The sequence below is a fragment of the Lysobacter antibioticus HS124 genome (assembly GCF_000336385.2).
Taxonomy (GTDB): Bacteria; Pseudomonadota; Gammaproteobacteria; order Xanthomonadales; family Xanthomonadaceae; genus Lysobacter; species Lysobacter firmicutimachus.
The window spans coordinates 1-56,215 of sequence record NZ_HG424486.1; the positions used below are offsets into that span (position 1 = coordinate 1).

The following is a 56,215-nucleotide window of genomic DNA, read 5'->3' on the forward strand; positions in this document are numbered from 1 at the left end:
TTGTCGTTGGTCACCGTCTTGACCAGGGTCAGCGTCGCCGCCTGGTCGTCGTTGTTGATGGTGCAGGTGGCGACGTCGCCGAAAGCCAGGGTGAGGGAATTGCTGGAAACCGGCGCGCCGCCGTTGACGACGCAGCTGTAAGTCCCGGCGGTATAGCCGCTGGGGCCGCCGGTTTCGGAAAGGGTGTAGGCGCCGGGTTGCACCGGGGCGTTGGTGACGGCGGTGGCGCCGGTGGCGCCGGAAATATTGGTCGGTCCGGCCGCCTGCAGGGTCCAGGCGGTGGCCACGGCCGTGCCGCCGTTGTCGTTGGTCACCGTCTTGACCAGGGTCAGCGTCGGCAGGATCGAGTCGCTGTCGATCGCGCTGTTGCAAGGCGGATTAGCGACATTGCAGGTCGGGTCGGTCACGCCGCTGGGCGGCTGGACGGTCGCGGTATTGGAAGCCGTTTGCGCAGCAACGGGTCCGGAAGAGAACAGCAACGTCGCAACGACCGCTGCCGGCATGATCAGGCGACGGCTCACCGCAGTCGCGAGGGCTTGGAATTTGGCGATCACGCTGTCTACTCCCGGGTTGTCGCCGGTTCCCCAACTCAAGGGACGGGCGACGTGTCACTTCACAGATTCAGAAAACCGAAACCGCTTTCCTGCCCGGGACGACCGTCGCAGGCGGGATCCCGCTGCAACGCTCGACCCGATATCGCGCCTCACCTGCCTGAACAGGCGAATTCGGCAAATCAGGAAAAAAGGCCGTGGCCACGCAGCCTGCCAACGCAAATTCCGTGCCATGCGTCTCAATTCGTAAAACCGGTGATACCGATATCAACGCCGCTGACGACAACTGCCGCAAAGCGTCAGTTCCGTCACAGTTTTCGACAATTAGAGACTTGCGTCTCAAAATTACCCCTACCGAATCGCGGCCAGAAACGCGCGCACGCCGCCCCCTCGCGGGGACGGCAGCAGTCCGCGTGAACGAAGAAATCAGGAACGGGCACTCAGATTCGCCACGAGCCATACCCCTCCCCCCGGGACTCGTATCGCGTCTTTCCTTGATAAGCAGCGCGCTCCGCAGGGGGAGCGACCCCGGCTTTCCGAATCGAGCCCGATGTCGGATCGCACGGGACGGCTTGAGCGCCGAGGGCTCTAGGCCCAGAAATATGATTGGCCGCTCAATTTCCGTGCAACGATCCGCCTCTCTGAGGCCGATTGCTATTGCCGATGGCAACCAGCCTGCACGTAAATCTGTGCTAAATGGCGACCGTTCGTCACCTGAATGTCTACTGCGTCACTTAACTCAATGGCTGGGGAGACTCTCGGAAGAATCCATCATTCCACCCCCACCCGCCCTCGGGGCCGGCCGCTGCCCCGCCCCCATTGCGTTGCGTCCGCGGCGCCCCTGCCTGCCGCAGCCCCGTCCGGCCGCTCCGGACTGACCGTCCCCACAACAAAAAGGCGGCCCGAAGGCCGCCCTCACACCACGCAGGAAAATCTGCCCCCAAGGCAGCGCGGTCAGCCGCCGCTCTTGCCGGGGCCGCCGCTGGATTGGACCTTGGCGACATAAGACTTGTATTCGTCCGGGGTCAGCGAGCCGTTGGCGTCGGCGTCGGCCTGATCGAAGACCTGGCCCAGGGCCGGCACGGCCGCGGCCTCGCTCTTGCTCAGGTTGCCGTCCTTGTCGCCGTCCACATCGGCCCAGCTCTTCTTCTGCGGCGCGGCGGCCGGCTGGCCGGCGGCGGGCGTCTCGCTTTGGGCGGCGGTCGCCGGGGACGCCGCATCGCTCGCGGTCGGCGCCGACTGGGCCAGCGCCAGCGGGGCGGAGAACGAAGCGACCACGGCCAGAGCAGCGAGCAGCGACTTGCGGGAATGAAGATTCATCGGAGTCTCCTGATGCTTATTAAGAGGATGCGGATCGCGCGGCCCTCGGCCGGTGGCGTGGTGTCCGCCGTGGGCGCCTGCCGCACGAGACCCACCTTGCCGCCGCGGTTCTGAACCGATCGGGCGCCGTAACCGTTAAAGCTACGTTGGCTTAACCACAGCCCAGGCGAATGGCGTTAGGTCGCCCCGCCCGCGAGTCCCCCGCGGACGCTAAAACGTGACCCGAGCGGAGCTTTGCGGCGCTAGCCGCGGCGCCTGGCGCCTGAACACAACACAACCTTTACGAACGCTGGGCGCTCACGGGTCGGCGGCGACGAAGCGCACCTCGTGCCGGGCGCATTCGCCGGCGACCACCGTCATGCAATCCAGCGCCTCGCGTTCCAAGGCCTCGCGCACCGCCGCCGGCAGGCGCGGCTTGAACGGGGCGATCGACAGCGTCGCCGACGCCGCGCTGCGTTGCAGCTTCCAGGTGCCGGCGACGAAGCCGTCGACCAGAAAGGTCGCCGCAACCAGGCCGTTGCGGGTGAAGATCGCGCTACGCCGTTCCGGGTCGAAGATCCGCGACCGTTCGGCATGGGCAAGCAGAACGTTGTCGAACTCCGGCAGCAACCGCGGCGGCGCCGGCAGGGCCGGATCCGGACGCGGCGCCCCGGGCAGGTCGAACAGTTCGGTACCGGTGTCGTCGCAGCCGCTCCACAGGCGTGGACGCAAGCGCTGCAGGCGCTCGCCGGTGGCCGTCAGGCCAGACCATACCGCGGCATCGCGGGCGCTGGCCGGGCCGAAGGCGGCCAGGTAGCGCAGCAGCAGCGCATCGACCGCCTCGTCGCCGCCGTCTTCGCCGATGTCCACGCCGAGCCAGTCCGAGGCCAGGGCGAAACGCGCCGGCGCATGCTCGTCCCACAACCCCGCCGGCGGCACATGCACCACCGGCTCGGCGCCGCGCACCAGCAGCGCGAGCTCGCCGGTGTCGTGCCCGGGCCAGCGCGCACGCAAGGCTTCGCCGAGCGCTTTCGCGCTCAGCGCGGTACCGCGCAGGACGGCGCGGCCGGCTTCGCGCACGTCCGCCAGATCGAGCCCGTCCAGTGCCCGCGCATGCCCACTGCGCAACGACAGGCGTTGCAACGTGGGTTGCAGCGCCGGCCGCAATGCTCGGTAGTCGGCGGCGCTGACCAGGTGCAGGGTGCCGCGCATCATCGTCGCGCGCACCACCTGGCGCGCCCGCATGGCTTGGCTCAACTGCTCCATGCGAAACCCGCACAGCCGCGTCCACAAGCCCAGATACGGCGGATTCGGCGCCTGCGCCTGCAATCCCACCAGGCGCTCGATCATCGTCAGCGGCGATTCGTCGCTGCGTTCGAGCAGGCTTTGCCGCGCCAGCAGCGCGCGATTGAGCGCTCGCCTATCCAGCCCCCCGGCAGCGCCGCCGGTTGCGGCGGCACGACTGCGACGCGCGTTCGGGCTCATCGGCTCCGGCGTCCGCACGACCCGAACGGCAGACGGTTCGCGCAGCGCTGGAGCGACGCGGTCATGCTTCGTCCTCGGCATGGACCGTCACGTCCGGTACGCCATCCTCGTCCAGCTGCACATCGACCACGATCGGCCGGCAGCAGACCTGGCAGTCCTCGATATAGCGTTGATCGCCGGCGGAGTCGTCGATCAGCAGCACGATCGCTTCGCCGCAGTACGGGCATTGGACTTCGACGCCGGGCAACATCCTGATCTCCTGCGGACGGATCTCGACGGAACGCGGCGGCAGCATGCGACGGCCGCCGCGCAGCGTCCAGTGACGGCCCTCATCCCAGCGGCGTCCCGGCGCCGTCCGTCGCCTGCCGCGCCCCGCTCACCCCGCGCTAACCCGAAGCGGCGGATGCTCGTAGCAGTACGGCCCGGACCGGCATCGGCCGTCGTGCCGGTTCAGGCGAACCGCGTCCGCCGCGACGCGACGACGGCGCAGCGACTCGTGTCCGGAGACCCGACATGAAGACCCGCCACGTATTCAGCACGCCCGACCTGGCCACCGCGCAGGCCACCATGGACGCCGCCCGCGACGCTGGCGTGAACGACGCGGATATCCTGCTGATCGCCCGCTCCGACATCGAGCTGGAATCGATACCGAACGAACGCAAGGAGGCCGACACCGACCTGATGCCGGCCGCGCTGCGCGGCGCCGGTTACGGCGGAGCGGCCGGGCTGCTCGCGGGCCTGGTCGCCGTGGTGGTGACGCCGATCGGCCTGACCATCGCCGGTGCGGCGGCGGCCGCGGCCGCCGGTGCGATGGTCGGTTGCTGGGCCTCGGCGCTGATGGGATCGGCGTTGCCCGATCCGATTCGACGCAAGTTCGACGATCAGATCCGCCAGGGCCGAATCCTGGTGGTGATCGACGGCGACCGCGACCTGTTGACCCAGGCCGAAGCCAGCGTGCTCGCGCGCACCGCGGGCGCCGTGTTGCTGCCGTTCGACGCCCCCAAAGCGCTGGCCTGAGCCCGTCGGCCGGCGTCCGGTCGGACCGCTTTCTTGCCGCACCGCCTCCCGCGGCGCGCACCGTCCTCACATCTGCGTAGCGCGGTGTCCGCACTGCGCGCGTGATCGCGTTTGCGGTTCGTCGCGGCGCCTGCGCCTGCGCCGCGAACTGCCGAACCGGTCGCAAGACCGGGTCGGGTTCGATGTCAATCTCGGCCGGCTTTCCCACCCCGACCTGGCCATCGAACACGGAGATCCGCAATGAAACGCTCGATGCTCTCCACCGTCTGCTTCGCCGCGCTCTTCGGCGCCACCGCCGTGGCGGCGGTCCATTCGGCCAACGCCTCCGCGCAGGACGCAGGCGCCGAAACCGCCAAAGCGCCGCCGTTCACCGCGACCGAAGTCGCGCGTTTCAACGAACCGTGGGCGATGACCTTCCTGCCCGACGGCCGCCTGCTGGTCACCGAGAAGCGCGGCGTGCTCAAACTGCAGACCCTCGGCGGCAGCGCGATCACCGTCAGCGGAACGCCGGCGGTGGCCTACGGCGGCCAGGGTGGGCTCGGCGACGTGATCCTGCATCCTCAATACGCCACCAACAAGCTGATCTACATCAGCTACGCCGAGCGCGGCAGCACCAGCGGTACCGCCGGCGCGACGGTGATGCGGGCCAAGCTCGGCTATGGCGCTACCGGCGCATGGCTGACCGAGAAGACGATCATCTGGCGTCAGCCCAAGGTCAGCGGCAGCAACCACTACGGGCACCGCCTCGCGTTCGGCCCCGACCGCAAGCTGTGGATCACCTCCAGCGAGCGGCAGAAGTTCGACCCGGCGCAGGATCTCAACTCTCCGCTCGGCAAGGTCATCCGCCTCAACGACGACGGCAGCGTGCCCACCGACAACCCCTTCTACAGCCGCGGCGGCGTCGCGGCGACGGTGTGGTCCTACGGCCATCGCAATTTGCTCGGCATCGCCTTCGACTCGCAGAACCGCTTGTGGACCCATGAGATGGGGCCCAAGGGCGGCGACGAGCTGAACCTGATCGAGCGCGGCAGCAACTACGGCTGGCCGCTGGTCTCGCAGGGCGATCATTACGACGGCACGCCGATTCCGCGCCACAGCACCCGCCCCGACCTCAACGCACCGGAGAAGTGGTGGACACCGGTGATCGCGCCGGCCGGCTTCGTGATCTACTCCGGTACCCGCTTTCCGGCCTGGAACGGCAGCGGCCTGATCGGCGGCCTGGCCTCGCAAGCGCTGATCCGGGTGACCTTCAGCGGCAGCGGCGCCGCCGAGGCCGAACGCTTCCCGATGGGCAAGCGCATCCGCGAAGTCGAGCAAGGCCCGAACGGCGATGTCTGGTTGCTGGAAGATGGCAGCAATGCGCGACTGCTGCGGCTCACGCCGCTGTAAGCACGGGTGTGCAAGAGCAGCGAGAAGCGAGCGGCAGGACGCGCTCGCTTCTCGCTGCGACGCCCCGAAACCGACGAGAGCGCAGAAGAGCGGCGGCTTTCGCTCCGTCCTCGCTGCCCTGCGCTTGGCTCTCACTGCGCCGCGCGCAAGGCCGGCGTGCCGGTGCCCAGGGCCAAGCGGTACAACTGATGCAGCGCCTGCACCTTGGCGATGTAGTCCTGGGTTTCGCGGTAGGGCGGCACGCCGCCGTAGCGGGTCACGGTGCCGATGCCGGCGTTGTAGGCCGCCGCGGCCAGCACCAGGTCGCCCTTGTAGCGGCGCATCAGGCTCTTGAGATGACGCGCGCCGGCGGCGATCGACTCGGCCGAGGAGAACGGATCGACCACGCCGTATTCCTTGGCCGTTTCCGGCATCAGCTGCATCACGCCCTGCGCGCCCTTGCTCGACACCGCCTTGGCGTCGAAGCCGCTTTCGGCGTGGGCGATGGCGCGCAGCCAGGCGTCGTCGAGACCGTTGGCCTTGGCCGCGGCGCGGAACTGGCCGGTGAACTTGTCGGTCTGCGGCTTGCCGACCTTGCCCAGGCCGGTGTGGGCCGGTTCGCCCGGCGGGGTTTCCACGGTGAAGCCCATCACCCGTACCGAGCCGGGCAACTTGCGCGTGCTGTAGACGGTCTTGCCGTCCTGTTGCCGCTCGTACAGCGAGCCGTTGATGACGCCCATCTCGCCCCACAGGTTGGGCAGCTTGACCGCGTCGTCGGCGATCTCGCGCGGCTCGCAGCGCGAACCGGGCTCCGGCGCCGTGGCCAGGCTGACGGTGCCGTCGCGCACGCAGCGGTAGACGGTGCGCGCCTGCGCCGCGCCCGGCAGCGCCCATACCGCGACCGCCAGCACGGCGGCCAGGGCGATGGGGACGACACGGGCGGAACCGGCGCTCATGGGGCGCGATTCTAGGCCGCCACCGCCGTCGCGCCAGCGCCGGTGGTCATGCCCGGCGACGGACGTTCATGATCGCGAAGACCGGTTCAGCCTGCTGACTCGCACGCCCCGGCGCCGAACCGGCAACCGCACGCGACGGGACGGCGCACCGCCCCGTCGCCTCGCACTCAGGTGCCGGAACCGTCGCCGCTGGCCGGCGGCGGGGTCGTGGTCGCATCGGCCGGTGCGGCCTCGGCGGCCGGCGGCGTGCTCGATGCGGCCGGCGCGTCGGTGGTCTCGCCCTTGCTCGCGCAGGCGGTGAGGCCGAGCAGGCCGAACACGGCCAAGGCGTACAGCGGGGTGCGGGTATCGATCTTCATGGTGCGGTCTACCTCCGTTCGAAATCCTGGCTACGGCGCGAAGCGCCGTTCGGTGCGCGCCGTTGCGGTGCGCGTCTCGACACTGCCGTCGCCTGGATGAACCGCGCCGCCGCCGCGAATCGGATCGCGACGATTCCTTAACCCCCTGCGCGGCGATCCGCGCTAGCGCCCGCGTCCGAACCGTGACCGCTTGCGCGTTCGACGCCGCCGCCGGGCGCGCGGGCGCGCTGAACCCAACACAACGTTTACGAACCGGCCCCGGTGCGGCTTATGCCCCGTCGTTGGCCGCAGATGCCGCAGTGCGGATTGAAAGCCGCCGCCCCCAGGCTCTAAGGTGGCGTGGAACCGGCACGCCTGCGTTCCTCCGCAGCCTCGGCCGCATCCGCCACGAGCGAGGGGAACCATCGTTTGAGCCAGCCGACGCCGCACGCGCCCGATTCGTCCCTGCCTGCCGCCGACGCGGCCCCGATCTCGGACGACGGCCGCACCGGCACCGTCCGCGCGGTCAGCCGCTGGCAGATCGTCGGTCTGTCGATCAACGACGTGATCGGCAGCGGCATCTATCTGTTGCCGGCCACCGCCGCCGCCCTGCTCGGCCCGGCCAGCTTGTGGGCGGTGCTGCTGGCCGGTTTCGCCGTGGCCCTGCTGGTGCTGTGCTACGCCCAGGCGGCGAGCTATTTCGACCAGCCCGGCGGCGGCTATCTGTATGCCCGCGAGGCCTTCGGTCCCTTTGCCGGCTTCGAGGTGGGCTGGATGCTGCTGGTCACCCGCATCTCCACCGCGGCCTCGCTCAGCAACGGCCTGGCCGAAGCGGTGGGGCTGTTCTGGCCGGCGGCGCGCGAGGGCGCGGCGCGGGTGTTCGTGGTCGCCGGCTCGCTCGGCCTGCTGGTGCTGATCAACGTGCTCGGCGTACGCACCGCGGCCCGCGCCGGCGTCGCCCTGGCGATCGGCAAGCTGCTGCCCTTGCTGCTGTTCGTGGTGCTGGGCGCGTTCTACGTCGACCCCAGCCTGCTGCACAGCGACGCGCCGATGCCGGTCGACCACCTCGGCGAAGCCGCCCTGTTGCTGTTGTTCGCCTATGCCGGCTTCGAAAACCTGCCGGCCGCGGCGGGCGAGTACCGCAACCCGCGCCGCGACGTGCCGTTCGCGCTGCTGACCATGATCGTCCTGGTCACCATCATTTATTTCAGCGTGCAATTGGTCGCGCTGGGCACTCTGCCGGGGATCGCCCAGTCCACCAGTCCGCTGGCCGAAGCCTCGGCGCAGTTCGGCGGCACCGCGCTGGCGCTGATCCTGACCGTCGGCGCGGCGATCTCCATCCTCGGCACCAACAGCAATACGGTGATGATGGGGCCGCGCTATCTGCTGGCCCTGTCCCAGGACGGCTACGGGCCGCGTGCGCTGTCGGCGATCCATCCGCGCTTCCGCACGCCGGCGCGGGCGGTGCTGCTGCTCGGCGCGATCGCCCTGGTACTGGCCCTGACCGGCTCGTTCAAGCAACTGGCGCTGCTGTCGGTGGTGGCGCGCCTGTGCACCTACATCGGCACCGCGGTATCGGTGCTGGTGCTGCAAAAGCGCCATCGCGGCCGCGAAGGCGCGCTGCACCTGCCGGGCGGCCCGCTGATCCCGTTGGCCGCGATCGCGCTGTCGCTGGGCTTGCTGGCCAGCGCCAGCGCGCAGAACCTGATCGCCGCGGCGATCGCGCTGGCGATCGGCGCGGTGATCTACAAGTTCCGCCGCGCGCCGGGCGCCTGAGTTCCGCCGCCCGTTCGTCCATGGGTTTCCGCATCGCTGCGCGGCGATGCGCAGACCGTCTAGGCGCGACCGCCCCGGCCGATGCGGCCGCAGCGGCGCGGCCCCGGGACGACGATGACGGCCGGCTCAGCGTCTGCGCGGACCGCCCGCCTTACCCTCGCGCGCCGGCGCTCGCGGACACGACCGCGACAGCGCGCGAGCCCCCGCCGCGGACGCCGCTTGACCTCAACCAAAGCTGAGGTCCTAGCCTGCGGTCATGTTCCCTGCCGCGAAACTTCCGATGAATTCCGATATCCGACTGGCGCTGATCTACGGCAGCACGCGCGAGGGCCGGTTCTGCGACGTGGTGGCCGACTGGGCTCAGCGGCGGGTCCAGCGCCACGGCGGCTACGCGGTCGAGCGCATCGATCCGGCCGACTGGCCCCTGGCCGGCCCCTTGCTGCGCGGCGACGAGGCACGCCTGCAGCAACTGCGCCAGCGCCTGCACGGCGCCGACGCTTTTCTCGTCGTCACTCCGGAATACAACCACGGTTATCCCGCGCCGCTGAAGGCGCTGATCGACGCTTGCTACGAGCCTTGGCGGGCCAAGCCGGTGGCGTTCGTCAGCTACGGCGCCAGTTCCGGCGGCATGCGCGCGGTCGAGCAATTGCGCCAGGTCTACGGCGAACTGCATGCCGTCACCCTGCGCGATTGCGTGCACCTGATGCATGCGCGGCGCTTGTTCGGCGCCGACGGCGAACTGCGCGATCCGCAAGCCGCGCACGAAGCCATGAGCGTGCTGCTCGCGCGTCTGGGCTGGTGGTCGCGCGCCCTGCGCGAAGCGCGCAGTGTCCTGCCGTACGAGGCCGCGGCCTGACTCCGGCGGGTTGCGCGCCTTCGCGGACACCGCCCGCCGCGTCCGATTCCCTGCGGCGTCGCCGCAGCGGAGCTTGGACGGGGACCCGAACGCTCAGCGGGCCGTCGGCGTCGAGTCCGGCAAGGCCATCCGTTGCAGCTGCAGGTCGTACAGCACCGCGGCGTCCCCCGGTTGCCATTGCCGCTCTTCGTGGCCGCGATAGCGCCGATGGAACGCGGCCAGCGCCGCCTCCGGATCGCTCAGGTCGTAGCCGATCAGACGCAGCGCCGCCCAAGGGTCGAAACCCGGCGGCGGTTCGGCGCGCGGCTCGCGCGGCCACAGGCCATAGCCGGCCTGGGCCAGCTGCTGCCAGGGAAACAGCGCGCTCGGGTCGCTCTTGCGCCCGGGCGCGAGATCGCCGTGGGCGACGATGGCGTGGGGCGGGATGCCCAGGCGCGCGGTCAGGTCGGCGAGCAGGCGCAGCAGGCTCTGGATCTGCGCCGGCGCGAACGGCTCGCTGCCGTCGTTGTCGAGCTCGATTCCGATCGAAGCGGAGTTGAGGTCGGTCAGATCGCCCCAGCGGCCGGCGCCGGCGTGCCACGCGCGAGCTTCGTCGGCGACCAACTGGTAGATGCGGCCGTCTTCGCCGATCAGATAATGGGCGCTGACCGGACCTTGCGAGTTGCGCGTCTGCAAGGTCAGCAAAGCCCGCTCGGCGCTCTCCATTTGGGTGTGGTGCAGCACGATCAGCTGCGCCTTGCGCGCATTGTGGTTGGGCGAACCGCGCCACTGCGCCAACGGGTTGTGCGCCGGCTGCACGGTGGCGCAGCCGGCCAACGACGCCGCCAGCCACAGCGCGGCAACGTTTCGTCTGGAGAAAACGCAAGCGCTCACGCCGGAATCGCTCTCGGGGTCGGTCGCAGCGCCGATGATGGCGCGGACGCGCCATCACGGCAATGCGCGCCGCCGGCTACCGAGCCGGGCGCGTGCGTGCGATTACTGGCAGCCGTCGGGCCCGCAGGGGCTCAAACCGCGCCCTTGCAAGACGCTGTCGGCGTTCTTCTTGCTTGCGGCCTTTTCTTCGCGACGCTGGGCCACCGTCTTGCACACGCGCTCGACCCGGTTGCTGCCGGTGGTCCGAATGCGTTCGCAGACCAGGCGATCGTCGTCCTGCTTGCCGGCGTATTCGATCCACGCCATGTGCAAGCGGGCCTGGTCTTGCTCATCGGCGCTCAATTGTTCGTAGCTGCGACCGTTCAGCAGTTCGAGCAGCTTGTCCTGGCGCTCGCGCACTTCCTGCCGGGTGGCGATATCGAGCTTGCCGTAAGCGCCGCGCTTGGCTTCGATATCGGCGCGGATCTGCTGCTGTTGCGTGATCACCGCCTGGGCGTCGAACGGCACGCGCTCGGGAGCGGCCACCGCGGCGCCGGCACAGGCCGCGGCCAGAATCAGGGTCAGTACGATTTTGCGCATGGTTCCTTTGCCTCGTCTGTGGCGGCGCGAATGCCGCAGCCGGTCCATCGCCGTAGCGACCCCGGCATTTCCGTGGATGATGGTGCCGCCGTCCCCCGGCGGCGCTTCGATCCTAACCGCGACTGGCGACACACTCCATAGGGCTTGTCGCCATGATCGGCAAAGTGGCGCGTCGTTGCAGTCCGGCCGGAGCGGTGCGCGCCGCTCCGGCCGGCGCGGCTCAAGGACGCAACCAGTTGTTCGACACCGCCAGCATCGACAACAGGCGCACGCTGTCGCCGTAGTAGTCGCCGGCGCTGCTGGTGGCCATGTGATTCCACAACCGGTCCAGCCAGGCTTGCCCGTCCGGGTCCACCGTCGCGGCGACCGCGAACGGCGCGGTGAAGAACATGCTGTTGTAGTTCTCCACCACCGATCCGTCGAGCTTGTAGCCGCTACGCACCCGGGCCGGGTCGTTGCCGGTCTTGGAGCGGATCCACTGGCTGAGCTTGCGCGCCGCAGTACGCGAGCGGGCATCGCCGCTGGCGGCGGCGTCGATGCCGATCCGCCACGGCACCCGGCCGGCGTTCCAGGAGTAATAGCCGTCGTAGGCGCCTTCGAGGAACTCCGCCGGCGCCGGCCGCGCGCGGGTGTGGGTGTCGACCACGAAATCCGGCAGCAGGCCGGTATTGGGAGCGTGGCGGCTCTGCATGTCGGCCAGCGCGGCCTGGTGCGCATCGAGCACGCCGGTCCAATAGCTGTCGCCCAGGCGCGAGGCGAAAGCGCGGAAATGGCCCATCATCCAGTCGGAACTGCGGCTGCCGTTGTAGCGGACGGGCGATCCGGAATCGACCCAATCGCCGAGGTGGGTGAGCTTGCTGGTCGGATGGATGTTGCTGCGCCGGATCGCGGCGATGGTCCGCCGCGCCTCGGCCAGGTAATTGACGGAGCCGGCCGAGCCCCATTGGCGATCGGCCAGCAGCAACGCATAGGCCATGTCGAGGTCGCCGTCGGTGGCCGAAGCGGTGCCGCCGACGTTGCGGCAGGACGCGTCCTGCGCCCAGGCGGTCAGGTCCGAGTCGATCTCGCTGCGATGGTTGCGGTTATAGCGGTGCAGGCCGTCGAACAAGGTCTGCGCCTCGGCGTCGCTGCCGGCCATCATGACCGTGATCAGCATGCCGTAGCCCTGGCCCTCGGAGACCACGTAGGCATCGTCGGTATTCGCCACCACTCGGTACTCGCCGGCCTTGCAGCCCGGCTTGAGGTGGCGCTGCTTCCAGGTACGGTAGAACGAAGCCGTCGACTGATCGGCGGCGGCGCGGCCGACGCTGGGGTTCAGCGTGCCGGCCGCATAAGGCTGGCGATGACTGCCGAACGGGAAGTTGGGCGCGGCCGCGGCGTTGCCGGCGAGCAGGGCGGCGGACAGCGCCAGGGCAAGGCCGTACAGACCACGGCGCAGCGGCGCGCGCGGGAGGGATCGCGATAGAGCGGACATGGCGGCTTCTCCGAAGGGGACGAGGGGCGAATCGCCGCGCGCAGCCTCCCGCGCACGACCGCACAAGGCGGACGCGCGAGCACCAACGGATTGGGAAAGCGGACAGCGACGGCGTCCGTTCGCTGACACGGCGGACGCGAGCGCAGGCTAACGCGCCTGTATTACCGCCGCCGTGACCGCACGTGTGAAGCCGGCATGCCGGCCTGCACAAATCGGTGAAGCGGGGATTGGGGATTGGGGATTGGTAAAACCGAGAGGTTTTGCAGGCTCGGCTTTTACCTATCCCCTATCCCCTATCCCCGATCCAGACTCCCTAATCGCCCTGCTTGCGCACCGCATGACCGCCGAACTCGTTGCGCATCGCCGCCAGCAGCTTGTCGGCGAACGAATCCTTCTCGCGCGAGCGCAGCCGTTCCATCAGCGAGGCGGTGATCACCGGCGCCGATACGTCCAGGTCGATCGCTTCGGCCACGGTCCAGCGGCCTTCGCCGGAGTCTTCGACATAGGGCGCGATGCCGTCCAGGCGCGGGTTCTTGGCCAGGGCCTCGGCGCTGAGGTCGAGCAGCCAGGAACGGACCACGCTGCCATGGCGCCAGATCTGCGCGATCTGCTCCAGGTCCAGGCCGAACTCGGCCTTGCGTCCGAGGATGGCGAAGCCTTCGGCGTACGCCTGCATCAGGCCGTACTCGATGCCGTTGTGGATCATCTTGGTGTAATGACCGGCGCCGCTCGGTCCGACCCGGCCCCAGCCGCGCTCCGGCGCCGGCGCCAGGGTTTCGAAGATCGGCCGCAAGCGCTCCACCGCCGCGTCCTCGCCGCCGATCATCAGGCTGTAGCCTTCCTTCAGCCCCCAGATGCCGCCGCTGGTGCCCGAGTCGACAGAGTGCAGGCCGTGCTCGGCCAGGCGCGCGGCGCGACGCTGGGTGTCCTTGTAATTGGAGTTGCCGCCGTCGATCACGGTGTCGCCCGGCGACAGCAGCGGCAACAAGGCCTCCAAGGTCGCGTCCACCGTCGCGCCGGCCGGCACCATCAGCCACACGGCGCGCGGCGCCGGCAGGGCCGCGACCAGCTCCTGCAACGATGCCGCCGGCGCGATGCCGCGCGCCGCGGCCTGTTCGCGCGCGGCCGCGCCGGGGTCGTAGCCCGTCACCCGATGCCCGCCGCGCACCAGGCGCTCGGCCATGTTGGCGCCCATGCGTCCCAGACCGACCATACCCAGATCCATGCCGTCTCCTTGATTGCGTTCGTTGCGCAACGGCGGCGCCGTTGCGGTGCGCGGCCATTGTCGCGGCTTGCGCGGTAATCCGTCGTGATCGCTCCCCACGTGGGTCCAGCCCGGCCGGCCGCAATCGCGACCACTGCAACGCTGCGGTCCAGGCTCCCGTTCGGGCGCGCACCGAAAAGATCGAAAAAAACTTTACCGCCGATGTCGATCCGCGCTGCGCCGGTTCGTCGCCTAGGCAAGAGCGGCGATCCGGCCGCGCCCCTTCCCACCTCAACGGAATACCTCCATGCGCTTCATGCTGCTGATGATCCCCCAGGGCTACGAAACCGCCGCCGCTGACGCCGTGCCCAGCGTCGAGCAGGTCGCGGCGATGACCGCTTACAACACCGCCCTGTTCGAGTCCGGCGTACTGATCGGCGGAGAAGGCCTGCACCCGCCGGCGACCGGCGCCCGGATCAGCTTCGCCGACGGCAAGCCGCGGGTGGTCGACGGTCCGTTCCCGCAAGCCAAGGAAATGCTCGGCGGTTACTGGATGATCGACGTCGCCTCGCGCGAGGTGGCGATCGAGTGGGCCAAGCGTTGCCCCGCTTCGCCGAACGAGATCATCGAAGTGCGCCGGGTGCAGGAGTTCGAGGACTTTCCGCCCGAGCTGCAGGCCGCGGCGGGCGCGGAAGCGGTGCAGGCCTGAGCGGCCGCGGCGCGAGGCGGCTCAGGCCACCTCGCGCCCGGCTCCGGCTTGCCAGATCGCATACCAATCCTCGGCGCTGAGCCGCAGCGACAAGGCGGCGGTCGCCTCGCGCAAGCCTTCGATGCGGCCGCTGCCGGTGATCGGCCACGGCCGCGAGGGGTGGCGCAGCAACCAGGCGTAGGCCAGAGTCGCCGCCGAGGCGTCGCCGTAGCGCGGCGCCAGCTCGGCCAGCACCGCGCGCACCCGCTCGGCGCGTTCGTCGCCGCCGCCGAACAAGCGTCCGCCGGCCAACGGCGACCAGATCATCGGCCGCAATCCCAGGGCCTGGCATTGATCCAGGGTGCCGTCGTCCAGCGGCGCCGGGTGCAGCGGCGAGCATTCGATCTGATGCGTCTCCAACCGGTGCTTCGCATGCAACAGGGCCAGCTGCGAAGGACTGTGGTTGGACACGCCGACGTGCAGCACCTTGCCCGCGGCCTTGAGCGCATCGAAGGTCGCTGCCAGTTCGTCGACGTCCATCAACAGATCCGGCCGGTGGATCAGCAGCAGGTCGACGCGATCGGTGCGCAAAGCGCGCAGCGACTGCTCGACCGAAGCCACGACATGATCGCGCGAAGTGTCGTAGGACTTGATCCGATGCTGCGGGCGCTGTGCCGAGGTCAGCTTGATCCCGCACTTGGTCACCAGGCGGACCCGGTCGCGCAATCCTGGCGAAACCGCCAACGCTTCGCCGAACAGGCCTTCGACCGTGTAGTCGCCGTAGATGTCGGCGTGGTCGAAGCTGTCGATGCCCAGCTCCAGGGCCGCCTCGATCCAGCGCTGGCGCTGGCTCAGGTCGAAGTTCCAGTCGCGCATGCGCCAGGCGCCGGCGACGATGGGGGACAGTTGCAGGTTGGCCATTGGGGATTCGGGATTCGGGATTCGCGCTCAGTCTAGCGGCGACTGGCGGCCGGGCGCAGGCGGCTAGAGTTCGTCCACCCGCGCCAGCAATCCGTCGAACACCGCTTCCAACGTCGGGTGCGCCCCGCGCAGCCCGGCGACCACCTGCGCCGACCAGGCGAAGTACTCGCGCTTGCGTTCCGGCGGCCAGTCCTGCGGCGGGGCGGCGAGCAGATCGCGCAGGTTGCAGATCTTGTCGGCAAGCTTGACCCATTGCGCCTCGCGCGAAGCCCGCGCGGCGTGCTCGATCTGCAGGCGTTTGCGTTCGCTCTTGGACAGGCCGCGATCGTCGCTGACCTCGATCACCACCGCGGCGATGCGCGGGCCGAACGCGGCTTCGATCTCGGCGGCGGTGGTTTCGGTGTCTTCGATGGTGTCGTGCAGCAAGGCTGCGCACAGCACCACCGGATCGTCGATGCCGCCCTCGTTGGCGAGCACGTCGGCCAGCGCGATCGGATGATTGATGTAGGGAGACGCCTCGGCGTCGCGACGACGCTGGCGCCGGTGCCGCTCGGCGGCGAAGGCGGCGGCGCGGATCAGCAAGGCGCTGTCGCGGGGGTTCGGGCTCGAAGGCATGGCGTTCTCCTGGCGGTGCGCGGGCCTGCGCTCAGCCGTAGGCGCCACGCAGCGGAAGCTGCGCGGCGCGTCGGGAGCGAAAGGGACGGCCGAGGCGCGGAACCGCGCAGGCCGTGCCGCCATTGTAGCGCCGTCGGCCCGCTCAGGCCGCGATCGCGGCCAGGGCTTCGATCTCGAACAGCATGCCGTCCAGGGCCAATCGCGGCACCGGGATCAGGGTGCAGGCCGGGCGGTGATCGCCGAACGCGGCGGCCAGCTCGGCGCCGAACACATGCAGACGCGCTTCGTCGTGGTCGACCACCAGCACGGTCAGCTTCGCCACGTCTTCGGCCTGTGCCCCGGCCGCATCCAGCGCGGTGAGTAGATTGCGCAGCGCTTGGCGGACCTGGGCGCGGAAATCCGGATCGAGCGCGCCGTCGGCGGTCTCGCCGCCCTGTCCGGCGACGAACAACCAGCGCGCCGGCGCGGCGACTTCGGCCAGGTGCGAATAGCCGTTCGGCGCCGGGTCGTAGAGACCGGCCGGATTGCGAAGCGCGACGACGGAGGCATTGCGGACAGCGTTCATGAGAATCCTTGCGATGGAGAATGGGTTCGGCCCGGCCGAGAATCCGGCGCGTGGGCGGCGGCTTCCGCCGCCTGTCTGGATACGACGATCCACCCCGTGCGCCCGTGACATGCGCATCTTCGCCGATGCGCCTGCGTTGCGCCCGCTTACCGCTGGCGCTGGCTGCGCTCGTCGTCGTCGTTGCTGGCCGATCGCTCCCCGGTGCGCCAGATCGGCGTCTGCGCATCCAGGCACAACGCGCCGGCCTCCTCCAGCCACTGCCGCAAACCGGCCGGCTCGCGGTAATGATGGCCGTGCGCGCCCAACGCCATGGCCGCGGCGACATTGGCCGCATCGTCGTCGACGAACAAGGCGTGACCGGCCTCGACCCCGGCATAGGCCAAGGCCGCGAGCAGGCAGTAGCTGTCGGGCTTGGCATGGCCGAGTTCGCTGGAATTGACCACCGCGTGGAAGCGCTGCGCCAGCCCCAGCGCCTGCAGGTCGCGCGGCAGGCGCGAGGTCGCGTTGGATACCAGCACCCGTCGCAGCTCCGGCCGGCAGGCGTCGAGCAGGGCCAGCACCTCGCTGTCCAGCTCGCCGACCGCGGCCGACCACCGCATCACCGCCTGCTCCGCTGCGCTGTGCGGATACGCGCGCTGCAAGTCATGCGCGATCCGCTCGCGCCATTGTTCGTCGCTGATCCTGCCGAGCAAGGCCTCGTCGCGCAGTTCCGGCGCGAACGCCGTGCGCCGCAGGCTGCCGGGCGGCAAGCCATGCGCGGCTTCCAAGAGGTGGTCGTCGTCCGGCCACCGGCGCAGTACGCCGTCGAAATCGATGAGCAGGGCATCGAATCGCTTCACGCCGTGGTTCCCGTTGGCCCGGCGCCGATTATCCGCAGCCAGGCCGTTGCGCGTCGTGACGGTGGCCGGATCGGCGCGCGGTCGCGGCGAATCGGCCGGCGCGTGACGGGCCTCACAATCCAAAACATCCGTACGCGTCGCGCTGTCCGCTTGCGCCGGCGCACCCCGTGATTGTTCTATCGAGACCGATGCGATGGCATGGATCGCCACAGGGACATGGACGGTCGCAGGCGCCGGTCGCCTTTTGCGATCCCTGCCAGGACGGCACTGCCGCGACGCCCCTCCGGGGGCGCGCGGCAGGGGGTCGCGTTCTGCCCTCGCCCGCGGCCCGCGCACCGCTGCTCAGCGCCGCCTGCGGCGGCCTATTCGGCCTGCGGGGCGAGCCGCTCGGCGAGGCCGCGCTCGAACGCCGCGTCCTCGGCCAGGGCCGCCTCGATCCGCGCCTGCGGCCACCACTGCCCGCGCACGAACACGCCCGCGACCCGCGCGACGTTGTGGATGTCGGCCAGCGGGTCGGCGTCCAACAGCACCAAATCGGCGCGCTCGCCTTCGCGCACCGCGCCACGGCCGCGCTCGGGATCGAACAAGCGGTGCGCATTGATCGACGCCGCGCGCAATACCTCGACCGGGCTCAGGCCGATCTCGCGCAGTTCGATCATTTCCTGCTGCACCGATACCCCGAACGCCAGCCCGGGCAGCGCCGCATCGGTGCCGACGGTGAGCGGTACGCCACGTTTCCACAGTTGCCGGGTCAGCACGCGGGCGAAGTCGTAGCCGGCGGAGAAGCTGTCGGCGCCGTCCTGGGCGCGGAAGGCCTCGCTCAGATACCGGTTGGCCGGCGGGCTCCATTCGCGGCGGGTGACCGGATCGACCCGCTGCGCCCAGTCGCCGGGCACCGCCGGCACCGCGCGCTGCACGTACATCGCGACGATGGTCTTGAGCGTGACCAGGGTCGGCGTGACCGAGGCGCCGCTGACCGCCACCGCCTGCGCCAGAGCATCGATGTCGGCGGGCGCCAGGCCGCTGCCGACGCGGGCGTAGCGAGCCAGCTCTTCGCTGTGGGCGATGTTGCTCAGGGGGTGAGCGAAGGCGAACGCGCGGTCGGCGCAATCGGCGCAGCCCAGTTCGGGCAAATGGCCGGTGGTGATCAGCCCTTGCCGCTGCGCTTCCTCGACCACGGCGCGGTAGGCCTCGCGATTGAGGAACTGGTACGGCTTGATGAAGTCGTAGCCGCGTTCGCGCGCCCGACGCACCGCGGCGATGCCGTCGGCGGCGGTGGTCGGCGCATCGACGGTCGAGGCCGGTACCGCGCCGTCGGGCTTGGCCGCGACCGCCGCGCGCGGCCCGTTGATGCGCTTGCCGACATACAGGCGGGGGCCCGGCATGCGCCCGGCGGCGATCTCGTCGCGCAGCCACAGCAGGTTGTCGTCGCTGGCCGCACTGCCGCCGAGGTTGGCCGCGCCGGTCACTCCGGCGCGCAACAGGTTCAACAGGATGCGGCGGTCGTAACGATGGCCCTGGTCCAGCGGCAGCCCCGCCAGCACCGGGTCTTTGCTGGCGCGGATCGCGCCCTCGTTGGCCAGATGCACGTGCGCGTCGACGAAGCCGGGCACCAGGTACTTGCCGCGCCCGTCCACCACCTCGCCGTCCTGCGGCCGCAAGACCGCGCCGGCGTCGAGGATACGGGCGATGCGGCCGTCGCGGATCAGCACCGTGCGATGGCGCAGCACTTCGTCGTTGTCGGCCGGAATCACGGTGACGTCGCGAATCGCCCAACGCGCCTCGTCGCGCGGCGCCGCGGCCGCCGGCGGCGCCGCGGCGAGCCCGATGCCCAACAGGCCCACGAGGCTGGAGACGCCGATCCGGACCCATTTGCTCATGCTGCTCTCTCCCGTTTGCGCCATTGGAAGCATAGGCGCAGCGCCGGCCATCCCGCACGCCGCGCCGCCGCGACCGCCCGGCCGCGCAACAACAGATGCGCCGCACGGCGATATAGTTGAAACAGGATAGTTCGAGCAAGGCGGCGCCGATGCGGCCGCCCGGCGAGAGAGCCCCATGAAAGACAAGATCGTCGTATTCACCGGCGCCGGCGTCAGCGCCGAAAGCGGTCTGAAGACCTTCCGCGACATGGGCGGGCTGTGGCACCGGCACCGGCTGGAGGACGTCGCCTCGCCACAGGGCTGGCAGCGCGACCCGGCCACGGTGCTGCGCTTCTACAACGAGCGCCGCGCGGCGGTTCTGGCGGCGCGGCCCAACGCCGCCCACCGCGCCATCGCCCGGCTGGAAGAGAAGTACGAGGTGGTGGTGATCACCCAGAACATCGACGACCTGCACGAACGCGCCGGCTCCAGCCGAGTCGTCCACGTCCACGGCGAAATCCTCAAGGCGCGCAGCACTGCGCTGCCGGAGCGGATCTATCCGCTCAAGGGCCCGGCCATCGAACTGGGCGACCGTTGCGAACGCGGCAGCCAGCTGCGCCCGGACGTGGTCTGGTTCGGCGAAGCGGTGCGCCACATGGACGAATCGGAAATGCATTTCTCCACCGCGTCCAAAGTGCTGGCGATCGGCACCTCGCTGAGCGTCTATCCCGCCGCTGGCCTGGTGGCCTATGCGCCGTTCTCGGCCGAGCGCTGGTTCGTCTCGCCCGAGCCGCAGGAGATCCCGCGCGGCTACCGCTTCCTGGAAGGCACCGCGACCGCGGTAGTGCCGCCGCTGGTCGAGCAATGGCTGGCTTGAGCCCGTTCGGCCGCCGTACCGGGCGCGCCCGCGGCGCGGCGCCGCTCCCCTCGCCGTCGGCGAAACCGGCCGGCCTGCGCAGAACCCGCGCCGGTGCGTGGATTTGCCGGCAACGCCTGCCTAGACTGGCCGCATGCACCTCCGCCTGCTCGCCGAACGCAGCATCGCCGCCGCCCCCGCCGCGGTGTACGCGCTGGTGCTCGACGGCAACCGCTTTGCGCCCTTGTTCGAAGGCTACGGCCCGATCCCGGGACTGGAACGGATCCAACCGCTCGGCCCGGTCGAAGTCGGCGCAGTGCGCGAAGTACGCGACCTGCGCGGCGCGGTACTGCACGAACGCATCACCGCGCTGGAACCTCCCCAACGCCATGCCTACACCTTGTACGACCTGCCCGCGCCGCTGTCGTGGCTGGCGCGCGAAGGCCGCGCCGAGTGGCGCTTCCAGGCGATGGCCGATGATCCGGGCGCGACCCGGGTCAGCTGGCGCTACGATTTCGAATTGACCGGTCCCTGGGCCTGGCCGCTGGCGTGGCCGGTGCTGCGCGGAGCGATGCAGCCGGCGATGCGGGGCTGCCTGGAGCGCATCGCCCAGACCCTGGAACAAGCCTGGCGCGCGGAGCGGCGTTGATGGAAGAGTGGATCCTGCTCGGCCTGGCGCCGATATTCCTGATTCTGATCGCGGCCGAAGCCTGGTACTGGCGGCGGCGCGCGCCGGAACGCTACAGCTTGCGCGATACCGCCTCCAACGCCGCGCTGGCGCTGATGCACCAGGCCAGCGACGCGATCGCCTGGCTGCTGGTGATCGGCCTGTACTACGCGGTCTACGCGCACCGCCTGTTCGACCTGCCGCCGGCCTCGCCCTGGACCGTGGCCGCGCTGTTCGTCGCCCAGGATTTCTTCTATTACTGGTTCCACCGCGCCAGCCACCGCATCCGTTGGCTGTGGGCCTCGCACGTCACCCACCACTCCTCCGAGCGGCTCAACCTGTCGACCGCGTTCCGGCAGAGCCTGACCTATCCGATCTCGGGCATGTGGCTGTTCTGGCTGCCGCTGGCCTGGATCGGCTTCGAGCCGCGCCACATCGTCGCGGTGGTCGCGATCAACCTGGCGTTCCAGTTCTTCGTCCACACCCAGGCGGTGGGCAAGCTCGGTTGGTTGGAGAAGGTGTTCAACACGCCCTCGCACCACCGCGTCCATCATGCCCGCAACCCGCAGTACATCGACCGCAACTTCGCCGGCGTGCTGATCGTCTGGGACAAGCTGTTCGGCACCTATACCGAAGAGGACGACGCCGTGCCCTGCGAGTACGGCATCGTCGGCCAGGTGCGCGGGCACAATCCGATCCGGCTGACCTTCCACGAATGGATCGCGATGTTCGGCGACGCCTGGCGCGCGCGCGGCCTGCGCGGCGCGCTGGGGCAGTTGTTCGGTCCGCCGGAGCGCTCGCACTCGCACCTGCGCGCGAGCGCGGCGGCGTCCGAGGCGGCGACTCAGGTCTTGGGCGAGAGCCCGAAGTAGGCATAGGCGGCCGACACCGCCAGCCCCAGCCAGGCCTGCCCATGCGTGGTCAGCGCCGGCAGTTCCTTGGGGTGGTACAGGCCGACCAGGAAGGCGCACAGCCCGGCGCCGATCCACACCAGCACGTACAGCACCGAGACCACGGTCACCGCGCGCGTCGCGTTGGCCGACGCGCCGGCATCGAGCACCCGCGCGCCCGGCGCTTCGCCGGGCTTGGCCAAGGCCAGCTCGGCGATCACCAATGCCGACACCAGGCCGCCGATCACCGACAAGGCCTGGGCCATGCCGTCGTTGAAATAGCTGAGCGGATACAGCGTGCAGCCCGGACCGGACACGCAGTCCACCACCCGCACCGGCACGCTGATCAGATGGACGTAGACGCCCAGCAGGATCATCGAGATCAAACCGCCGAACAGAGTCTTCATGCGCCCCCCAGCCCGCTCGCGCGCGATCGCCGCAGGGGCGGCGCCGCTGCGGCGCGCGTCCTCGCCGGCGCCGGCTTGCGCCGCGCCGAGCCCCTGTCTGCCCCAGCCAACGCGGCGCCGTGCCGGCTCAGGCCAACGCGGACTCAATCGTGGGTCTCGCCCGACAGCGGCGTGGCGCGCATCGAATCGCGCTGCTCGAAGGCGTCGAACCAGGCGCTCAGGCGCGGCCGGCCGGCGCGGAAGCCGGGCAGTTCGCGGAACTCCAGCCAACTCAGCGCGGTCGCTATCGCGATATGGCCGACGTGCAGCGGCGCCCTGTCGTCGAGCTCGCGCTCGAGCCAGTCGTAGCTTTCGATCAGCTTACGGGCATAGCCGTCGCGCAGCGCCGGGTAGCGCAAGGCTTCCGGCCGGCGCACGGTTTCCCAGCGTACCTTGATGCCGAAATCGGCCAGGGCCTGGGCGATCGCCTGCAACCGCAGCACATGCCAGCGCGCCTCGCCTTCGGCCGGAATCAGCTTGCGGCCGTCGTGCAAGGTGTCGAGATAGGCGCAGATGATGTCCGAGTCGAATAGCGGCGGCAGTCCGGAGCGCAACAGCACCGGCACCTTGCCGAGCGGGTTCTGCGCATACACCGCATCGTTGCGAAGGGTCGGGCTGGTCTCGTGGTGGATCACCTCGATCCGCTCGGCCAGGCCGGCTTCGTGGGCGAATACCAGCGCCTTGCGCGCATACGGCGAGTGGGTTTGATACAGCAATTGCATCGGCGGTCTCCGCAAGCTCGTTGGAAATCCGCAGGCGCGGGCCAGCCGGTGTCGGCATACGCCGCGTCGTGCAGGACCCGCTCCTGCCAGTTGCCGTCGACGAAACGCTGCAGTGCCGGCAAGTCCATGACGTCGCCCCGGGATGAGGCGAAAATCCTAGCCGCGCGGCGGCGCGGTTTCGCCGCGATCGCCTGCCCGGCGATGCGGATTTTCCGCGTCGCGCCGCCCTAAGATGCCTGGACCATGAAACTAGACCGATTCGACCGTCAATTGCTCAACCTGGTGCAGGAAGACGCCGGCCAGACCGCCGAGCGCCTGGCCGAACAGGTCGCGCTGTCGCCCTCGGCGATCCAGCGCCGGCTGCGCAAGCTGCGCGAACACGGCGTGATCCAGCGCGACGCGGCGGTGCTCGACCCCAGGCAGGTCGGCAAGCCGACCTTCTTCATCGTCGCTTTGCAGGTGGAACGCGAGCGTCCGGAGCTGCTGGCGCAGCTGCGCAAGTGGCTGGCGGCGCAGGCGCAGGTGCAGCAGGTGTTCTACGTCACCGGCGAGGCCGATTTCGTGCTGGTGGTGACCGCCCCCGACACCGAGAACTACGACGCGCTGATGCTGCGCATGATTGCCGACAATCTCAACATCAAGCGCTTCACCACCCATGTGGCGCTGAGCCTGGTCAAGCGCGGCCTGACCATCCCGGTCGCGCTCGACGAAAACGACTGAGCACGGCGCGGCCGCGTGCGGTGCCGGTCGCGCGCGCCGCGGCCGTGCGCGGCGAAGGGCTGCTGATCGCCGACACCTCCGACGATCCGAACGCCCCGGTGGTCGCCGACGCGATGGCCGGCTACGGCCGGCGAGCACGCCGTCCGGCAGCGCCGGCCTGGCCGGGTTGCGGCGCGCCGCGGCCGATCCGGCGTTGCGCCGGCGCCATGCGCTCGACGCGCGCAGCGTGGTGCTGCTCACGATCACCGAAGGCGCGGCGCCTGAGCCGGCCTGACCACGCCGCTCAGGCCGGCTCGCGCAGGCACTCGATCAGGAACTCGACCGTCGCGCGCACGCCCGGCAACTGGCCGCGGCGGTGCGGCATCACCAGGGTCGTGGTCACCCGACCCGCATGCCAGTCCGGCAGCACCCGGCGCAAACGGCCGTCGCCGAGCTCGGCGCGGCAGATCTTCGCCGGCAAACAGGTCAGTCCCATGCCGGCGACCGCTGCCGCGGTCAGCACCCGCCCCTCGTTGGCGGTCATGCGCGGCTGCGGTTCGACCTGCACCGTGGCGCCGGCGGCATCGCTCAGGGTCCAGGCGCCGCGTCCCGATTGGCCGGTCAGCAGGCCGTCGTGCCCGGCCAGCTCTTGCGGCGTTCGCGGTTCGCCGCGCTCGGCCAGATACGCCGGCGCGGCGACCACGACGATGTCCTCGACCGAGGCCTGGCGCTGGATCAGGCCCGAATCCGGCAGCGGCGCGAAATGGCTGCGCACGGCGATGTCGTAGCCGTCCTGGACCACGTCGACCATGCGATCGCTGACGTCCAGTTGCAGATGCAGGCGCGGATAGCGCCGCGCCAGTTCCGGCAGCAGCGGCGCCAGGTACTCCTGCGCGACCGGCACGTTGCAGGTCATGCGCACCCGTCCGCTGGGTTCGGCGGCGCGACGGCGGACCACGCTCTCGGCGGCTTCGGTCTCGATCAGCGCCGCGCGCGCGTGCTCGTGGAAGGCCTGGCCGGTGTCGGTCAGGACGAAGCTGCGCGAGGTGCGATGGATCAGGCGCACGCCCAGTTCGTCCTCCAACGCGGCCACGCGCTTGCTGACCGTGGACTTGGGCACGCCCAGCCGGCGCGAGGCCGCCGCGAAGCCGCCTTGCTCGACTGCGGTAGCGAACAGGACCAGATCGTTGAGATTGAGCATGCCCGCAAAGTACACATATGTGGACTTTGAGTCCATTTTTCGCTTACTACACGCCGAAAGTCCACGCACCTACAGTGAGCTCACCCCGCAACGACGGGCCCACACCTCTCACTGGAGAATGCAAATGTCCGCTGCCAAGACCGCCCCGACCGCCGCCGTTCCGATCCTGTTCTACGGCGTGCCGTCCGGCTGCTCGTTCGGTTCCCTTGTCGCCCTGGAATGGGCCGGCCAGCCGTACCGTCTGGCCCGGGTCGAGATGCCCGAGCAGATCCACACCACTGCGTTCAAATCCCTCAACCCGGTCGGCGAGACCCCGGTGCTGGTCAGCGCCCAGGGCGACGTGGTCACCGAGAGCATGGCCATCCTCAACCACATCGGCGCGCGGGCGATCGAGCGCGGCATCGCCTTCGCCCAGGGCACGCCGCAGTTCGACGAGCTCAACCGGATGCTGGCCTTCCTCAACACCACCTTCTTCGGTTCGTTCTCGTCGCTGTGGCATGTGCTGGAGCACGAAGTCGACGAAGCCTCGCGCGAGGCCCTGGTCGAGTACGGCCGCGGCCGGGTGGTGCAGGCCCACGCCAAGCTGGAGGCCATGCTCGGCGACAAGCGCTGGCTGCTCGGCGACCGTCCGACCCTGGCCGACGCCTACTTCGCCGGCATCGCGCGCTGGACCAAGTACCACAGCGTCGTCGACCGCCGCGATTACCCCAACCTGCAGCGCCTGTTCGATCAGCTCGAAGCCGACCCGGCGGTGATCTTCGCCCACGCCATCGAGCAGCAACGCCCGGCGGTCAGCGCCGGCGGCTTCCAGGGCGAGGTCGCGCTGGAGGAGGCGATCGCGGATTACCGCCTGGCGGCGTAACCGGTGCGGGGGGATGGGCTGGAGCAAAGCAACAGCAAATCCCCCTGCCCCCTTTTTCAAGAGGGGGAATGCTTCGGGAGAGTTGCTCGATGCTCGATCGGCGACGCTTCGGAAGGCCTGCCGCACAAGGCTGCCGCACTTCGCCGTCGAAACGGGAACCGCTACACCCGCACTCAGGGACTTTACCTTCCTCCGATGGCGCAGCGGCGGTTGCCCCCTTTGAAAAAGGGGGCGGCGACCGCACAGCGGTCGCGGGGGATTTGCTGTTGCTGTTGTGGCCGTGGCGTGACTGTCGCCTCCGCAGCGCCGCCTCAGGCCTGCGCTTCCGCCCGTACCAGGGGACGCCGCGCGCGCGGGCGGCTCGGCCAGGCGTGGCGCAAAATCCGCCACACCACTTCGCCGAACTGCCGCGGCAGCGAACCGGTGTCGTAGTGCTGGCCGTAGCGGCCGCAGATTTCGCGCACTTCCACCGCCATCGCCGCATAGCGCCAGGCCGGGATGTCCGGGTAGAAATGATGTTCGATCTGATGGCTCAGATTGCCGGTCATCAGGTCCATCCACTTGCCGCCGGTGAGGTTGGACGAACCGCGCAACTGGCGCAGGTACCAATGCCCGCGCGACTCGTTGCGCACCGATTCCTTCGGAAACACTTCGGCGTCGATGGTGAAGTGGCCGCAGAAGATCACCGTATAGGTCCACACGTTGCGGATCAGGTTGGCGACCAGGTTGCCCAGCAGCACCGGCAGGAAGAACGGGCCGGCCAGCAGCGGGAACAGCACGTAGTCCTTCAGCAACTGCTTGCCCATCTTGCGCCCGACCGGCACGAACTTGCGCCACATCGCCCGGTGCTTGGTCTTGCCGGTCAGCCAGCGCCCCAGGCGCAGGTCCTGTATCGCCACGCCCCACTCGAACAGCAGCGCGAACACCACCGCGATCAGCGGCTGGGCCAGGAAGAACGGCTTCCAGCGCTGCTCCGGGAACAGGCGCAACAGGCCGTAGCCGATGTCGTCGTCCATGCCGCGCACGTTGGTCCAGGTGTGGTGCTGGTAGTTGTGGGTTTTGCGCCAGTTGTCGCCGGTGGCGACGATGTCCCATTCGTAGGTCTTGCCGTCCAGGTGCGGGTCGCGCATCCAGTCGTACTGGCCGTGCATGACGTTGTGGCCGACCTCCATGTTCTCCAGGATCTTCGACAACGCCAGCGACAACGTGCCCAGCACCGCGGCGGTCCACAGCAGCCAGCCCAGGCCGAACGCCAGGCCCGCAGCGGCGGCGAACAGCAGCAGCCGTCCGCCCAGGCCGAACCAGCGCACCGCCGCGACCACGCGGCGGATGTAGGCCGCATCGACCCGGCCGACCTGGGCCAGGGTGCGCGCGCGCAGCGCGTCGAGTTCTTCGCCGAAGCGATCGAGTTCCTGCGCGCCCAGCGCGCGGTTGCGTGGTTTCGAAGTCATGGTCGGCTTACAGATCGAGGACGAGGTCGCTGCTGGCGGCGTTGACGCACAGGCGCAGCGCGGACGCCGGCTCGCTGTGGACGTCGCCGGTGTGCAGATGGCGGGTGGTGCCGGAGGCTTTGCCGCAGGCGCAGGTATTGCATAGGCCCATGCGGCAGCCGGATGCCAGCGACAGGCCCTGCGCTTCCAGCGCGCTCAGCAGGGATTGGCCGCGCGGCAATTGCAGGCGGCGGCCGCTGCGCGCCAGTTCGACTTCGACCGTGCCGGTGTCGTCGTCGCTGCGCGGCGGCGGGGTGAAAGCTTCGGCGGCAAAGCCGACGGCGCGCGCCGCGGTGAGTTCGCGCGCGGTGGCGACGAAGCCGCCCGGGCCGCAGGCGTAGATGCGCCGCTGCGCCCAGTCCGGCGCATGCTGCGCCAGCGATTCGGCGTCGATGCGGCCGCCGGCCTCGCCGGGATGCTGCGGCGCCTGCCGGGTCAGCAGCAGGCGCAACTCAAAATTCGGATGGGTCGCCGCGAGTTCGCGCAACTCGTCGACGAAGCACAGCTCCTCGCGCCGGCGCGCCCAGTACAGCAAGGTCAGCGGCACCGGCATGCCGCGCTGGGCCAGCGCACGCAGCATCGCCATCAGGGGCGTGATGCCGCTGCCCGCGGCCAGAAACAGCCAAGCGCCGTCGACGCGCTCGGGCAGCACCATCTCGCCGAAGGCCGGCCCCAGTTCGAGCACATCGCCGACCCGGGCGCGGTCGTGCAGATGCCGGCTCAGGCGCCCGCCTTCGATCGCCTTGACCGTGATCGCGATGCGGCCGTCCGCGCGCGGCGCGTCGCACAGGCTGTAGCTGCGCGAGACGGTGGCGCCGTCGATGCGGGCGCCGATCATCAAATGCTGGCCGGCGACGAAGCCGCGCCAGTGCCGGTTCGGCTTCAGGATCAGGGTCACCGCGTCGGCCGAGGCCGACTCGCGCGCCTCGATCCGCGCCAGCGGCCGCTCCCAGCTCCAGGTCGGATGGAGCCTGGATGCCCAAAAATCAAAGACTTGCGGCTTAACGAAAGGGGCGACCAAGCGACGCAGAGGGCTGCGCGGACGGTGGGCGGAGGGGCGGACGACAGCGTTCATGGGCATCACTATACACATATCTGCACATATATATGCACACGTGTATAGCAATTCAGCATAGGGAGTATCATGTCGGCTGCCGACCCTGCGCCCGCCAGCCCGCCGCCCGTGAGCCAACGCTTTCCTACCGACATCGACGTCGATTCGCACCCGGGCCGCAAGGCGACCATTTCGCGCGAGGACCTGATCGCCGCCGCGCTCAAGCTGATCGGCCCGCATCGCAGCGTGTCCAGCCTGAGCCTGCGCGAGGTCGCGCGCGAAGCCGGCATCGCCCCGAACAGTTTCTACCGCCAGTTCCGCGACACCGACGAACTGGCGGTGGCGTTGATCGACCTGGCCGGCCAGTCGCTGCGCAAGATCGTCGGCGAGGCGCGCCAGCGCGTCGCGACCCGCCGCAGCGCCGTGCGCAGTTCGATCGAGGCGTTCATGGAGCAATTGCGCGCCGACGACAAACTGCTGCACGTACTGCTGCGCGAAGGCACGGTCGGCTCGGACGCGTTCAAGCGCGCGGTCGACCGCGAACTGTCGTTCTTCGAAGAGGAACTGCGCGTCGACCTGATCCGCCTGGCCGCCCACGACGGCGTGACCCTGCACGAACCGGCCCTGGTTGCGCGCTCGATCACCCGCCTGGTCTTCGCGATGGGCGCCACCGCGATGGACATGACGCCGGAAAAGGACCGCGAACTCATCGAAGAGATGAGCACGATGGTGCGGATGATCCTGGCCGGGTCGCGGGCGATGGCGCAGCGGGGCCGCGCGGCGGGCTGATCGCCGGCCGTCGTCCATCGTCCACCGAGGCATTCCCCCTTCGAAAGCGAAGCAGGGGGGAATTCGTCGTTGCCTTTGCGCTTAAGCCCGGCAGCTACCGCAAAAGCTCGAATTCCCGGCGCCCGCTGTGCGGTCGCCGCCTGTTTTCCAGCGGGCCCGACGGCAACGCGCCCGTCGCGATCGCCGCCACCACACACCTCGCGCCCGCGGGCCGACCGACGCCCTCCTGACCACCTGTCGGAAAACTAAGCCAACCCGGAAACCATTCTTGCGCCGACCGCCGGCTTGAGCCAATACTTAGCCAAACAGGAAACCATAGGGCCACCCACGCCATGTCCCTGCACCTGCACGCCCATCCCCTGGCCTCGTTCTGCCACAAGGTGCTGATCGCGCTGTACGAACACGGCACGCCGTTCGAGAACCACCTGCTCGACCTCGCCGACCCCGGCGCCAAGGCCGATTTCCTCGCGCTGTGGCCGGTCGGCAAGATGCCGCTGCTGCGCGACGAAGCGCGCGCCCGCACGGTGCCGGAGACCAGCATCATCGTCGAGTACCTGGAACGCCATTACCCCGGCCCGCGCCCGCTGCTGCCGGCCGACCCCGAGCGCGCGCTCGACGTGCGCCTGTGGGACCGCTTCTTCGATCTGTACGTGCATGCGCCGATGCAGAAGATCGTGCTCGACCGCCTGCGCGGCGAACACGAGCGCGACCCGCGCGGGGTCGCCGAAGCGCGCGCCACCCTCGCCACCGCCTACGCGATGATCGAACGCCAGGCGCAGCACGAATGGATCTGCGGCGACGAGTTCGGCCTGGCCGATTGCGCGGCGACGCCGGCGCTGTTCTACGCCGGCATCGTCGAACCGTTTCCCGCCGGGCACTCGCGCCTGCACGCTTATTTCGAACGCCTGCTGGCGCGGCCCTCGGTGCGCCGCGTGCTGGCCGAGGCGCGGCCCTACTTCGATATGTTTCCCTACCGCGAGGCGATGCCGGCGCGGTTCCTGCGCGAGGACGCGCCGGCATGAACCGCGGCCGGGACGCGCAGCAATTGGATCGGCTGTTCCATGCCCTGGCCGACGACAGCCGCCGGCGCATGATCGACCGGCTCAGCGAAGGCCCGGCGTCGGTGTCGGAGCTGGCCAGGCCGCTGGCGATGGCCCTGCCCTCGGTGGTCAAGCATCTGGCGGTGCTGGAATCCGGCGGCATCGTGTTGTCGCAGAAAAACGGGCGCGTGCGCACCTACCGCCTCGCTCCGGATGCGCTGGCCCGCGCCGAGGCCTGGGTCGGCGAACGCAAGGCGCGCTGGAACGCGCGCTTCGACGCCCTGGAACGCTACCTGCTCGATACCGCCGACGAGGACATGCCGTGACCGCTGCGACCACCGTCCACACCGAGTTCGTCATCGAACGCGAACTGCCGGCGACGCCCGCGCGCGTGTTCCGCGCCTGGACCACCCCCGAAGCCAAGCGGCGCTGGTTCGTCTGCCACGACGACATGGTCAACACCGGCTACGAACTCGACTTCCGCCCGGGCGGCCACGAGCTCAACCGGGTGCGCCGCCCGGATGGCGTCGAACACCTGTTCCAGGCTCGATTCTTCGACATTGTGCCGGACCGCCGGATCATCTACGGCTATCACATGCAGGTCGGCGAACAGCGCCTGTCGGTGTCGCTGGCCACGGTCGAGTTCGAGCCCGGCGGCGCCGGCACGCGCCTGCGCTTCACCGAGCAGGTCGCCTTCCTCGACGGCTACCACGACCGCGAGGCGCGCATCCGCGGCACCGCCGAAGGGCTGGACCGGCTCGCTTTGCTGTTGCACGAGGCGGAGCGCGCGCACTGAGCGCACGCTCCGCACTCGCCGCGCTCAGCGCACCGGCAACGCGATCGGCCGCAGCGGCGCGGCGTCGCCGCCGCGAATTTTCAGCGGCCCGCCGATGAAGGCGAACTCGTAGACCTTGTCGCGCGACAGTTCCTCCAGCGCGACCAGTTCGATGATCGGCACGCCGTGCTGGGCCAGCAGGTAGGTATGCACCGGGATGTAGTCGCCGGCCACTTCCGAGGGGAAGGTCTCCAGGCTCAGGTTGTCGGCGCCGACGATCATCGCCCCGCCCTCTTCGACCAGGAACTTCGCCGCGTCCAGTCCCAGGCCGGGCGGGTTGGCCATGTAGCCGGCGGCGTCGCCGAAGCGCTGCATGCGTCCGGTGCGGATCAGCACCACGTCGCCGCGCTGCAGGCGCAGCTTCTGCTTGGCCAGCGCATTGCGCAGATCCTGCCGGGTGATGCGGTAGTTCTCCGGCAGCATCGGCAGGCCTTGCGCCGCGGCCACGTCGATCAGCACGCCGCGCGCGATCAGCGGCGGGAACTTCTCGATGCCGGTCTTCTTCCAGCCGCGGTCGCCGAGGTGCTCGTCGGCGCTGAAACCGTTCCAGATCTTGCCGTCCAGGCCGAAGTGGTTGAGCGCGTCGATGTGAGTGCCGCTATGGCTGTACATCGAGAACGCCGCACCGGTGTAGCTGACCTTGTGGTTCATCTCGCGGCCGACGCCCATCGGGTCGTCGGCGATGGTGCCGCGCGGGGTGTGGGTCATCCAGAACTGGTAGTGCGGGTCGCCCGCGGCCTGCCAGCTCGGCATGCCGATGTAGTAATCGGTGGCCAGGTCGTAGGCCCGCTCGCCCTGCACCCGCGACAGGATCGCCGCGCGCGATTGCGAGGTGATGAGGTTGAGCCGGCCGATCTCGTCGTTCGGGCCCCAGGGGCTGGTGCCGACGCGGTCGGCGGCCTGGACGGAAGCGGCGACGCCCAGGGCCAGCAGGCCCAGGGTCGGCAGAAGGGTACGCAGTTTCATTTCGGCTCCTGAAACGCGCCGGCCTCGTGGGCGGCGCTGACGTGGGGGCCGGCGCCGCGAACCGCAGCGCCGGAACGACGTCAGGATGAGCCTCGTCCCTGCGACGAAACAGCGCGCCCGGGTTGCGACAGTTTTCGCCCGCGCTCAGCAATCGGCCGGCGGCGGTTCCAGCAACGGCGGCAGTTCCGCGGCCAGGAACTCGACCAGTGCCCGCACCTTGGGCTGCAGATGGCGCGCGGTCGGGTACACCGCATACACCTGCCTCGGCGCGAAGCGATGATCCGGCAACACTTGCACCAGCCTGCCCGCCGCCATCGACGGCCGGGCCAGGAACGACGGCAGCGCGCCGATGCCCAGCCCGGCCTCGAGCAGGTCGCGCAGCACCAGGCTGTTGCCGACCGCCGCGCGCGGCAGGCCCTGCACCACCACCGGCCCCTGCGGTCCTTCCAGCGGCCACACGCCCGGCGGCTCGGCCAGGCTGTAGTGCAGCACGGCATGCGCGGACAAGGCCCCGGCATCGGCCGGCACGCCGTGTGCGGCCAGGTACGACGGCGACGCGCACAGCATCTGGCAGGCCTGCCCCAGCCGGCGCGCGATCAGCGAGGAATCCGGCAACTGCGCGCGCAACCGGATCGACACGTCGAAGCCCTCGGCGACCGCGTCCAGCAAGCGGTCTTCCAGCACCAGGTCCAACTGCAACTGCGGATAACGCTGCAGGAACCGCGCCAGCAACGGCGACAGCACGCTGAGCGCGAACGACAGCGGCGCATTGACCCGCAAGCGCCCGCTCACCTGCTGCGACTGCCCGCGCACCGAAGCCTCCAGCGCATCCAGTTCGTCCAGCAACCGCACGCACTCGCGGTAGTAGGCCTCGCCGACCTCGGTCAAGCCCATCCGCCGCGTGGTGCGCTGGATCAACACCGCGCCCAGGTGCGACTCCAGCGCGCGCAACTGCTTGCTCAAGCCCGCCGCCGACACGCCCAGGTCGTCCGCCGCCTTGGCCAGCCCGCCGAGTTCGACGATGCGTCGGAACGAGCGCATGAGAGCGAAGGAGTCCATGGGGCGGCCGAGAAAAAGCGGGCCGCCATTGTCGGCGGCCCGCTGCATCCAGCCAACACGCCGGCTCCGGTCGCGCCCGCCCCGATGGCGCGCCGGCTCTGCGTCCGCCAGAGTCCTTACTCCACGGACCGGCGCAGGGTGCTGGTCGGCAGCACGGCCTCCAGCCGCTCGACCGTGCGCTCATAGGCTTCCGCCAGCGGGCGCCAGGCCTCGCCCGGATCGGACCACCAAGTCGCCTCGGTACCGCACCAGCCGTCGCCGAAGGCGACGCCGTAGCGAACGCCGTCGAGGCCGAAACGCCGGGTCGGCAGGAACATCGGCACCGACAGGGCGGTGAAGCGCGCCAACAGTTCGGCGGCTTCGGCCGGATCGATCCGGGCCTCGGCGCCGTAGAGGTCCGGGCCGGCGGCGTCCAGCGCCAACCCGCGCGTGCGGTCGTGCTCCAGGCGCCGCACCCAGCAGGCCTCGCGCTCGACGAACAGGGCCCAGGACGAGTAAGGAACGAACGCCGGGAACCGCCACAGCAACAGCCGGCGGCAGTAACGGTCGCGCTTGGGCAGGCTGGGGAAGCGCTCGGGCTGGTACAGCAGGGTTTCGGCGGTTTCGGTGCGTTCGGCGTTGAAAGGCATGCGGGCGCGGCCTGGCCTCAATGCTGGAGCGACATCCTAGGCACGCCCTGGGCCGGCGCGTCCAATTCCTGCGAGCGCTCGTGCTGTTGCGCTTGCTGCAAACCGAGCTGCTCCACCTGGGCCAGGCTTCGTTCTGCCGGAACCTGCGCCGCCTGCGAAGCTTCCACGCGGGTCGCGAACCGGGGTTCGCGGTCGCCATGCGGCAAATACTCGGCGAACACATAGGTCTCGCCGGCGGCGCTGGGCCGGCCGACGGTGACCCGGTCCAGCCGTTGACTGAGCGGATCGGCCTTGTGCTCCACCAGCAAAGCCGCGGCGATGTTGCGGCTTTGCGTTTCGTCCCAGCGCCCATCGGCGCGCAGGGCGGAAAAGATCGTGCCCAGTTCGGGCGGCTCCGGAGCAGCGAACGCTCGCTGGGCGGGCAGAACGGCGTTCTTGGCCTCGGCCTCGCCCGCCAGCGCACGCAGCGCATCCGGCCCCTCGCCAAGCGCGGTGTGATGCGCCGTCGCCAGTTGCAGCCTGCCGTGACTGGTGTCGGTGAATCCGAACGAGCGCCCGTCCAGGTCCAGGCCATTGCGTTCGATCTTGCCGATGTCCAGCTCCAACTCGGCCATGTTCAAGCGGACATCGGCGGCGGATTTGCCGTTGCGCGGGCGTAAGCGTCCTCGGCATGCCAACGTTCGGCGATCACCCGAATCACATCGACGCCGTTGTAGTTCCGATAGCCGGACTCGCCGTGCCGACCCAACGAATCGGCAGCATCGTGGTAGCACCGCGCAATGGCCTCGACAGCGGTCGGGTCTTTCGCATCCTGATAGCCGGCCGCGTTGAGCCGGATGCCCGAGGCCAGCACGGCCCGCTCAGCGGTTTCGCGCGTCGCGCAAGAGCTGACCATGACAGCACGTTTCGCGAATTCATTCGGATCGAACGAGAGATCATTCTCAACCCGAATCCTGCTGGCCAGCGCATTGAGGCCTGTTTGTTCCGCCAAAGCCTCGTTGTACCGAACCTCGTTCAGATACTCTTTCGCAGCGGATGTCAGATCGATGTGGGACTCGTTCCCGGTCGACTCCTGAAGGCGAAGCTGGACGGTTTGAGCGAACCTATCGAGCGCCTGCAACGCCACCACGGACCGTATGGCGTGCGAGGACTCGTGACCCAAGGTCGCCGTCAACAGATCGCCCTGTTGAAGCGGCGTATATGCAGGATCATTCAGGGTGCTGGGCGACAGCAGAATGGATCGACTGCGGTGGTCGTAGCTTCCAGCCTGGTTTGGTTTGTCGCTCACGCCGATACCGGCCAACCTGCCGCTCGCCGCCGCTCGGTCGAGCATGATCGCCAGATACGGAGAATTGACGATAGCGGCCTCGACCTTGTCGATATCGGCCCGGCTCACGCCTGGCCGTTTCTGCATTGCCTCGATTAGACCCTGAACCCTAGGAGGAACATCGCTCATCCCTGGCTCCGATCAACATTTACATCTACGCTCGAAACACATGCCCGCCCCTCTTCGCTGCCGTCGTCGACACGATAAAGGTGCACGCCGACATAGATCGATGTTCCGGCAGAGGTCGAAGGACGAACGAAGCCCCAACGCTCCAGATGCCTGACGCCGCTCTTTCCCATGCTATAGCCCATCGCTGCCAGTTCGTCGGCGAAAGGCTTGAAATCGAACGTGCAGCGCGTAGATCGCTGCCCCGGCACCCGCTTCGGGCCGAACGTAACTTCCACGCTCTTTCCCGGCGCTCCCTTATACAGGCCGATCACGCTCACCCAGTACGACCCCAGATCACGGAGTTCGCCTACGGCATCGCCTTCGCGGATAGCCAACAACTCGGGAACGAAGTCGATATTAAACACACTGCCTACGTGAGCGGCTTCGGTATCCAACGGGGCGTGCAAGCTGGATACCAGACGCAACAGCTTGGTGCGCAACTGTTCAACCGAAACGGCAGGAGCAACCGCATTTCGTCGCGGGATCTTCTTGACCGGCGGCTTGGGATTGGCACGCATCTGTGCCTGGTGAATGCGTTCGGCCGCCTCGACGGCCTCCACCGAAGCGGCAACGCCCGGGTCGTTCGCGGCCATGGCGGGCTCCTGGTCCTTGGGTTCGCGTCCTGACGGCTGGGCGCAGGCGGACAACGCGCCCAGGCCCAGCGTCAGCCATAGCGGCCAGGCGAATCGGCTCCGTTTCACACATCACTCCATGCCGTATAGGGCTGTGGTGAGGCTGCCTTAAGCGCGGTGAGGCTGCAAGGCGTACTTTCAGTTGCGCTATGGATAACAGCTTGCGCGAAATCGCTCACCCGAGTACGGGACATAAGGTGCCGACCGACGTGAGCCGATGAGTTCAACTAAGAGCAGTACATCTCCGTGGCAAGAATTTCCTAGCGAGTCCGGACATTGAAAAGCCGCGGGGAGCCAAGCTCCCCGCGGCCTCGATCGAGCGCCGGCGGATGCCGATTGGCTTAGCCGGTTACTTCCCCGCCCGCTCCCCCGCCGTCTCATCCCGCGCCCCGCGGAACTCCGAGTCCTGGGCCCAGTTCGGCCAGCGGCGCGAGTTGGCCAGGTCGTTGCCGAGGGTGTAGAGGATCTGCAGGTCGCGGGCCATGCCGGTGAAGGTCCAGCTGGCTTCCCATTGGTCGGCGGGCTGGTGGTAGCGGTCCTTGACGTAGGCGTCGCTCTCGGCCTTGCCGGCTTCGACGCCGCCGTCGACCTTGTCCTCGCCCGAGCCGAACGACACCGCCGGCACGCCGCGCTTGGCGAAGGGGAAGTGGTCGGAGCGGAAGAAGTGGCCGGCCTCGGGCTTGGGGTCGGTGACGTACTTGAGGCCCCAGCGCTGGGCGGTGGCGATCAGCTCGTCCAGCAGTTCCTGCTTGGCGCTGCCGGAGGTGGTGAAGTCGCGCGCCGGGCCGGTCGGGTCGAGCGCGTCGGTGTTGATCACCGCGACGGTCTTGGCCAGCGGGTACAGCGGCTTGGAGGCGTAGTACTCCGAGCCGAGCAGGCCTTTCTCTTCCGCGGTCACGGCCAGGAACACCACCGAGCGCTGCGGTTTCTTGCCCTTGGCGAAGGCGCGGCCCATCTCGATCAGGGCGGCGGTGCCGGTGGCGTTGTCGACCGCGCCGTTGTAGATGGTGTCGCCCTTGGCGTCGGGCGCGCCGACGCCCAGGTGGTCCCAGTGGGCGCTGTAGATGACGGTCTCGTCGGGCTTCTTGCTGCCGTCGATGCGGCCGACGATGTTCTGCGAAGTGATGACTTCGCTCTTGACCGCGTAGTTGGCCGACAGGGTCACGCCCTTCAGCGTCACCGGCTTGAACTCGCGGGTCTGGGCCTGTTTCTTCAGCTTGTCGAAGTCCAGCCCGGCGCTCTTGAACAGGCTGACGGCCAGGTCGCGCTGGATCCAGCCTTCCATGGTCGGATGGGCCTTGCCGGGCTGGTCGCGGACCACGTCGAACATGGTGTTGGTGTTGGAGTTCTTGACCGTGGCCCAGCCGTAGGAGGCCGGCTCGGTCTCGTGCACGATCAGCAGGCCGAGCGCGCCGCGGCGCGCGGCCTCCTCGTACTTGTAGGTCCAGCGGCCGTAGTAGGTCATGGCCTTGCCGCCGAAGTCGCCGTCGCCGGTGTCGAAATCCGGGTCGTTGATCAGCACGACCGCGATCTTGCCCTTGAGGTCGACGCCCTTGAAGTCGTCCCAGTCGCGCTCCGGCGCGCTGACGCCATAACCGGCGAACACCAGCGGCGCGTTCTTGAAGGCGACGTTGTCGGCGCCGTTGAGCGCGGCGCGCACGGCGATTTCGTTGCCCTGGGTCAGCGCGCGCGACTTCTTCTTCACCGTCACGGTCAGCTTGGGCGAGCCCTCGATGTTGGAGCGCAGCAGCGGCACGGCCTGGGTCCACAGGCGCTTGCCGTCCTTGAGGTCGCCGCCGGGCTGCACCCCGGCCGCCTTGAGCTGGGCGACGACGTAGTCGATGGTCTTGGTCTCGCCGGCGGTGGCGGGGCCGCGGCCTTCGAACTCGTCGGAGGACAGCACCTTCACTTCCTCGGACAGGCGCTTGGTGTCGAAGGTCGGCGCCTTCGGCGGCTTGGGCGCCTTGGCCGGCTTGGCGGCGACGGCGGGCATCGACAGGACGGCGGCGCAGAGCACCGCCAACGGTGTGGCGATCGGCAACTTCATGGGGAGGCCCTCGGGTGGTCGGGCCGATACTAGCCAGCCGCCCGGGGCGGGTCCATCGGCCAGAGGGCATGGTGCTGGAGTGGCAGGCGAATTTGCGTAGTTTGGCGTGAAGGCAGGGAGGGAAGACGCGCCGCTGCGCAACGCGGCAGGGCCGCTTTGGCAGGAGCGGCGTAAGCCGCGACAACCGCAACGGTGTAGGCCTGCGCCTTGGTCGCAGCGGCGATCCGCCAGTCCCGTCCATCGATCTCGTTTCGGCGCTCGGCGCGGTATTCCGCCGCGCCGGTTGTCGCGGCTTACGCCGCTCCTGCAGAGGCATCGGTTTTTACGGCAAACGGCAGCCGGGGTCGTACCAGCGGTGGCGGCGCGCGCTCCGATGCAGCGCTCCGGGAGCGGCGAAATCGGGGTCGGCGAAAGCGCCGACGGAGATCACCACGGCCTCGGGCAGCGCTTCGGCTTCCATGTAGAGCAGACCGCCGCATCGGCCGCAGAAGCAATGCTCGACCCAGCGGCCGGCGTCGCTGCTGCGGCGCCAGCGGCGCGGTTCGCCTTCGACGACGATGCGGTCCTTGGCGTAACGGGCGCGATAGGAGAACGCCGAGCCGGTGGCGCGCTGGCATTCCAGGCAGGCGCAGGCGTAAACGCTGAGCGGCTCGCCGTAGACGGTCGCGCTCAGCTCGCCGCAGGCGCAGCCGGCGACGCGTACGGGCCCTGCCGCCTCGGCGACTGCGGTGGATTCGGCGGCCCGTGCCGCAGCGGATGCGGTGTTTTCCAGGCTTGCGCCTCGGGCAGTGCCGGCATCGGTAGCCGCGGCCTTTCGCGCATTTCCCGAATCGCAGTGGTGGCCCGCAGGTGCATCGGCGTCGATCGCGGTATCCGAGTTCACGTGCGGCTCCTGGCTGCGTCCGCGGCGGATCGCCGCGCGCCGCACAGCGTGCCCGCCGGCGCCCGGCCCTGTAAATTAGCTACTTTCCGGTAAGCGCTTACCTGGACGTAAGGAGCCCGCGCGATGAAACGCCTGCCCGGCGACGGTTGCGGCCTGGCCACCGCGCTCAATGCGATCGGCGGCAAGTGGAAGACGATGATCCTGTGGGAAGTGAACCTGGCGCCGCGCCGCTTCGGCGTACTGCGCCGCTCGCTGCCGGGGATCAGCGAAAAGGTGTTGACCGAGCAGTTGCGCGAGATGGAAGCCGACGGGCTGATCCGGCGCGAGGTCTTTCCGGGCGCGGTGCAGAAGGTCGTGTACTCGGTGACCGAGTACGGCGTCGGGCTGAACGAGGCGATCGCAGTGATGTCGGCCTGGGGCAAGGCACACGAAGCGCGCCTGGCGCAGCGCGATGCCGCCCCGTAGGAGCGGCGTGAGCGGCGTGAGCGGCGTGAGCGGCGACCGAGCATAGCGATGTACGCGAGCGTACTGGCCCAACTCCGGACGCACGGATCTTGTCCATCGACGCTCGCTTCGGCAGTCGGCGTGGTATTTCATCGCTGCGCTCGGTCGCCGCTCACGCCGCTCCGACAAGGAAGGCCGCGTCCTCACGCGACGGCAGCGGGCGCCGCAAGAAAATCTTTCGGCAGCCCTTAGAAATCGTCGTTTGCGGTGATCGCGCGGCGGTTTCGATAATCGCCGCTCCCCGAGGAGAGACTTCCATGCATCGACGCGATTTTTTGCAACGCAGCAGCGCCGTATTGCTCGCCGCCGGTTTCGGCGGCTCCAGTTTCACCCTGCTGGCGCGTTCGCCGGCGAAAGAGATCGGCGCGCACTGGAACGCACAGCTGACCCGGCTGGAACGCGACAGCGGCGGCCGGCTGGGCGTGGCCGCACTGGACACCGGCGACGGCAAGCGCCTGGGCTGGCGCGGCGGCGAACGCTTCCCGATGTGCAGCACCTTCAAGTTCCTGCTCGCGGCGGCGGTGCTGCGCGAGGTCGACCGCGGCAGGCTGGACCTGCAACGCAAGCTGCCGATCGCCAAGAGCGACATCATCGCCCACTCGCCGACGACCGAGCCGCTGGTCGGTGTCGGCGCCAGCGTCGCGACCTTGTGCGAGGCGACCATGACCCTCAGCGACAACGCGGCGGCCAATCTGTTGCTGCCGCTGATCGGCGGCCCGGCCGGGCTGACCCGTTTCCTGCGCAGCATCGGCGACCCGGTCACGCGCCTGGACCGGATCGAGCCCGAGCTGAACGTAGTGGGGCCCGGCGATGAGCGCGACACCACCTCGCCCGATGCCATGCTCGACAGCTTGCGCACGCTGGTGCTGGGCGACGCGCTCAAGCCGGCCTCGCGCGAACGGCTGACCGCATGGCTGGTGGCCAACAAGACCGGCGACAAGCGCCTGCGCGCGGGGTTGCCGGCCGGGCTCAGGGTCGGCGACAAGACCGGCACCGCGAACACGACGGCCAACGACCTCGCCGCGATCTGGCCGGCCGCGCCGCGCAAGCCGGTGCTGCTGACCTGTTACCTGACCGGCGCCGGCAAGATCGACGCGGCCGGCCGCGATCAGGTGCATGCCGAGGTCGCGCGGACCCTGGCGCAGATCTGGCTGTAAACCGGCCCTTGTAGCAGCGGCGTCAGTGGCAACAGTCGCAGCGGTGCGCGCAAGCGCGTCTGCCGACGCCCGACTCCGCGCGCGATGTGGGCCTTCATCGCTTCGGCGGCTCGCGTGGCAGTGCATCGCTTCGGTGGTCGCGGCTCACGCCGCTCCTACAGGAAGGGCGGAAAGCAGGACACGGACCCCGCGCCGCGTTCTAGAATCGGCCGATTCGCGAAGGCGCCGCCGGCCCGGACGGCGCGCGCAACGAGGATGCGCATGACCCGAACCCATTGGCTGTGGCTGGCGATCGGCCTGACCGCGGCGGCCCTGGCCGCAACCTATGTCTACGAGTGGCAGGGACGCGAATCGGCGCCTGCCGCGCCGCGCGGCCCGGCGCCGACGCCATTCGGCTGGCAGGGGCAGTTGCAGTCGATCGCCGGCGACGGCATCGCCGGACTGCGCGACGGCGCCGCGGCGCAGGCGCGTTTCGCCGATCCTTATGGCTTGGCGCGCGCCGGCGACGGCAGCTTGTACATCGCCGACGGCGGCGACAACAACCGCATCCGCCGGATCGCGCCGGACGGCCAGGTCGTCAGCTTCGCCGGCGGCACCGAGGGCTTCGCCGACGGCAGCGGCGCGGCGGCGAAGTTCCACACCCCCTCCGGCCTGGCCTTCGACCGCTCCGGCAATCTCTACGTGGCCGACACCGGCAATCATGCGATCCGCCGCATCAGCCCGCAGGGCGTGGTCAGCACGGTCGCCGGCACCGGCATCGCGGGCTACCGCGACGGCCCCGGCGCACAGGCTCAGTTCGACGGCCCGGTCGGCGTCGCAGTCGCCGCCGACGGCCGCATCTTCGTGGCCGACACCTATAACGACCGCATCCGCGTGATCGGCCGCGACGGCAGCGTCGCCACCGTCGCCGGCGGCGCCCATCCGGGTTTCGCCGACGGCGCCGGCGCGCTGGCGCGCTTCGACACCCCGACCGCGCTCGCGGTCGATCGCCACGGCACGGTGTGGGTCGCCGACACCCGCAACGACGCGATCCGCCGCATCGATGCGCAAGGCACGGTCAGCACCCTGCCCGGCACCGGCCCGGACAGCGACACCGGCGCACCGCATCGCCCGATCAGCCTGGCGCTGACCCACGACGGCCTGCTCTACGTCGGCGAAATGACCTGGGGCCGAGTGCTGCAATTCAAGCCCAGCGGGCAATGGCAGCCGATCAGCGGGCGCGAACAGGCGCAACGCCTGCCGCGTCCTTCGGGCCTGGCGCTGGACGGCGCCGGCGGCCTCTACGTCAACGATGCCGCCAGCTATCGCGTGCACCGCATCGCCACTGCCTCGACGCCGGCTTCGGCGCTGCCCTTGGAAATCGGCCCGTCGCTGGACAATCCCTTGCCCGCCACCGCCGGTCGCTGGCCGCTGCGGCCGCAGGACGGCTGGCACGAAGTGGTCGGCACGCTCGGCGAAGTGCGCGGCGACGGCCACGGCGAGAGCCGCCATCACCTGCACGGCGGCCTCGACATCCGCGGCGATATCGGCCAGCAGGTGCTGGCGATCGCCGACGCCAAGGTCGGCAACCCGGCCGCGGCCTGGGGCTATGGCGGACTCGGCGAAGGCCTGATGCTGGATGCGCTGAGCTACATCCACATGCGCGTCGGCCGCACCGCGCAAGGCCAGTCGCTGGATCCACAGCGCTTCCAGGCCTTGACCGACGATGCCGGGGCCAAGCCGCGCGTGCGCGTGCGCCGCGGCGCCCGCTTCGCCGCCGGCGATGCGCTCGGCACGATCAATCCGATGGCGCACGTGCACCTGGCCTACGGGCCGTTCGGCTACGAACGCAACGCCGCCCTGCTCGGATTCGTCAACTATGCCGACCGCTACCCGCCGCGGATCGAGCGCATCCAGTTGCTCGATGCATCGGAGCAACCGCTGGCCGAACGCCAGGACGGCCGCCTGCTGCTGTCGCGCGCCCTGCCCGGCGTGCACATCGTGGTCGAGGCCTGGGACCAGGTCGACCGCAACCTGCCCCGGCGCCGGCTCGGCCTGTACGCGCTGGGCTATCAGTGGTTGACCGCGGCCGGCCAGCCGCTGCCCGGCTACGAAAGCCCGCGCATGAACATCCAGTTCGACCGCATGCCGGCCGCCGACGACGCGGTCAAGGTGGCCTATGCGCCCGACAGCGGCATCACCGTGCACGGCAGCGCGATCACCCGTTTCCGCTACATGGTCAGCAACACCGTGCGCGACGGCCGCCTGATCGCGGGTTCGTACTCGCCGAGCGAACTGCCGGCCGGCGACTACCTGCTGCGCATCACCGCGCGCGACTACAGCGGCAACGTCGCCGCGGCCGGACGCGATCTGGCGGTGCGGGTGCAATGAACGGCCGGCGCGCATCCGATGCTTCGCGCCGGCCTTTGCCGGTCGGGGCGGGCGCGGGCTAACCGCGTTCGATCGCGTACAACCGCTCCGGGCGCGGGTCGCCGGCGAGCATCAGTTCGCCGGCGGGCTGCAGGCCGAGCTGGCGCAGCCAGGCATCGGCGGCGTTGTGGTCGGGGTCGATCGAGGCGACGATGCGGCGCAGCCCCAGGCTGCCGAAGCCATGATCGAGCAAGGCCTGTGCGGCCTCGCGGCCATAGCCGCGCCGCCACCACGACGGGGCCAGGCGCAGCATCAGTTCGGCCTCGCGGCCGCCGTCGCCGGGACGTACCGCGGTCAGGCTGGCATAACCGATGACCTGTTCGCCGGCGCGTTCGACCAGCGCCCAGGTGCCGAGCCCGCGTTCGTGGGTCAGGTGCGAGATCCAGCTCGCCGCGTACGGCGCCGGCTGCGCGCCGATGCGGCTGTAGCGCATCGCCTGCGGATCGCCGAATACGGCCTGCAGGGCGTCGGCATCGGAGGCGAGCACGGGGCGCAAGGACAGGCGATGGCTACGCAGCATCATGGACGGTATTACGACGACGGAGTGCAAGCGGCATTGTAGGCCGCGTGCGCGGCGGCGGCTTGTCCGCTTTCAGCCGGGAGTCATCGAATGCGCACATCGCGAGCGACCACATCGGCACATTGCGTTCGTGCGGGCGGGCACGTCGCGCGCCCCCTGCGCATGCGTTCCGCGCCCCGGGCACATGCGGGCTACGACCTCGGTCACGCGGCGGGATGGCGGCACGGGTAGCGGCGCTTCGGCAGCAGCGGTAGCCGAAACAGGCCCCAGCGTCATGTATCGCTACGCCCTCTTCCCCCGTTGACGGGAGAGGCCCGGGGTGAGGGTCGCGCCGCAGGTCCGAAGCGAGTGCTTCGACGCTGCCGGCCCCTCACCGCACCCCCTCTCCCGCAAGCGGGAGAAGGGCTCGTCATCAGGCATACAAGCAAGAACCCATCCCCCGCCCCTTGCAAAGGGGAAAAGATCCAGTCGGAAGGCGGGGCGACTTAGCGCTCCAGCAGATCCTGGGTATTGGCCGAGTTGTTCAGGATGTTGGAGAACGGCAGCAACTGGTTGACGAAGCGGTTCCAGCGCGTGACTCCGGCCGGGCCGACGAACACCACGTCGCCGGGCTTGACCGAGAACTGGCTGGCCAGGGCGAAGGTCGCCGGCGACTTGGCCGCAAGGTGATAGATCTTGGCCGGCTGCTCGCGCAGATCCTGATTGCCGCCGCGAATCACGTACACCGCATTGCCGTTGGCGGTCAGCGGGTTGAGCCCGCCGGCACGGCCGAGCACCTGGCTCAGGCTCATGTCGGTGGTCTTGAAGCCGATCGCCGCCGGGCGCACCACTTCGCCGACCACATAGACTTCTTTGCGGTCGTTGTACGGCAGATAGATGTGGTCGCCGGCCTTGAGGTAGATGTCAGGCGCGACCGAACTGCGGTTGAGCGCGTCCAGGTCGAGCGGGTACTGGTGGCCGTTGCGGGTCAACACCAACCCGGACAGGTCGGCGCGGATCGGGTCGATGGTCGCCGCGCCGATCGCCTGGGCCAGGGTCAGCGGCGTGGCGGTGATGCGCTGGCGCTCGGTCTTCACGAACGCGCCCTGCAGGGTCACCTGCTGGCTGCCGTAGTCGATCACGGTGACGTCGACCTGCGGCGATTCGACCACCGCGGCGATGCGCTGGGTGATCAGCGAGCGCAGTTCCTCGATGGTCTTGCCGCGCGCCTGGATCACGCCGACATAGGGGTAGAACAAGGTGCCGTCGGGGCGCACCAGGCGGCCGTTGGCGGCCGGCTGCTGTTGGTTGCCGGCCGGCGAAGTCAGCTCCGGGTGATCCCAGATGGTGATGTACAAGGTGTCGCCGGCGCCGATGCGGTAGGCCTCGGGCTGGTAGTCCAGCAGCTCCGCCGGCACCGCCGCGGTGTCCACGGCGGCGCGCTCGCTGGCGACCAACTGGGCGTTGATCGGCAACAACTCGACCTCGTCGGCCTGCAGGGCATCGCCGCGCAGCAGCTGGTTCGGGCTCATGTGCTGGCCCGGCGCCCACATGCAGCCGTTGAGTCCGAGGGCGGCCAACAGCGCCATGCCAACTGAAAGCTTTCTCATGAACGAATCTGTCTCTAGGTCGTGGTCTTGCCGTGGTGAGTCGCAAACGCACGCTGCGACGCCGGCCGCGCCGCCTTCCTTGCGGTGCGACAACCGGAGCCGAGCGCGAAAACCCGCCAAGCGCCGCCTGGGCAGCGAAGAGCGGACGTCGAAAGTGGAGCGCTGAGCCGGAACTGGCGCAGCCTTGGCGGAAACCCGATCGGTCGGCGCGTTGGACGGCGGTCGGGGACGCATCTTGATGGCGGGACATGACTCCTGATGTTGCGTGCGAACGGATCGCGCGAGTTAGCCCCTGGGCACAGTATAGCCAGCGACGGCGGCTGCAACGGGATGCGGCGGCTTCGGTAAGAGCATCGCATCACAGTTATGAATCCTCGCCGCGAGCCTTCATTCAGCGGCGATTGCGGGCGCCGACAGCGCATGACGCGACGATGACGCCGTCGCGCCGCGATGCGTCGCGGCGAAGGCCGTTCGGTTTTCGTTCACCTGCATGGCCGCGGCGCGCTGCGATGGCCCGAAACGCCGCAGCCGCGGGGATCGGCCACGCGCGAAGTCGCGTTCGCGATTGCGCGCTCGGCGAAGGTTCGCTGGTGACAGGCGTCACGTCTCGACGGTCGCGCCGGCGATGGCGGTTGACCCTGCCGGAGGCGGCTCGTACATTCCGCACCGTCGTAATTCGATGCACCGCAGCATCGCGGCCCCCGCGTGTCGGCATGCGTCGCTGTTCGGTTCACTGCCGGTCGAACGGCCTTTCGGGTCCGTTCGCGCCATCAAGCAAACGCTGTCGGCGCGTCCGCGCGCCGTAGTTCAACGGTGAGACGTAACGCGCGTGTTCAAACGGGTATTGATGGTCTGCATCGGCAACATCTGCCGGAGCCCCACCGCCGAAGTGCTGCTGCGGCATCGAATGCAAGGCAAGGACATCGTCGTCGAATCGGCCGGGCTGGCGGCATTGCGCGGCTATCCGATCGACGCCACCGCCCAGGCGCTGCTCCAAGAGCATGGCCTGGACGGCACGCCGCACAAGGCGCGGCAGCTCGATCGCGAGATCGTCGACGCCGCCGACCTGATCCTTACGATGGAACGTAAACACCTCGACGGCGTGCTGGCGCTTGCGCCGCATGCGCGGGGGAAAACGTTTCTGCTGGGCAAGTGGTTGGACGACGCCGGCATTCCGGACCCCTACCGCCAGTCGCGCAGCGCGTTCGAACGGGCCTACCAGCTGATCAACTCAGGGGTGAGTAGCTGGGTGCCCTACTTATGACGTAGGACTCCAACTTTTAAGGCCCTCACCCCATGCCGACCAGTTCCGCCGCCCTCGACGCTCAACGGGACGGCAACGAAGAAATCGACCTGGCCGCGCTGCTCGGTACGCTGATCGACCACAAGTGGCTGATCGTCGGCGTGACCGCGGCCGGCTTCGCCCTCGGCACCGCTTACGCCCTGCTCGCGCCGCCGGTCTACCAGGCCAACGCGATGATCCAGGTCGAGCCGAATACGCCGACCCTGCCGGGCCTGGACGCGGTCTCGCAGGTGCTGACCGATTCGGCGCCGCAGGCGGTGACCGAAATCGCCCTGCTGACCTCGCGCACCGTGCTCGGCAAGGCGGTCGACGACCTGCGCCTGGACGTGCAGGTCGAGCCCAAGCAGTTTCCGTTGATCGGCGGCGTGATCTCGCGCCGCTACGAACCGGCCGCGCCCGGCTCGGTCGCCGAGCCCTGGTTCGGTCTCGACGGCTACGGCTGGGGCGGCGAGCGTCTGGACGTGTTCAAGCTGTCGGTGCCCGAAGCGCTGGTCGGCACAGAGCTGGAGCTGATCGCCGACAACGCCGGCGCGTACCGCCTCTACGACGAAGACGGCGGCCTGCTGCTCAACGGCAAGGTCGGCGAAGAGGCCAGCGGCCGCGGCGTCAAGCTTACGGTCAAGGAGCTGACGGCCAATCCAGGCATGCGCTTCGAGGTGGTCAAGCTGCAGACGCTGGCGATCATCAACGCCCTGCAGCGCAACCTCACCGCCGGCGAGAAAGCCAAGGACTCCGGCATCATCCAGCTCAGCTACGAGCTCGGCGATCCGGCCAAGGCCACCGCGACGCTGGACGCGATCACCCGTCAATACACTCGCCAGAACGTCGAACGCAATTCCGCCGAAGCCGCCAACCGGCTAGTGTTCGTCAAGGAACAACTGCCGAACGTGCGCCGCGAGCTGGAGAAATCCGAGCAGGCGCTCAACGCCTACCAGTCGCAGTCGCATTCGGTCGACATCAGCCTGGAGACCAAGTCCTACCTGGACCAGATCGTCTCGCTGGACACCAGCATCTCGCAGCTGAAGATGCAGCAGGCCGAAGTCAGCCGCCGCTACACTCCGGCGCACCCGGCCTATCGCGCGCTGATGGCGCAGCTGGGCGAACTGGAAGGGCGCAAGAACGAGATGAGCAAGCGCATCGAGGGCTTGCCGGAGACCCAGCAGGAACTGCTGCGCCTGACCCGCGACGTCCAGGTCGGCACCCAGACCTACACCAATCTGCTCAATCAGGCTCAGCAGCTCGATATCGCCCGCGCCGGCACGGTCGGCAACGCGCGCATCGTCGACCGCGCCGTGGTCGACGTCAGCCAGCCAGTGAAGCCCAAGCGGCTGATGATCGTCGCCATCGCCACGTTCCTCGGCGGCGCCCTGGCGGTGGCCTGGATCTTGTTGCGCCAATTGCTCAACCGCGGCATCGAGGACGCCAAGGAAATCGAGCAGCTCGGCCTGCCGGTGTACGCCTCGGTTCCGCTGAGTTCCTACCAACGCGACCACGAAAGCGTCGACAAGAAGTCGCGTACGCCGTCGAAGTCCGGCCGGGCGCGACTGCTGGCGGTGGACGCGCCGGGCGATCTGGCGATCGAAGCGATCCGCGCGCTGCGCACCGGCCTGCACTTCGCGCGCCTGGAAGCCAAGAACAACGTCCTGATGATCTGCGGCGCCAGTCCGAACGCCGGCAAGACGTTCGTCTCGACCAACCTGGCCACGGTGATCGCGCAAGGCGGCCAGCGCGTGCTGCTGATCGACGCCGACCTGCGCCGCGGCACTCTGCACCGGGTGATGGGCCTGAACGGACAGGAAGGGCTGTCCGACCTGCTGACCGGGCGCATCGACTTCAACAAGGCGGTGCACGCCTCGTCGGTCGACGGTCTGCACTTCATCGCACGCGGCCAGGTTCCGCCGAACCCGTCCGAGCTGCTGATGCACCCGAACTTCGCCGCGCTGCTGAGCAGCGTGTCGCAGCGCTACGATCTGGTGATCGTCGATACGCCGCCGATCCTGGCGGTCACCGACGCGGCCATCGTCGGCCGCCACACCGGCACCAACCTGTTGGTCGCGCGCTTCGGGTTCAACACCGTCAAGGACATCGCAGTGGCCAAGCAGCGCTTCGAGCAGAACGGCATCGAACTCAAGGGCTCGATCCTCAATGCGGTCGAACGCCGGCACGGCGCTTATCACGCCTACGGCTACGAATACGCGCCGATCGAAAAATGATCGACGCCGCGTTCGAGCGCGCCGCAGCCGCGCCCGAACGCATCGCCCATCCATGGTCGTCTCAACGACGCACCACCGCCGCTCGCGCATCGCGCACGCTCGCTCACCCGGCTTCGCGAAGCTGCTCGCAAAATCGACAGACCACCATGAACGGATGCAAAACGAAAATCGCGGCAACGCTCCGCCTCCGCCCGCCCGGAGTGAAGAAAAACCCTATGAAAACCCGGCTTTTTTTCGGATTCATTTGCGGATAACGAAATCGCATAAGACGACTTACGCAATGCGTAAACGCGATAGGCCGTCGCCGGACCGCACATTGCGGCGTAACGCCGACGTTATTTCGCGCCCTGCATCGCAGACGCGACTTGATAGACGACCGCAACCGCAATTTCCCGCATGAATCGCAGCTGACACAAATCGAATTCGCGCACGAATCGACCCCGTCACCGCGACTGCTCAACAAAAAGCCTTACGGTTTCACAGTATTGATCGCGCGACGAATGGCAGTCTATTCGCACCAAACAGCAGTCCGCGCGCACTCGTAGGGGGAGCGCGACGCGGACGCAGACCGACGAGATGTCATAAAGATCGGGCACAAAGCAACACCACAAGCACCACGTAGCGCATCGAACCCTCGGCGGACGGACGCGCCACCTCACTCACCCCTAACCACTGCAGCGACAACCCGGCATCACTTCGCCCGACGCGGCTTCGCCGCTGCGTCCGGCTGCGGCACCACCACAACTCCAAGAAAACTCAGTACACAGGATGGATGATCGACCGCGGGGGGCGGCGATCGTTGGCTTTGTCTAACGAAGACTTATTCCCCGGACCTCACGTCATGCTGGACACCAAGATCGCGATCGCCTGCGCGCTGGCGCTGTGCATCACAGGCATCGCCATATACGCGATGCGCCCCCTGGCCAAGAACTTCGGCCTGGTCGACCGCCCTGGGCAACGCAAGCGGCACCAAGGCGATATCCCGCTGATCGGCGGACTGGCGATTTTCGCCGGCCTGCTGTGCGGCGCGGCCTTCCTCGGTCTCGCCGACCGTTTCACGCTGTCGCTGCTCGGCAGCACTGCGCTGATCGTCATCGTCGGCGCGATCGACGACTCCAAGGATCTCAGCGTTCGCGCGCGTCTTCTGGTGCAGACCGGCGCGTGCGTGCTGATGATGATCGGCAGCGGCCTGTACTTGAACGACCTCGGCAACCTGTTCGGCACCGGCCCGATCTCGCTCGGCCTGATCGGCCTGCCGCTGACTGTGATCGGCGTGGTCGGCCTGATCAACGCCTTCAACATGCTCGACGGCATCGATGGGCTCGCCGGCAGCCTGACCCTGACTTCGATCGTCGCCATCATGCTGTTCGCCGACGGCATCGCGCCTTCGGCGATCTCGCTGCCGCTGTTGCCGGTGCTGTTCGCGGCGATCGTGCCCTACCTGTTCGCCAATCTCGGCCTGTGGCGCGGGCAAAAGATCTTCATGGGCGACGCCGGCAGCATGGCGATCGGCTACCTGCTCGCCTGGAGCCTGGTCTACCTGAGCCAGCGCGGCGGCGCGCGCCTGGACGCGGCCGACGCGCTGTGGTGCGTGGCCTTGCCGGTGCTGGACACGCTGGCGGTGATGTACCGGCGCATGCGCAAGGGTCTGTCGCCGTTCAAGCCCGATCGCCAGCACCTGCACTACATGCTGCTCGACAGCGGCTGCTCGCCGCGCATCGCGTTGGCGATCCTGGTGGTGACCGCGACAACGCTGGCAGCGATCGGCTACAGCCTGCGCAACCTGCCGTTGGGCGTGAACCTGGCGATCTTCGCCGCTCTGCTGATCGCCTACACCGTCGGCCTGACCCACGGCTGGAAATTCGAGCCGCGCTTGCCGAACTGGCGTCCTGAGAACGACGCGATGGAACTGGAAGCCGCCCACGCGCCGGGCCTGAGCCTGCCCGACGGCGCCGCCTTGCCCGCCCTCGCGCGCACCGGACTGGCCGAGGACGCGTCCGCGGTGACCAAGCTGCCGTCGTCGATGCCGGCCGCCGCCGCGGTGGCCGCGCCGCGCAAGATCAAGACCCTATGCGTGTTCGGCACTCGTCCGGAAGCGATCAAGATGGCGCCGCTGGCGCTGATGCTGAACGCCGACCCGCGCTTCGAGGCGCGCGTGTGCGTGACCGGCCAGCACCGGCAGATGCTCGATCAGGTGCTGAGCCTGTTCGACATCCAGCCCGATTACGACCTGGCGATCATGAAGCCGGGCCAGGACCTGACCGACATCACCACCGCCATCCTGACCGGCATGAAGAAGGTGCTGGCCGAGCTGAAGCCGGACGTGGTGCTGGTCCACGGCGACACCTCGACCACCATGGCGACCACCCTGGCGGCCTACTACCAGCAGGTGCCGGTGGCCCACGTCGAGGCCGGCCTGCGCACCGGCAACCTGTACTCGCCGTGGCCGGAAGAGGCCAACCGCAAACTCACCGGCGCGCTGGCGGCGATGCACTTCGCCCCGACCGATCTGTCGATGCAGAACCTGCGCGCCGAAGGCATCGCCGCCGACCGTATTTCGATCACCGGCAACACCGTGATCGACGCGCTGAAGGAAGTGGTGAGCCGGATCGAGCGCACCGATACGCTGCGCGAGCAGTTGTCGCAGCAGTTCGCCTTCCTCGACCCGAAGCGGCGCATGATCCTGGTCACCGGCCATCGCCGCGAAAGCTTCGGCGGCGGCTTCGAGCGCATCTGCCACGCGCTGCGCGATATCGCCCTGCGCCATCCGGACGTGGACATCGTCTATCCGGTGCACCTCAACCCGCAGGTGCGCGAGCCGGTCAACCGCCTGCTGCGCGACATCAAGCAGATCCACCTAATCGAGCCGCTGGACTACCTGCCGTTCGTGTACCTGATGAACGCCGCCCACATCATCCTCACCGACTCCGGCGGCATCCAGGAAGAAGCGCCCTCGCTGGGCAAGCCGGTGCTGGTGATGCGCGACACCACCGAGCGCCCGGAAGCGGTCGCGGCCGGCACGGTCAAGCTGGTCGGAACCGACCGCCAGCTGATCGCCGACGGCGTCAGCGCCCTGCTGCAGGACCGCTCGGCCTACGAAGCGATGAGCTTCGCCCACAACCCCTACGGCGACGGCAAGGCCTGCGAGCGCATCGTCGAAGCGCTGGCCGCGATCAAGGTCGAGGTCTCGCAGTTGGCCGCCTGATCCGCGCCCCATCCATCGGGCGCGGGCCGCTCCGGCGCGCGCGACGCACAGGCGGCGAGATCTTTCGCCGCCTTGTGCGTTGAACGAACCGGCCGCCCGCGCCGCCGCATCCCCCCGCTCCACGGGAGCAACCTCGGAGTTCTTATGCAATTCGAAACCGTTTCGGTCATCGGCCTGGGTTACATCGGCCTGCCCACCGCCGCCGCGTTCTGCGCTGCCGGCAAGCGCGTGATCGGCGTCGACGTCAACGCCCGCGCGGTGGAGACCATCAACCGCGGCGAGATCCACATCTTCGAGCCCGAGCTCGACGTCGCCGTATACGCCGCGGTCAACAAGGGCCTGCTGCGCGCGACCGACACGCCGCAGCCCGCCGATGCGTTCCTGATCGCGGTGCCGACTCCGTTCAAGGGCGACCACCAGCCCGACCTGAGCTACATCGAAGCCGCCGCCAAAGCGCTGGCGCCGGTGCTGGCCAAGGGCAATCTGATCGTGCTCGAGTCGACCTCGCCGGTCGGGGCCACCGAACAACTCGCCGCGTGGCTGGCCGCCGCGCGTCCGGACCTGAGCTTCCCGCAGCAGGCCGGCGTCGAAGCCGACGTCAACGTCGCCTATTGCCCCGAGCGCGTGCTACCCGGCCACGTGATGCGCGAGCTGATCGAGAACGACCGCATCATCGGCGGCATGACCCCGCGCTGCGCCGAGCGCGCGTGCGAGCTTTACCGCGCCTTCGTCCGCGGCGAATGCATCGTCACCGACGCGCGCACCGCCGAGATGTGCAAGCTGACCGAGAACGCGTTCCGCGACGTCAACATCGCCTTCGCCAACGAACTGTCGATCATCAGCGACAAGTTCGGCATCAACGTCTGGGAGCTGGTGCGCCTGGCCAACCGCCATCCGCGCGTCAACATCCTGCAGCCGGGCCCGGGCGTCGGCGGTCACTGCATCGCGGTCGACCCCTGGTTCATCGTCGACAGCGCACCGGAAGAAGCGCGCCTGATCCGCACCGCGCGCGAGGTCAACAACAGCAAGCCGCACTGGGTCATGGACAAGGTCGACGCCGCGATCGCCGAGGCCAAGGCCGCCGGCAAGGAAGACAAGCACCTGACCATCGCCGTGTTCGGCCTGTCGTTCAAGCCCGACATCGACGACCTGCGCGAAAGCCCGGCGCTGGACATCGCGATCGAGCTCGCCGCGCGCCATCCGGGCAAGGTGCTCGCGGTCGAGCCGCACATCGACGCGCTGCCGGACAAGCTCAAGTCGTCGCCGAACGTGATCTTGGTGGACTTCCCCACCGCCAGCGCCCAGGCCGACATCGGTCTGCTGCTGGTCGACCACAAGCCGTTCAAGGAACAGGCCGCGCCGACCCATCTGCGCCTGGTCGACACCAAGGGCATCTGGACCTGAGCCCGCCGGCCGGCCGCACCGACATGACCGATCTCCGATGATCCGCCGCCTGATCACCACCGCCAGCCTCTCGGCGATCAGCGCCATGGCCTCGCGCGGCGCGATCTTCGCCGGCGTGTTGCTGGTCGCCTACTTGCTGGGGCCGGAGGCCTTCGGTCAGTTCACCCTGATCCAGACCACCGCGCTGCTGTTCACCACCTTCTGCGCCCTCAGCCTGGGCCAGATGGCGACCAAGATCGTCGCCGAGGCGGTGGACGGCCCGCGCGAGCGGTTGCAGGTGGCGCTGTCGGTGTCGTACGGCTCGGCGCTGCTGATCGCGTTGGGGTTCGCGGCGTTGATCGTGGCCTTGTCGCCGCTGCTGGCGCGCTGGGTCGGCCATTCGGCGGCGCTGACGCCGGTCTACGCCAGCGCCGGCCTGCTGGTGCTGGCCGGCTTCGTCACCGCAGTCCAGAACGGCGTCGCCCTGGCCCTGCATCGGGTCAAGGAACAGGCCTACGCCAACATCGCCAGCGCCCCGGTCGCGTTCGCGATCATGGTACTGGCGGCGATGCGCCACGACCTGCATTGGGCGGTGTACGGCTACGTGCTCTCGCAGGCGGTGATCGCGCTCGGCCAGGAACGCGGCCTGCGCCGCTACCGGCGCGAACACGGCCTGCGCCTGTCGCTGCGCGCGACCCGGCGCGAGGACTGGACGGTGCTGTGGAAGCTCGGCCTGCCGTCCTCGCTGGCCGGCCTGCTGACCGTGCCCGCGATGTGGATCGTAATGGTGATGCTGTCGCACACCGGCGACGGCGCGGTCGAGCTGGGCAATTTCGCCCTCGGCAATCAGGCCCGCTCGATCCTGCTGTTCGGCATCGGCGTGGTCGCCAACGCGGCCCTGCCGATGCTGTCCTCGGCGCTGGCGCGCGGCGACCGCGGCAGCGCCTCGACGGTGCTGCGCCACTCGATGCTGTTGCTGCTGGCGATCACCGGCGGCATCGCCCTGTTCGCCGGTTTCGCCGCACCGCCGGCGATCCACGCCTTCGCCCCGGACTACGCCGGCTCGGTGCAACCGCTGCAATGGCTGCTGGCCTCGGTGGTGGCGACCGCGCCTACCACGATCCTGATGCGCAAGGCCACCGCCGACGGACGGCCCGGCATCCTGCTGGCCGGCAACGCGGTGTTCTGCGTGGTTCTGCTCGCCGCCGCCGCGGTCGCCCTGCGTATGCACGGCGGCGCGGCCGGCCTGGCCCAGGCCTATTTCGTCGCCTCGGTGCTGCAGCTGCTGACCTTCGCTTTGTTCAACCGCAACGAGCTGCGCTGGAAGGCCGTGGCACGGAGTAACCCATGAGAGTCGTACGTCTGCTGAAGAAATCCGTGATCCTCGGCGCGATCCGGGTCGGCTGGCTGATCAAGCCGGGCCTGGTCACGCGCCTGTTCACCTGGTACCTGAAGTCGGAAGGCGCGCAGATCGACGGCATGCCCAATTACCTGTCGGCCAAGATCTGGTTCGACGGCACCGACTACTCGCTGATCCGGCTCGGCGAGGGCTGCACGATCTCCAGCAACGTGCGCATCCTGACCCACGACGCCGCGGTGCACACCGCGGCCAAGGAACTGGGGCTGCGCTTCGAACGGCCCGAGATCCGGGTCAAGCCGGTCTCGATCGGCCGCTACAGTTTCGTCGGCACCGGTTCGATCATCATGCCCGGCGCCGACATCGGCCCGGGCTGCATCATCGGCGCCGGCAGCGTGGTGCGCGGCAAGATCCCGCCGCTGAGCATCGTGGTCGGCAGCCCCGGCCAGATCGTCGGCTCGGTGACCGAGTACGTCGCCAAGCTCTACCCCGACCGGGTCCGGGCCGGCTGAGGCGCGCATGTCGTCCCTGTCCAAGACCGCCTACGTGATCGCCCGCACCCTGTCGGCCTTCGGCCTGCCGGGGCTGCGCGGCCTGCGCACGCGCATCTACGCCTGGCATTTCCGCGCCGCCGGGATGAGCGTGTCCGACCGGGTGATGGTGGTCGCCGCGCATCGCAGCGACAGCGCCGCGATCTCGTTCGGCCGCGGCGTCGAGCTCGGCGCCGACAGCTACATCGACTATTCCGGCGGGGTGCGCATCGGCGATCACGTCGCGGTGTCCGAAGGCGCCAAGCTGTTCACCCACAACCACGCGGTGCGGCGCGGCCATGCCGACTGGCACCGCAATCCGATCGAGTTCTCGCCGCTGCAGATCGAGGACTACGCCTGGATCGGCGCCGGCGCGACCGTGCTGCCGCGGGTGCGGCGGATCGGCCGCGGCGCCATCGTCGGCGCCGGCGCGGTGCTGGCCGAGGACGTGCCGGATTTCGCCGTCTACGCCGGCAACCCCGCGCGCGAGATCTTCCGCCGCGACATCACCGAGCAGGACTGAGGGAGGCCGGACCGGTTTGGCGACGCTCTACGTCATCTTCTTCATGAGCCTGGGACTGCTGGCGTTCGCGCGCATCGGCGGCCGCTTCGATCGCCTGTTCGTCAATCCGATCCTGGCCTTCGTCCTCACCGTCGCCTTCATCTACGGCTTCATTCCCTGGCTGAAGGAACTGCAGCAAGTCCAGACCTATCCGTTCTACTACTCGACCGACGCCAAGCTGTTCGCCCTGTTGTTCTCGCTGGTGTTCTGCCTGTCCGGCATCGGCGGCTATCTGCTCGCCGGCGGCGGCGCGCGCCCCGCCCTGCCGCAGGTGCGCGCGCTGACCAAGCGCGAACGGCGGCGGGTGCTGGTGCTGGTCGGCATTCCGGCGATGTGTGCGGTGCTGTATCTGGCGCGCACGGTGTCGGCCTACGACCTGGCCGACTACATGAAGGACCGGATCATGATCCGCCGCGGCATGGGCCCGGCGGTGGTGCTGGCGTTCGCGGCGATCTGCTACGCAGCGATCCTGGTCACCAACTATTTCGCTTCGCGGCGCGCGCCGGGACGGCCGATGTCGCGCTGGCGGCTGCTGCCGATCGGCGCGGTGGTGCTGGTGGTCGCGGTGGCCTTCGTCGCCATGGGCAACCGCAACTTCGTCTTCATCCTGATCGCGATCGTGCTGTTCGCCTCGCTGTCGATCTTCAAGGGCCGGATGAGCCGCGCACTGATGCTGCTGCCGGTGATGCTGGCGATCGCCCTGGGCCTGTCGGCCTGGGCCAAGATCCGCACCACCCTGGACAGCGCCGACGCCTCCAGCGTGACCAGCGAAGGGCCGGTGCAATTGCTGGTGTACGGCCTCAACGGCGCGTTCGGCAACGCCGAGAACCTGGTCTGGCTGGCCCAGCACGAACGCGACTGGGACCCGGTCTACGGCGCCACCGTGGTCGCCGCCGCGCTCAACCCGATTCCGCGCGCGTTCTGGCCGGACAAGCCGTTCGGCGGCGGCCCGGCGCTG

Annotated in this window: 55 protein-coding genes (1 of these 55 cut by a window edge); 25 read left to right on the plus strand and 30 right to left on the minus strand. The window is 69.1% G+C overall.

All coding sequences use genetic code 11. The annotated features are described in order from the left end of the window. The 4 genes from TX83_RS23300 to TX83_RS09175 all read right to left on the minus strand — a co-directional run. A partial coding sequence (locus tag TX83_RS23300) for a hypothetical protein (RefSeq protein WP_222423745.1) occupies positions 1-554 on the minus strand: 554 nt, incomplete at its 3' end. Between the two features lie 951 nt (positions 555-1,505). Then, the gene (locus TX83_RS09165) at positions 1,506-1,871 is read right to left on the minus strand and encodes a hypothetical protein (RefSeq protein WP_064747643.1); all 366 of its coding nucleotides are present in this window, start codon (positions 1,869-1,871) and stop codon (positions 1,506-1,508) included. 297 nt (positions 1,872-2,168) lie between these two features. After that, positions 2,169-3,335: a winged helix DNA-binding domain-containing protein gene (locus tag TX83_RS09170; protein WP_064747644.1), complete on the minus strand. Its 1,167-nt coding sequence runs from the start codon at positions 3,333-3,335 to the stop codon at positions 2,169-2,171. 61 nt (positions 3,336-3,396) lie between these two features. Next, positions 3,397-3,585, minus strand: coding sequence for a CPXCG motif-containing cysteine-rich protein (locus TX83_RS09175; protein ID WP_064747701.1), 189 nt, complete (start codon positions 3,583-3,585; stop codon positions 3,397-3,399). A 263-nt stretch (positions 3,586-3,848) separates the two neighbouring features. Here TX83_RS09175 and TX83_RS09180 point away from each other — a divergent pair, with 263 nt between their 5' ends. Beyond that, a complete protein-coding gene (locus TX83_RS09180) occupies positions 3,849-4,352 on the plus strand; it encodes a hypothetical protein (protein ID WP_064747645.1) in 504 nt (167 codons plus the stop codon). Between the two features lie 252 nt (positions 4,353-4,604). Continuing rightward, positions 4,605-5,741 (plus strand): PQQ-dependent sugar dehydrogenase, encoded by a 1,137-nt coding sequence (locus TX83_RS09185; RefSeq protein WP_428992552.1) that lies wholly within the window; start codon positions 4,605-4,607, stop codon positions 5,739-5,741. 131 nt (positions 5,742-5,872) lie between these two features. Here TX83_RS09185 and TX83_RS09190 read toward each other — a convergent pair whose 3' ends face one another. Further along, positions 5,873-6,676, minus strand: a complete 804-nt coding sequence (locus TX83_RS09190) for a lytic transglycosylase domain-containing protein (RefSeq protein ID WP_064747647.1) — start codon at positions 6,674-6,676, stop codon at positions 5,873-5,875. Between the two features lie 167 nt (positions 6,677-6,843). After that, entirely contained in the window at positions 6,844-7,035 is a 192-nt protein-coding gene (locus tag TX83_RS09195) for a hypothetical protein (RefSeq protein WP_064747648.1), read from the minus strand. Positions 7,036-7,479: 444 nt separating this feature from the next. Here TX83_RS09195 and TX83_RS09200 point away from each other — a divergent pair, with 444 nt between their 5' ends. Beyond that, positions 7,480-8,790: an APC family permease gene (locus TX83_RS09200; RefSeq protein WP_428992553.1), complete on the plus strand. Its 1,311-nt coding sequence runs from the start codon at positions 7,480-7,482 to the stop codon at positions 8,788-8,790. Positions 8,791-9,070: 280 nt separating this feature from the next. Next, positions 9,071-9,646, plus strand: a complete 576-nt coding sequence (locus tag TX83_RS09205; RefSeq protein WP_064747649.1) for an NADPH-dependent FMN reductase — start codon at positions 9,071-9,073, stop codon at positions 9,644-9,646. A gap of 93 nt (positions 9,647-9,739) precedes the next feature. Here the strand turns inward: TX83_RS09205 and TX83_RS09210 are convergent, their stop codons facing one another. The 4 genes from TX83_RS09210 to gnd all read right to left on the minus strand — a co-directional run bounded on the left by TX83_RS09210 (position 9,740) and on the right by gnd (position 13,827). After that, positions 9,740-10,519 carry an N-acetylmuramoyl-L-alanine amidase gene (locus TX83_RS09210; RefSeq protein ID WP_186442566.1) on the minus strand — a complete coding sequence of 260 codons (780 nt, stop codon included), beginning with the start codon at positions 10,517-10,519 and terminating at the stop codon, positions 9,740-9,742. A gap of 102 nt (positions 10,520-10,621) precedes the next feature. Further along, complete coding sequence (locus tag TX83_RS09215) at positions 10,622-11,098, minus strand: hypothetical protein (protein WP_064747650.1); 477 nt, start codon at positions 11,096-11,098, stop codon at positions 10,622-10,624. Between the two features lie 220 nt (positions 11,099-11,318). Next, positions 11,319-12,572: a glycosyl hydrolase family 8 gene (locus tag TX83_RS09220; protein ID WP_075575083.1), complete on the minus strand. Its 1,254-nt coding sequence runs from the start codon at positions 12,570-12,572 to the stop codon at positions 11,319-11,321. Positions 12,573-12,885: 313 nt separating this feature from the next. Continuing rightward, a complete protein-coding gene (gene gnd / locus TX83_RS09225) occupies positions 12,886-13,827 on the minus strand; it encodes a phosphogluconate dehydrogenase (NAD(+)-dependent, decarboxylating) (RefSeq protein ID WP_428992551.1) in 942 nt (313 codons plus the stop codon). Between the two features lie 256 nt (positions 13,828-14,083). Between gnd and TX83_RS09230 the strand changes: the two genes are divergently transcribed. Next, entirely contained in the window at positions 14,084-14,485 is a 402-nt protein-coding gene (locus TX83_RS09230) for a YciI family protein (protein ID WP_064747652.1), read from the plus strand. Between the two features lie 21 nt (positions 14,486-14,506). Here TX83_RS09230 and TX83_RS09235 read toward each other — a convergent pair whose 3' ends face one another. The 5 genes from TX83_RS09235 to TX83_RS09255 form a co-directional block, all read right to left on the minus strand. Beyond that, positions 14,507-15,385, minus strand: coding sequence for an aldo/keto reductase (locus TX83_RS09235; RefSeq protein WP_064747653.1), 879 nt, complete (start codon positions 15,383-15,385; stop codon positions 14,507-14,509). Between the two features lie 63 nt (positions 15,386-15,448). Further along, entirely contained in the window at positions 15,449-16,000 is a 552-nt protein-coding gene (locus TX83_RS09240; protein WP_064747654.1) for an HD domain-containing protein, read from the minus strand. A 142-nt stretch (positions 16,001-16,142) separates the two neighbouring features. Then, positions 16,143-16,565 carry a RidA family protein gene (locus tag TX83_RS09245; RefSeq protein ID WP_064747655.1) on the minus strand — a complete coding sequence of 141 codons (423 nt, stop codon included), beginning with the start codon at positions 16,563-16,565 and terminating at the stop codon, positions 16,143-16,145. A 146-nt stretch (positions 16,566-16,711) separates the two neighbouring features. Then, positions 16,712-17,404 carry an HAD family hydrolase gene (locus TX83_RS09250; protein WP_075575084.1) on the minus strand — a complete coding sequence of 231 codons (693 nt, stop codon included), beginning with the start codon at positions 17,402-17,404 and terminating at the stop codon, positions 16,712-16,714. A gap of 362 nt (positions 17,405-17,766) precedes the next feature. Beyond that, positions 17,767-19,284 (minus strand): amidohydrolase family protein, encoded by a 1,518-nt coding sequence (locus TX83_RS09255; RefSeq protein ID WP_064747656.1) that lies wholly within the window; start codon positions 19,282-19,284, stop codon positions 17,767-17,769. 175 nt (positions 19,285-19,459) lie between these two features. Between TX83_RS09255 and TX83_RS09260 the strand changes: the two genes are divergently transcribed. The 3 genes from TX83_RS09260 to TX83_RS09270 all read left to right on the plus strand — a co-directional run bounded on the left by TX83_RS09260 (position 19,460) and on the right by TX83_RS09270 (position 21,658). Next, positions 19,460-20,140 carry an SIR2 family NAD-dependent protein deacylase gene (locus TX83_RS09260; RefSeq protein WP_064747657.1) on the plus strand — a complete coding sequence of 227 codons (681 nt, stop codon included), beginning with the start codon at positions 19,460-19,462 and terminating at the stop codon, positions 20,138-20,140. Positions 20,141-20,273: 133 nt separating this feature from the next. After that, complete coding sequence (locus TX83_RS09265; RefSeq protein WP_064747658.1) at positions 20,274-20,768, plus strand: SRPBCC family protein; 495 nt, start codon at positions 20,274-20,276, stop codon at positions 20,766-20,768. Further along, positions 20,768-21,658, plus strand: a complete 891-nt coding sequence (locus tag TX83_RS09270; protein WP_064747659.1) for a sterol desaturase family protein — start codon at positions 20,768-20,770, stop codon at positions 21,656-21,658. The genes TX83_RS09265 and TX83_RS09270 overlap by 1 nt, the downstream gene beginning before the upstream one ends. On the opposite strand, the gene TX83_RS09275 is transcribed toward TX83_RS09270, so the two are convergent. Both TX83_RS09275 and TX83_RS09280 read right to left on the minus strand, forming a co-directional pair. Then, the gene (locus TX83_RS09275; protein WP_064747660.1) at positions 21,631-22,083 is read right to left on the minus strand and encodes a hypothetical protein; all 453 of its coding nucleotides are present in this window, start codon (positions 22,081-22,083) and stop codon (positions 21,631-21,633) included. The genes TX83_RS09270 and TX83_RS09275 overlap by 28 nt on opposite strands. Positions 22,084-22,226: 143 nt before the next feature. Further along, on the minus strand, positions 22,227-22,844 hold the full coding sequence (locus tag TX83_RS09280; protein WP_064747661.1) for a glutathione S-transferase family protein: 618 nt from the start codon (positions 22,842-22,844) through the stop codon (positions 22,227-22,229). Positions 22,845-23,087: 243 nt separating this feature from the next. Between TX83_RS09280 and TX83_RS09285 the strand changes: the two genes are divergently transcribed. Next, complete coding sequence (locus tag TX83_RS09285; RefSeq protein ID WP_064747662.1) at positions 23,088-23,564, plus strand: Lrp/AsnC family transcriptional regulator; 477 nt, start codon at positions 23,088-23,090, stop codon at positions 23,562-23,564. Between the two features lie 283 nt (positions 23,565-23,847). Here TX83_RS09285 and TX83_RS09290 read toward each other — a convergent pair whose 3' ends face one another. Further along, positions 23,848-24,780, minus strand: coding sequence for a LysR substrate-binding domain-containing protein (locus tag TX83_RS09290; protein ID WP_222423747.1), 933 nt, complete (start codon positions 24,778-24,780; stop codon positions 23,848-23,850). An 88-nt stretch (positions 24,781-24,868) separates the two neighbouring features. Here TX83_RS09290 and TX83_RS09295 point away from each other — a divergent pair, with 88 nt between their 5' ends. Beyond that, the gene (locus TX83_RS09295) at positions 24,869-25,606 is read left to right on the plus strand and encodes a glutathione S-transferase family protein (RefSeq protein ID WP_064747664.1); all 738 of its coding nucleotides are present in this window, start codon (positions 24,869-24,871) and stop codon (positions 25,604-25,606) included. 311 nt (positions 25,607-25,917) lie between these two features. Here TX83_RS09295 and TX83_RS09300 read toward each other — a convergent pair whose 3' ends face one another. Further along, positions 25,918-27,057, minus strand: a complete 1,140-nt coding sequence (locus tag TX83_RS09300) for a fatty acid desaturase family protein (protein ID WP_064747665.1) — start codon at positions 27,055-27,057, stop codon at positions 25,918-25,920. Positions 27,058-27,064: 7 nt separating this feature from the next. After that, positions 27,065-28,171: a ferredoxin reductase gene (locus tag TX83_RS09305; protein WP_064747666.1), complete on the minus strand. Its 1,107-nt coding sequence runs from the start codon at positions 28,169-28,171 to the stop codon at positions 27,065-27,067. A gap of 69 nt (positions 28,172-28,240) precedes the next feature. On the opposite strand from TX83_RS09305, the gene fabR reads away from it, so the two are divergent. From fabR to TX83_RS09325, 4 genes are all read left to right on the plus strand, one after another. Continuing rightward, positions 28,241-28,939 (plus strand): HTH-type transcriptional repressor FabR, encoded by a 699-nt coding sequence (fabR, locus tag TX83_RS09310; protein ID WP_064747667.1) that lies wholly within the window; start codon positions 28,241-28,243, stop codon positions 28,937-28,939. A 332-nt stretch (positions 28,940-29,271) separates the two neighbouring features. Then, positions 29,272-29,961, plus strand: a complete 690-nt coding sequence (locus TX83_RS09315; RefSeq protein WP_064747668.1) for a glutathione S-transferase family protein — start codon at positions 29,272-29,274, stop codon at positions 29,959-29,961. Continuing rightward, entirely contained in the window at positions 29,958-30,305 is a 348-nt protein-coding gene (locus tag TX83_RS09320) for an ArsR/SmtB family transcription factor (RefSeq protein ID WP_064747669.1), read from the plus strand. Before TX83_RS09315 ends, TX83_RS09320 begins: the two co-directional genes overlap by 4 nt. After that, positions 30,302-30,775 (plus strand): SRPBCC family protein, encoded by a 474-nt coding sequence (locus TX83_RS09325; RefSeq protein ID WP_064747670.1) that lies wholly within the window; start codon positions 30,302-30,304, stop codon positions 30,773-30,775. The genes TX83_RS09320 and TX83_RS09325 overlap by 4 nt, the downstream gene beginning before the upstream one ends. A gap of 24 nt (positions 30,776-30,799) precedes the next feature. Here the strand turns inward: TX83_RS09325 and TX83_RS09330 are convergent, their stop codons facing one another. The 8 genes from TX83_RS09330 to TX83_RS23665 all read right to left on the minus strand — a co-directional run bounded on the left by TX83_RS09330 (position 30,800) and on the right by TX83_RS23665 (position 38,525). After that, positions 30,800-31,780 (minus strand): cyclase family protein, encoded by a 981-nt coding sequence (locus TX83_RS09330; protein WP_064747671.1) that lies wholly within the window; start codon positions 31,778-31,780, stop codon positions 30,800-30,802. Positions 31,781-31,924: 144 nt separating this feature from the next. Continuing rightward, a complete protein-coding gene (locus TX83_RS09335; RefSeq protein WP_064747705.1) occupies positions 31,925-32,839 on the minus strand; it encodes a LysR family transcriptional regulator in 915 nt (304 codons plus the stop codon). Between the two features lie 116 nt (positions 32,840-32,955). After that, a complete protein-coding gene (locus TX83_RS09340) occupies positions 32,956-33,468 on the minus strand; it encodes a hypothetical protein (RefSeq protein ID WP_064747672.1) in 513 nt (170 codons plus the stop codon). Between the two features lie 17 nt (positions 33,469-33,485). After that, positions 33,486-34,088 carry an XVIPCD domain-containing protein gene (locus TX83_RS09345; protein WP_141233438.1) on the minus strand — a complete coding sequence of 201 codons (603 nt, stop codon included), beginning with the start codon at positions 34,086-34,088 and terminating at the stop codon, positions 33,486-33,488. After that, a complete protein-coding gene (locus tag TX83_RS09350; RefSeq protein ID WP_141233439.1) occupies positions 34,085-34,864 on the minus strand; it encodes a hypothetical protein in 780 nt (259 codons plus the stop codon). The genes TX83_RS09345 and TX83_RS09350 overlap by 4 nt, the downstream gene beginning before the upstream one ends. A gap of 56 nt (positions 34,865-34,920) precedes the next feature. Then, positions 34,921-35,556: a hypothetical protein gene (locus TX83_RS22690; RefSeq protein WP_141233440.1), complete on the minus strand. Its 636-nt coding sequence runs from the start codon at positions 35,554-35,556 to the stop codon at positions 34,921-34,923. Between the two features lie 388 nt (positions 35,557-35,944). Continuing rightward, on the minus strand, positions 35,945-37,588 hold the full coding sequence (locus TX83_RS09355) for a M28 family metallopeptidase (protein WP_064747706.1): 1,644 nt from the start codon (positions 37,586-37,588) through the stop codon (positions 35,945-35,947). A gap of 376 nt (positions 37,589-37,964) precedes the next feature. After that, a complete protein-coding gene (locus TX83_RS23665; protein ID WP_222423748.1) occupies positions 37,965-38,525 on the minus strand; it encodes a GFA family protein in 561 nt (186 codons plus the stop codon). A gap of 123 nt (positions 38,526-38,648) precedes the next feature. Between TX83_RS23665 and TX83_RS09365 the strand changes: the two genes are divergently transcribed. From TX83_RS09365 to TX83_RS09375, 3 genes are all read left to right on the plus strand, one after another. After that, positions 38,649-38,990, plus strand: coding sequence for a winged helix-turn-helix transcriptional regulator (locus TX83_RS09365; protein WP_064747675.1), 342 nt, complete (start codon positions 38,649-38,651; stop codon positions 38,988-38,990). A 296-nt stretch (positions 38,991-39,286) separates the two neighbouring features. After that, positions 39,287-40,186, plus strand: coding sequence for a class A beta-lactamase (gene bla, locus TX83_RS09370; RefSeq protein WP_064747676.1), 900 nt, complete (start codon positions 39,287-39,289; stop codon positions 40,184-40,186). 261 nt (positions 40,187-40,447) lie between these two features. Beyond that, positions 40,448-42,556: an NHL repeat-containing protein gene (locus TX83_RS09375; RefSeq protein ID WP_064747677.1), complete on the plus strand. Its 2,109-nt coding sequence runs from the start codon at positions 40,448-40,450 to the stop codon at positions 42,554-42,556. A gap of 58 nt (positions 42,557-42,614) precedes the next feature. Here the strand turns inward: TX83_RS09375 and TX83_RS09380 are convergent, their stop codons facing one another. After that, a complete protein-coding gene (locus TX83_RS09380; protein ID WP_064747678.1) occupies positions 42,615-43,118 on the minus strand; it encodes a GNAT family N-acetyltransferase in 504 nt (167 codons plus the stop codon). A gap of 482 nt (positions 43,119-43,600) precedes the next feature. After that, positions 43,601-44,704, minus strand: coding sequence for a polysaccharide biosynthesis/export family protein (locus TX83_RS09385; protein WP_064747679.1), 1,104 nt, complete (start codon positions 44,702-44,704; stop codon positions 43,601-43,603). A gap of 829 nt (positions 44,705-45,533) precedes the next feature. Here TX83_RS09385 and TX83_RS09390 point away from each other — a divergent pair. From TX83_RS09390 to TX83_RS09425, 8 genes are all read left to right on the plus strand, one after another. After that, on the plus strand, positions 45,534-45,968 hold the full coding sequence (locus tag TX83_RS09390; RefSeq protein WP_064747680.1) for a low molecular weight protein-tyrosine-phosphatase: 435 nt from the start codon (positions 45,534-45,536) through the stop codon (positions 45,966-45,968). A gap of 32 nt (positions 45,969-46,000) precedes the next feature. Further along, positions 46,001-48,220 carry a polysaccharide biosynthesis tyrosine autokinase gene (locus TX83_RS09395; protein ID WP_064747681.1) on the plus strand — a complete coding sequence of 740 codons (2,220 nt, stop codon included), beginning with the start codon at positions 46,001-46,003 and terminating at the stop codon, positions 48,218-48,220. An 841-nt stretch (positions 48,221-49,061) separates the two neighbouring features. Beyond that, complete coding sequence (gene wecB / locus TX83_RS24075; protein WP_186442567.1) at positions 49,062-51,425, plus strand: non-hydrolyzing UDP-N-acetylglucosamine 2-epimerase; 2,364 nt, start codon at positions 49,062-49,064, stop codon at positions 51,423-51,425. A gap of 144 nt (positions 51,426-51,569) precedes the next feature. Then, positions 51,570-52,829, plus strand: coding sequence for a UDP-N-acetyl-D-mannosamine dehydrogenase (gene wecC, locus TX83_RS09405; protein WP_064747682.1), 1,260 nt, complete (start codon positions 51,570-51,572; stop codon positions 52,827-52,829). 37 nt (positions 52,830-52,866) lie between these two features. Then, on the plus strand, positions 52,867-54,159 hold the full coding sequence (locus TX83_RS09410) for an oligosaccharide flippase family protein (RefSeq protein WP_064747683.1): 1,293 nt from the start codon (positions 52,867-52,869) through the stop codon (positions 54,157-54,159). Continuing rightward, positions 54,156-54,677 carry an acyltransferase gene (locus TX83_RS09415; protein ID WP_079248142.1) on the plus strand — a complete coding sequence of 174 codons (522 nt, stop codon included), beginning with the start codon at positions 54,156-54,158 and terminating at the stop codon, positions 54,675-54,677. Before TX83_RS09410 ends, TX83_RS09415 begins: the two co-directional genes overlap by 4 nt. Before the next feature lie 7 nt (positions 54,678-54,684). Next, on the plus strand, positions 54,685-55,218 hold the full coding sequence (locus TX83_RS09420) for an acyltransferase (protein ID WP_064747685.1): 534 nt from the start codon (positions 54,685-54,687) through the stop codon (positions 55,216-55,218). 16 nt (positions 55,219-55,234) lie between these two features. Next, a protein-coding gene (locus tag TX83_RS09425) for a hypothetical protein (protein WP_064747686.1) crosses the window boundary here: on the plus strand, positions 55,235-56,215 show its 5' portion. Its footprint extends 351 nt past the window's final position; the window shows 981 of its 1,332 coding nt (coding positions 1-981); it begins with the start codon at positions 55,235-55,237; the stop codon falls past the right edge of the window.

Bases quoted from the DNA above. Each gene is read 5' to 3' on its own strand.
- wecB (WP_186442567.1), top strand. From the start codon at position 49,062: ATGCTGGACACCAAGATCGCGATCGCCTGCGCGCTGGCGCTGTGCATC.
- TX83_RS09180 (WP_064747645.1), top strand. From the start codon at position 3,849: ATGAAGACCCGCCACGTATTCAGCACGCCCGACCTGGCCACCGCGCAG.
- TX83_RS09265 (WP_064747658.1), top strand. From the start codon at position 20,274: ATGCACCTCCGCCTGCTCGCCGAACGCAGCATCGCCGCCGCCCCCGCC.
- TX83_RS09395 (WP_064747681.1), top strand. From the start codon at position 46,001: ATGCCGACCAGTTCCGCCGCCCTCGACGCTCAACGGGACGGCAACGAA.
- TX83_RS09340 (WP_064747672.1), bottom strand. From the start codon at position 33,468: ATGCCTTTCAACGCCGAACGCACCGAAACCGCCGAAACCCTGCTGTAC.
- TX83_RS09195 (WP_064747648.1), bottom strand. From the start codon at position 7,035: ATGAAGATCGATACCCGCACCCCGCTGTACGCCTTGGCCGTGTTCGGC.
- TX83_RS09240 (WP_064747654.1), bottom strand. From the start codon at position 16,000: ATGCCTTCGAGCCCGAACCCCCGCGACAGCGCCTTGCTGATCCGCGCC.
- TX83_RS09190 (WP_064747647.1), bottom strand. From the start codon at position 6,676: ATGAGCGCCGGTTCCGCCCGTGTCGTCCCCATCGCCCTGGCCGCCGTG.
- TX83_RS09280 (WP_064747661.1), bottom strand. From the start codon at position 22,844: ATGCAATTGCTGTATCAAACCCACTCGCCGTATGCGCGCAAGGCGCTG.
- TX83_RS09220 (WP_075575083.1), bottom strand. From the start codon at position 12,572: ATGTCCGCTCTATCGCGATCCCTCCCGCGCGCGCCGCTGCGCCGTGGT.
- TX83_RS09355 (WP_064747706.1), bottom strand. From the start codon at position 37,588: ATGCCCGCCGTCGCCGCCAAGCCGGCCAAGGCGCCCAAGCCGCCGAAG.
- TX83_RS09175 (WP_064747701.1), bottom strand. From the start codon at position 3,585: ATGTTGCCCGGCGTCGAAGTCCAATGCCCGTACTGCGGCGAAGCGATC.
- TX83_RS09285 (WP_064747662.1), top strand. From the start codon at position 23,088: ATGAAACTAGACCGATTCGACCGTCAATTGCTCAACCTGGTGCAGGAA.
- TX83_RS09290 (WP_222423747.1), bottom strand. From the start codon at position 24,780: ATGGACTCAAAGTCCACATATGTGTACTTTGCGGGCATGCTCAATCTC.
- TX83_RS09260 (WP_064747657.1), top strand. From the start codon at position 19,460: ATGAAAGACAAGATCGTCGTATTCACCGGCGCCGGCGTCAGCGCCGAA.
- TX83_RS09230 (WP_064747652.1), top strand. From the start codon at position 14,084: ATGCGCTTCATGCTGCTGATGATCCCCCAGGGCTACGAAACCGCCGCC.
- TX83_RS09410 (WP_064747683.1), top strand. From the start codon at position 52,867: ATGATCCGCCGCCTGATCACCACCGCCAGCCTCTCGGCGATCAGCGCC.
- TX83_RS09185 (WP_428992552.1), top strand. From the start codon at position 4,605: ATGCTCTCCACCGTCTGCTTCGCCGCGCTCTTCGGCGCCACCGCCGTG.
- fabR (WP_064747667.1), top strand. From the start codon at position 28,241: ATGTCGGCTGCCGACCCTGCGCCCGCCAGCCCGCCGCCCGTGAGCCAA.
- TX83_RS22690 (WP_141233440.1), bottom strand. From the start codon at position 35,556: ATGGCCGCGAACGACCCGGGCGTTGCCGCTTCGGTGGAGGCCGTCGAG.
- TX83_RS09305 (WP_064747666.1), bottom strand. From the start codon at position 28,171: ATGAACGCTGTCGTCCGCCCCTCCGCCCACCGTCCGCGCAGCCCTCTG.
- TX83_RS09365 (WP_064747675.1), top strand. From the start codon at position 38,649: ATGAAACGCCTGCCCGGCGACGGTTGCGGCCTGGCCACCGCGCTCAAT.
- TX83_RS09380 (WP_064747678.1), bottom strand. From the start codon at position 43,118: ATGATGCTGCGTAGCCATCGCCTGTCCTTGCGCCCCGTGCTCGCCTCC.
- TX83_RS09235 (WP_064747653.1), bottom strand. From the start codon at position 15,385: ATGGCCAACCTGCAACTGTCCCCCATCGTCGCCGGCGCCTGGCGCATG.
- TX83_RS09255 (WP_064747656.1), bottom strand. From the start codon at position 19,284: ATGAGCAAATGGGTCCGGATCGGCGTCTCCAGCCTCGTGGGCCTGTTG.
- TX83_RS09420 (WP_064747685.1), top strand. From the start codon at position 54,685: ATGTCGTCCCTGTCCAAGACCGCCTACGTGATCGCCCGCACCCTGTCG.
- TX83_RS09415 (WP_079248142.1), top strand. From the start codon at position 54,156: ATGAGAGTCGTACGTCTGCTGAAGAAATCCGTGATCCTCGGCGCGATC.
- TX83_RS09275 (WP_064747660.1), bottom strand. From the start codon at position 22,083: ATGAAGACTCTGTTCGGCGGTTTGATCTCGATGATCCTGCTGGGCGTC.
- TX83_RS09375 (WP_064747677.1), top strand. From the start codon at position 40,448: ATGACCCGAACCCATTGGCTGTGGCTGGCGATCGGCCTGACCGCGGCG.
- TX83_RS09335 (WP_064747705.1), bottom strand. From the start codon at position 32,839: ATGGACTCCTTCGCTCTCATGCGCTCGTTCCGACGCATCGTCGAACTC.
- TX83_RS09270 (WP_064747659.1), top strand. From the start codon at position 20,768: ATGGAAGAGTGGATCCTGCTCGGCCTGGCGCCGATATTCCTGATTCTG.
- wecC (WP_064747682.1), top strand. From the start codon at position 51,570: ATGCAATTCGAAACCGTTTCGGTCATCGGCCTGGGTTACATCGGCCTG.
- TX83_RS09215 (WP_064747650.1), bottom strand. From the start codon at position 11,098: ATGCGCAAAATCGTACTGACCCTGATTCTGGCCGCGGCCTGTGCCGGC.
- TX83_RS09170 (WP_064747644.1), bottom strand. From the start codon at position 3,335: ATGAGCCCGAACGCGCGTCGCAGTCGTGCCGCCGCAACCGGCGGCGCT.
- bla (WP_064747676.1), top strand. From the start codon at position 39,287: ATGCATCGACGCGATTTTTTGCAACGCAGCAGCGCCGTATTGCTCGCC.
- TX83_RS09385 (WP_064747679.1), bottom strand. From the start codon at position 44,704: ATGAGAAAGCTTTCAGTTGGCATGGCGCTGTTGGCCGCCCTCGGACTC.
- TX83_RS09205 (WP_064747649.1), top strand. From the start codon at position 9,071: ATGAATTCCGATATCCGACTGGCGCTGATCTACGGCAGCACGCGCGAG.
- TX83_RS09320 (WP_064747669.1), top strand. From the start codon at position 29,958: ATGAACCGCGGCCGGGACGCGCAGCAATTGGATCGGCTGTTCCATGCC.
- TX83_RS09315 (WP_064747668.1), top strand. From the start codon at position 29,272: ATGTCCCTGCACCTGCACGCCCATCCCCTGGCCTCGTTCTGCCACAAG.
- TX83_RS09295 (WP_064747664.1), top strand. From the start codon at position 24,869: ATGTCCGCTGCCAAGACCGCCCCGACCGCCGCCGTTCCGATCCTGTTC.
- TX83_RS09245 (WP_064747655.1), bottom strand. From the start codon at position 16,565: ATGAACGCTGTCCGCAATGCCTCCGTCGTCGCGCTTCGCAATCCGGCC.
- TX83_RS09330 (WP_064747671.1), bottom strand. From the start codon at position 31,780: ATGAAACTGCGTACCCTTCTGCCGACCCTGGGCCTGCTGGCCCTGGGC.
- TX83_RS09165 (WP_064747643.1), bottom strand. From the start codon at position 1,871: ATGAATCTTCATTCCCGCAAGTCGCTGCTCGCTGCTCTGGCCGTGGTC.
- TX83_RS09300 (WP_064747665.1), bottom strand. From the start codon at position 27,057: ATGACTTCGAAACCACGCAACCGCGCGCTGGGCGCGCAGGAACTCGAT.